Origin of the sequence: Pseudomonas sp. GW456-12-10-14-LB2 (genome assembly GCF_002884345.1) — a bacterium.
Classification (GTDB): domain Bacteria; phylum Pseudomonadota; class Gammaproteobacteria; order Pseudomonadales; family Pseudomonadaceae; genus Aquipseudomonas; species Aquipseudomonas paraglycinae.
Genome location: NZ_POHV01000008.1, coordinates 114,333 through 170,110 on the forward strand (window position 1 = coordinate 114,333; position 55,778 = coordinate 170,110).

A 55,778-nucleotide genomic window follows, 5' to 3' on the forward strand; every position below is an offset into this window, starting at 1 on the left:
AGTACCGCTCTTGACGTGCCGGCCCCTTCGGCCGGCTGAGTGGAGGGATTCATCCGGGGGGGGAGCGCAGCGACCGTGCGGCGCAGCCGCATGCATCGAGAGGAGGTGCAGCGAAGCAAACCGTAGGCGATGCCCCCGGATGAATCCCGGAGCGAAGGAACACCGAGCCACAGCGAGGTGCCGAACGCCGGGGCCCAGCCTTTTGGTTACTTTTTGGCGTTTGAAAAAGTGACCCGCTGTAAGAGCGGAACCGCCAGCCGCAGCACCAGAAAAAACGGATATTCACCCCAAACAACCCAAAAAAAAGCCCGCCAATGATCACTCATCGGCGGGCTTTTTCATTCGCAGCTAACGCTTAAATCGCACCACGCTTACGCAACAGATCCAACACCTGCTTCACACTTTCATCCAGCGACAACGACTGAGTATCGATCACCAGATCAGCATCCAGCGGCACGTCATAGGGGAACGACTCACCCGGAATGTTATCGCCACCCGCAGCATACAAACCTTGCGGATCACGCTCGGCGCACACAGTCGGCGAAGCCTGAACATAAACCGTCAGCAAACGCTCCTTGCCAATCAGATCCTTCGCCTGCTCACGACCTTCAGCACTCGGCGCCACAAACGCCGCAAGCGTCAGCAGACCCGCCTCGTTGAACTGACGCGCCACATGCGCGGCACGACGCCAGTTCTCGGTGCGACCCGCGCGATCCTGCGGCAGCCCCTTATTGAGGTCATGACGCAGATTCTGACCATCCAGCACAAACACCGCACGCCCCAGATCGAACAGCTTGCGCTCGACCGCATACGCCAAGGTGCTCTTGCCCGCACCGGACAGGCCGCTGAACAGCACGGTGGCCGGTTGCTGACCGAAACGCTGAGCGCGCTCTTCGGTCGCTACATGGGCCAGTTTGCCGTGGTGCGTAGCCGTGCCATGGGTCACCGGCTGAGCGACGATCATACCGGCGCCTACAGTGCCGTTGGTCAAACGGTCGATGACGATAAACGCGCCGGTGGTGCGGTTGCTGTCGTAACCGTCGAGGGCGATCGGCGCGTCGAGCGCGATCTTCACCTTGCCGATTTCGTTGAGCTGCAACGCGCTCGCCGGGCCTTCTTCGAGGGTGTTGACGTCGACCTTGTTGACGATGCTGGCGATGGAGCCCGGCACGTAACTGGTGGCGCGCTTGATGTCGTATTTCTTGCCCGGCAGCATCGGCTCTTCAGCCATCCACACCAGCATCGCTTCGAAGCTGTCGGTCACTGGCGGAACGTTATCGGCGTGTACCAGCAGGTCGCCACGGGAGATGTCGATTTCGTCTTCCATGGTCAGCGTTACCGCCTGGCCAGGACCTGCGTGTTCCAGTTCACCTTCGAAGGTGACGATGGATTTCACGCGGCTGCTCTTGCCCGACGGCAGGACCACGACTTCGTCGCCCTTCTTGACGATGCCGCTGGCGAGGGTGCCGGCGAAACCGCGGAAGTTCAGGTTCGGACGGTTGACGTACTGCACCGGGAAACGCAGATCGGTGAAGTTGCGATCACCCGCCACTTCCACGGTCTCGAGGATTTCCATCAGCGACTGGCCGGTGTACCACGGCGAACGCTCGGACTTGTTCACCACGTTGTCGCCCTTGAGAGCGGACATCGGCACGAAGTGCATGCTCGTCGGCTTCATCTTCAAGCCTTCGGCGAACTTCAGGTAATCGGCCTTGATCGATTCGAACACGCCCTGATCGAAGCCCTTGAGGTCCATCTTGTTGATGGCGACAACGATGTGCTTGATGCCCAGCAACGAGGCGATGAAGCTGTGGCGACGGGTCTGGGTCTGCACGCCGTAACGGGCATCGACCAGAATGATCGCCAGGTCACAGGTGGACGCACCGGTGGCCATGTTGCGGGTGTACTGTTCATGGCCGGGGGTGTCGGCGATGATGAATTTGCGCTTGGCGGTGGAGAAATAGCGGTAGGCGACATCGATGGTGATGCCCTGCTCGCGCTCGGCCTGCAGGCCGTCGACCAGCAATGCCAGGTCGATGTCGTCACCGGTGGTGCCGACTTTCTTCGAATCGCGGGTGATGGCTTCGAGGTGATCTTCGTAGATCATCTTCGAGTCGTGCAGCAGGCGCCCGATCAGGGTGCTCTTGCCGTCATCGACGTTACCGCAGGTCAAAAAGCGCAGCAGCTCTTTACGTTCGTGCTGGCCCAGGTAGGCGAGGATGTCCTCGCTGATCAAATCAGATGCGTGCGACATGACAACCCCTTAGAAATAACCCTGACGTTTCTTGTCTTCCATCGAGCCTGCGCCATCGTGGTCGATGACCCGGCCCTGGCGCTCGGAAGTTCGCGTCAGGAGCATTTCCTGAATGATGTCCGTCAGGCTTTCGGCCTCGGACTCCACCGCGCCCGTCAACGGGTAGCAGCCAAGGGTACGGAAACGCACTTTCTTTTTGACGATGCGCGCCTTGTCCTCGTCGGACAGGTGCTCGAGGATGCGCTCGTCGTCGATCATGATCAGCGTGCCGTTCTTCTCGATCACTTCGCGTTCGGCCGCAAAGTACAGCGGTACGATCGGGATGCCTTCGAGGTAGATGTACTGCCAGATGTCCAGTTCGGTCCAGTTCGACAGCGGGAACACACGAATGGATTCGCCCTTGTTGACCTTGCCGTTGTAGACGTTCCACAGCTCGGGACGCTGGTTCTTCGGGTCCCAGCGGTGTTTGCTGTCACGGAACGAGTAGACGCGCTCCTTGGCGCGGGACTTCTCTTCATCGCGACGGGCACCGCCGAAAGCGGCGTCGAAACCATGCTTGTCGAGTGCCTGCTTCAGGCCCTCGGTTTTCATGATGTCGGTGTGCTTGGCGCTGCCGTGGGTGAACGGGTTGATGTTCTGCGCCACGCCATCGGGGTTGATGTGAGTGATGAGGTCCAGGCCAAGCTCTTCGACCATCTTGTCGCGGAACTTGTACATTTCCTGGAATTTCCAGCGGGTGTCGACGTGCATCACCGGAAACGGCAGTTTGCCCGGGAAGAACGCCTTGCGTGCCAGATGCAGCATCACGGCGGAGTCTTTACCGATGGAGTACAGCATCACCGGGTTGTCGAACTCGGCGGCCACCTCGCGGATGATGTGGATGCTTTCCGCCTCCAGCTGTTTCAGATGCGTCAGTTTGTCGACCATGGCTACTCACGAAAGCTTTCTTATGAACGGCCAGCGGGCCGTGTTCGAGCGAGGAATCCTAGCACAGCGACCTCTTCTAATCAGGACGCCAACTAGATCGAAAGGGTATATGAATATGCCCGCCCGTTCGGGTGCTTTCAGGCAAAAGTCAGATCGGATTCGGGCAGTCGATGAAGATGTGCTCGAGGGCGAAACGCTTCGCCAGATAGTCGCCCAGCGCCTGCACGCCGTAGCGTTCGGTGGCGTGGTGGCCGGCGGCGATGAAGCTGATGTCGTTTTCCCGGGCGCTGTGGAATGTCTGCTCGGAGGCTTCACCGCTGATGAACAGATCGACGCCGGCGGCGATGGCGTTGTCGATGTAACCCTGGCCGCCGCCAGTGCACCAGCCGACCCGACGGATCATCGCGCTGCCTTCGACCAGCAGCGGCTCGCGGCCCATGACCTCCTGCACTTTGCGGGCGAAGTCGCGCGGGGTCATCGGCTCACTCAGCGAACCGACCAGACCGACGATCTTCAGATTGTCCGGGTCCAGCGGCCCTTCGACGGTGATGTCCAGTTGACGGGCCAGTTGCACGTTATTGCCGACGTCCGGGTGCAGATCCAGCGGCAGGTGATAACCGAGCAGGCTGATGTCGTGCTTGAGCAGCGTCTTCAGACGTCGCTGCTTCATGCCAGTGATGCACGGGTTCTCGCCCTTCCAGAAATAACCGTGATGCACCAGCACCAGATCGGCTTCGGCCTCGACGGCGGCATCGAGCAGCGCCTGACTGGCAGTGACGCCGCTGACGATGCGCATCACCTGCGGACGGCCCTCGACCTGCAGGCCGTTGGGGCAATAATCGGCAATTTTCGCACTGCCGAGGTAACGGTCGGCTTCTTCGACCAGGGTGCTCAGGGCGACGGCCATGAAAGACTCCTAAATATCCCGTTCAGAGGCACGCGCGGCCTCGTATAATGCGCGACATTATGGGCGGTCTGACCCCGCCTGCAACTTTTCCAGGACGTGCTTAATGCTCAAGGCGCTGCGTTTTTTCGGCTGGCCGCTGTTGGCCGGCGTGCTTATCGCTCTGTTGATTATTCAGCGTTACCCGCAGTGGGTCGGGCTTCCGAGCCTCGACGTCAACCTGCAACAGGCCCCGCAGACCACCAGCGTGCAGCAGGGGCCGGTGTCCTATGCCGACGCGGTGACCATCGCCGCGCCGTCGGTGGTGAACCTCTACACCACCAAAGTCATCAACAAGCCAAGCCATCCGCTGTTCGAAGACCCGCAGTTCCGCCGTTTCTTCGGTGACAATTCGCCGAAGCAGAAGCGCATGGAATCGAGCCTCGGCTCCGGCGTGATCATGAGCCCGGAAGGCTACATCCTGACCAACAACCACGTCACCAGCGGCGCCGACCAGATCGTCGTGGCGCTCAAGGACGGTCGCGAAACCCTGGCCCGAGTGATCGGCAGCGACCCGGAAACCGACCTCGCGGTCCTGAAGATCGACCTGAAAACCCTGCCTTCGATTACCGTCGGCCGTTCCGACAATATCCGCATCGGCGACGTCGCACTGGCCATCGGTAACCCGTTCGGCGTCGGCCAGACCGTGACCATGGGCATCATCAGCGCCACCGGCCGCAACCAGTTGGGCCTGAACAACTACGAAGACTTCATCCAGACCGACGCGGCGATCAACCCGGGCAACTCCGGCGGTGCGCTGGTCGACGCCAACGGCAACCTCACCGGCATCAACACCGCGATCTTCTCCAAGTCCGGCGGCTCGCAAGGCATCGGCTTCGCGATCCCGGTGAAACTGGCGATGGAAGTGATGAAGTCGATCATCGAGCACGGTCAGGTGATTCGCGGCTGGCTGGGCATTGAAGTGCAACCGCTGACCCAGGAACTGGCCGAGTCGTTTGGCCTGTCCGGGCGTCCGGGAATCGTGGTGGCGGGGATTTTCCGCGACGGCCCGGCCCAGAAGGCCGGTCTGCAACTGGGTGACGTGATCCTGAGCATTGACGGCGAACCGGCCGGTGATGGCCGCAAATCGATGAACCAGGTGGCGCGGATCAAGCCGACCGACAAGGTCACGATTCAGGTGATGCGCAATGGCAAGGAGATCAAGCTCACGGCTGAAATCGGTCTGCGTCCGCCGCCGGCGCCGGTGAAGGAAAAAGAAGAGTAAGACTTTGTTCGCGTCACTGACGCGAATAACAGACATTCTCAACAGGCATGTTATATTGTTTCAATTAGCACATTGGAACAACATAACATGTCATCTCGAAAAAAGGCCTCCCTCCTCGGCCTTACCCTTGGCCTGCTGGGCGACCCTGCGTTTGCCGATGAACCGCAAACGCTTGAACTCGACGCCATCAGCGTCATCTCCGATTACGAATCCCCTGCCGGCCCGGTCAAAGGCTATCGCGCTACCCGCTCATCCAGCGCCACCAAAACCGACACCGCGATCCGCGATATTCCGCAGGCCATCAGCGTGGTGCCCGCCAGCGTGCTCAAGGATCTGGGCAGCACCAGCGTAGAACGCGCGCTGGATTTCGCCGGTGGCGTGTCGAAGCAAAACAACTTCGGTGGCCTGACGCTTTACGAATACAGCGTGCGCGGCTTCACCACCTCTGAGTTTTACCAGGACGGCTTCAGCGCCAACCGTGGTTATCCGAGCACACCGGACGCCGCCAACATCGAGCGCATCGAAGTGCTAAAAGGACCGGCCGCCAGCCTGTATGGCCGAGGTGATCCGGGTGGCACGGTAAACATCGTCACCAAAAAACCGCAGCCCGAGCCCTTCACCACCCTGCAAACCAGCGCTGGCAGTTGGGATCGCTATCGCACCGCGCTGGACGTCAACACGCCGCTGGATGATCAGGGTGATGTGCTGTCGCGGATCAACCTCGCAGTCGAGGACAACAACAGTTTTCGCGACCACGTCGACAGTAAACGTGTATTCGTTGCCCCCTCTTTCAGTTGGCAGTTGAACCCGGACACCAGCCTGCTGGTGGAGAGCGAATTCGTGCGTCATAGCTCGACCTTCGACCGCGGCATCGTTGCGCCAAACAATAAATGGAGCGGCGTCTCGCGCTCGACATTCCTGGGTGAGCCGAACGACGGCAACATCGACAACCACAACAACAGACTGCAAGCCACACTTGAGCACCACCTCAACGATGCCTGGAAACTGCGCCTGGCCAGCCATTACAAGGAAGGCAAACTCTGGGGTTTCGCCTCCGAAAACCGTCCCTTGAATGCCGATGGCCACACCGTCAACCGCCGCTATCGCGAACGCGATACCAACTGGCACGACAGCATCACCCAACTGGAACTGCGCGGTCTGTTCGACCTCGGCACCTGGCAGCACGAACTGCTGATCGGCAGCGAGTACGAGAACTTCCGCAAGAACGAGCGCGTCACCACCATCGCCGGCGGGCCTTACGCCATCGATATCTATAACCCGGTGTACGGCCAGCCCAAACCCAACGGCGCACGCTCTGGTACAGACTTCTTCGAACACGTCGAAAGCCATGCGCTGAACCTGCAGGATCAAATCGTCTTCAGCGAAAAACTGCGCGGGATGATCGGGGCGCGATTCGAGCACTTCGAGCAAACCATCGATGACCACAGCCGCAACACCACCAGCCGCCAGACCCACGACGCGCTCACCCAACGTGCCGGCCTGCTCTATCAACTGACACCGGACACCGGCCTGTTCGCCAACGCCTCGACCTCATTCAAACCGAACAACGGCCTCGATGCGGCTGGCAAATCCTTCGATCCGGAAGAAGGCGTGGGTTACGAAATCGGGATCAAGAACGAGCTGTTCGACGAACGTTTAAGCAGCACCCTCGCCTTCTTCCATATCGACAAGGAAAACGTCCTCGCCCTCGACCCGGGCACCGATACCAGCCGCGCCATGGGCAAGGCCCGCAGCCGGGGTTTCGATCTGCAGGTCACCGGGCAAGTCACCGACGCCGTCAGGGTGATCGGCGCCTTCGCCTGGATCGACGCCGAAGTGACCAAGGGGGATGCCGCGATCCCCGCCGGTAGCCGCATCCTCGGGGTCGCCAAACGCAGCGGCAGCGTGCTGGGTGTCTACGAGTTTCAGGACGGTCGCTTGCGCGGCTCGGATATCGGCGCGGCGTTCACTTACGTCGGTGACCGCTCAGGTGAGTCCGGCAGCGATTTCGAGCTGCCGGCCTATCACACCGTCGACCTGCTGGCCCATTACAAGGCCAGCGACACCGTCACTCTCGGCCTGAACCTGAACAACCTGTTCGACGAAAAGTACTACGAGCGCTCGTACAGCAACTATTGGGTCAACCCCGGCGAGCCGCGCAATTTCACGGTCAGCCTGACATTCAACCTGTAAAAGGACGTCACCATGCATTACGGCAAACTCTTATTGATCATCTCTGCGCTGTTCGCTGGCCAAGCATCAGCGCATGGTCTGTGGACCGAACAACGACGCGGCAATATCGAAGTGATCTACGGCCACGGCGCAGAAGACAACGCTTTCAAAGCGCAGAAAATCAGCGGTGCATGGGCATATGACGTCAGCGGCAAGATGATCCCGGTCAACGTGCAACGCCTGACCGATCATGCGCGACTGCAACCGCTGAAACCGCCGGCGGTAATGGCCGTGGCCCTGAACAACGGCATGTGGTCGCAAACCGCCGACAAGAAATGGATCAATGAGGGACGCAGCAAGGTACCGGGCGCCATCGAGTCGACCGAGACCCTCAAGTACAGCCTGGCGATTTATCAGCCGGGAGCGAAGCTGCCCAAACTCAATCAGATCAAATTGCTGATTTTGCCGGAGGTCGATCCTCTGACCGTCGGCCCAGGGAAATCATTGCCGGTGCGGGTGTTGCTGGATGGCAAACCGGCAGCGGGCGTGAAGTTGATCGGTGACTACCGCAGCGCGCCGAATACCTTGAGCACTGAAACCGACAAGGACGGCCGCGCTCAGGTGCTGGTGCGTAACGAGGGATTGAATGTGATTGCGGCGCAGGTGGAGGTGCCGGTGAAGGACAATGCAGAGGTGAGCAGTCGGGGGTTATTCAGTTCGTTGACGTTCCTGGGCGAACCGCATCACGAATGAACCAACGCTGATCCCTGTGGGACGAAACCCACAGGGATCAGCGTCGTTTCAGAGTTCGCCCAGACCGTCGATCAACGCCTGATTCTGCTCCGGCGTGCCGATCGAGATCCGCAGGAACTGGGCAATCCGCTCCTGCTTGAAGTGGCGCACGATCACGCCCTGCTCACGCAGTTTGGCCGCCAGCCCCGCCGCATCGTGTTGCGGATGCCGGGCGAAGATGAAGTTCGCCGCTGACGGCAGCACTTCAAAGCCCTTGGCCTGCAACTGCGCAACCACCCACTCGCGACTCTCGATGACCAATGCGCAGGTCTTGTCGAAGTATTCGCGATCCTCGAACGCCGCCGCCGCACCGACATTCGCCATGCGATCGATCGGGTAGGAGTTGAAGCTGTTCTTGATCCGCTCCAGCGCCTCGATCAGGTCCGGATGGCCGACCGCCAGACCGACCCGCAGGCCCGCGAGCGAACGGGACTTGGACAGGGTCTGGGTCACCAGCAGGTTCGGATAGCGATCCACCAGGCTGATCGCGGTTTCGCCGCCGAAGTCGATGTAGGCCTCGTCGACCACCACCACCGAATCCGGGCTGGCCTTGAGGATCTGCTCGACCGCTTCCAGCGCCAGCAGGCAACCGGTAGGCGCGTTCGGGTTGGGGAAGATGATCCCGCCGTTCGGCTTGGCGTAGTTCGCCGGGTTGATCTGGAACTGCGCATCCAGCGGCACCGCGTCGAACTTGACGCCGTAAAGGCCGCAATAGACCGGATAGAAGCTGTAGCTGATGTCCGGGAACAGGATCGGCTGATCGTGCTGCAGCAGACCGTGGAAGATGTGCGCCAGCACTTCGTCCGAACCGTTGCCGAGGAACACTTGATTGCTCTGCACGCCGTAGTACTTGGCGACGGCGTTTTTCAGCAGATCGCTGTTCGGGTCCGGGTACAGACGCAGGTTGTCGTTGAGTTCGGTCTGCATCGCCGCCAGGGCTTTTGGCGACGGGCCGTACGGGTTTTCGTTGGTGTTGAGTTTGACCAGACGGGTCAGCTTCGGCTGCTCGCCCGGCACATACGGCACCAGATCCTTGACGAACGGGCTCCAGAATTTGCTCATGTTCAGTTCCCCTTCACTTCGTCTTTGATGCGGTATTCGGCGCTGCGCGCGTGGGCGCTCAGCGATTCGCCACGGGCCAGGATCGATGCGGTCTTGCCGAGTTCCGAAGCACCGGCCTCGGAGCAGAAGATGATCGAAGAACGCTTCTGGAAGTCATACACGCCCAGCGGCGAGGAGAAACGCGCGGTGCCGGAGGTCGGCAACACGTGGTTCGGACCTGCGCAGTAGTCGCCCAGCGCTTCGGAGGTGTGGCGGCCCATGAAGATCGCGCCGGCGTGGCGGATCTGCGGCAGCCAGGCCTGCGGGTCTGCGACCGACAGTTCAAGGTGTTCCGGCGCGATGCGGTTGGCAACTTCGATGGCCTGGGCCATGTCGCGCACGTGAATCAGGGCACCACGGCCGTTGATCGAGGTTTCGATGATGGTCGCGCGATCCATGGTCGGCAGCAGTTTGTCGATGCTGGCGGCGACCTTGTCGAGGAACTCTGCGTCCGGGCTGACCAGAATCGCCTGGGCGTCTTCGTCGTGCTCGGCCTGGGAGAACAGGTCCATGGCGATCCAGTCCGGATCGGTCTGGCCGTCGCACACCACGAGGATTTCCGACGGGCCGGCGATCATGTCGATGCCGACCTGACCGAATACGTGACGCTTGGCCGTGGCGACGTAGATATTGCCCGGGCCGACGACCTTGTCCACCTGCGGCACGCTTTCGGTGCCATAGGCCAATGCGGCAACGGCTTGCGCGCCACCGATGGTGAACACCCGGTCGACGCCGGCGATGCACGCCGCCGCCAGCACCAGCTCGTTGACCTCACCGCGCGGGGTCGGCACCACCATGACCACTTCGGTCACGCCGGCGACCTTGGCCGGAATCGCGTTCATCAACACCGACGACGGGTACGACGCCTTGCCGCCCGGCACGTACAGACCGGCGCGATCCAGTGGCGTGACTTTCTGGCCCAGCACCGTGCCGTCGGCTTCGGTGTAGCTCCAGGAGTCCTGCTTCTGTTTTTCGTGATAGCTGCGCACGCGGGCGGCGGCTTTTTCCAGCGCTTCGCGTTGCGGGACAGTGATGCGGGTCAGGGCCAGTTCCAGACGCTCGCGCGGCAGGATCAGGTCCGCCATCGAAGCGACTTCGAGGCCGTCGAATTTCTGGGTGAACTCGACCAGTGCCGCGTCACCGCGCTCGCGTACAGCCTTGATGATGTCCAGCACCCGCTGATTGACCGAGTCGTCAGACACACTTTCCCAGCTCAGCAGATGATCCAGATGATGCGCGAAATCCGGGTCAGCAGCGTTGAGTCGGCGAATTGCAGTCGGTGCGGTCATAGCGAGAGCCTCATAGGAATGGCAAAAACTCAGGCGCCCTAACTTAGCAGTCGTTTCCGCTTGGGCACCTGAGATTCTGGCTATGAGGCGGATAGACGGGCGCGACTTAACGTCGCGCAGGTACATCAGCCGCGGTGTCGAGACTCCACTGCCTTGCGCAGGGTGTCGATCAACGCCTGGATTCGGGCGTGTTGCATTTTCATCGAAGCTTTATTGACCACCAGACGAGAGCTGATCGTGGCGATCAGTTCCTGAGGTTCCAGGCCATTGGCACGCAGGGTGTTGCCGGTGTCGACCACGTCGATGATCTTGTCGGCCAGACCGATCAGCGGTGCCAGTTCCATCGAGCCGTACAGCTTGATGATGTCGACCTGACGACCCTGCTCGGCGTAGTAACGCTTGGCGACGTTGACGAATTTGGTGGCGACGCGCAGGCGGCCCTTGGGCTCGACCGCACCGACCTTGCCGGCGGTCATCAGCTTGCACTGGGCAATCTGCAGATCCAGCGGCTCGTACAGGCCTTGGCCGGTGTATTCCATCAGCACGTCTTTACCGGCAACGCCGAGGTCGGCCGCGCCATGCTCGACATAGGTCGGCACGTCGGTGGCACGCACGATCAACAGGCGAACGTCTTCCTGGGTCGTGGGGATGATCAGCTTGCGGCTCTTGTCCGGATTCTCGGTCGGCACGATGCCCGCTTCGGCGAGAAGCGGCAGGGTGTCGTCAAGGATGCGGCCCTTGGACAGTGCGATGGTCAACATGGGAAACGTCAGTCCTTATCAAGGTACTCATGTCCGGTCGCAATCGGCGCCGGACATACATCGAGGGCGTTACCACCCCCGATCAAAACGAATTCAACGGACACTTCCCTGTGTCCAGATGCAGCGACTAGCCCGGAACGCGACGGATCTTGGCGCCCAGCATCTGCAGTTTTTCCTCGATGCACTCGTAACCACGGTCGATGTGGTAGATGCGGTCGATCAGGGTATCGCCTTCGGCCATCAGGGCCGAAATTACCAGGCTGGCCGAAGCACGCAGGTCGGTAGCCATGACCGGCGCGCCCTTGAGAATTTCAGTGCCGGTGACGATGGCCGTGTTGCCTTCGACCTGGATCTTGGCGCCCATGCGATGCAATTCGTACACGTGCATGAAACGGTTTTCGAAGATCGTCTCGATGACCGCACCGGTGCCTTCGGCAATGGCGTTGAGCGAGATGAACTGCGCCTGCATGTCGGTCGGGAACGCCGGGTACGGCGCGGTGCGCACGTTGACCGCTTTCGGACGCTTGCCGTGCATGTTCAGCTCGATCCAGTCTTCGCCGCTGGTGATTTCGGCGCCGGCTTCACGCAGCTTTTCCAGAACCGCTTCGAGAATGGTTGGATCGGTGTCCTTGACCTTCACGCGACCACCGGTGACTGCAGCGGCTACCAGATAGGTGCCGGTCTCGATACGGTCAGGCATGACTTTGTAGAAAGTCGAACCCAGACGCTCGACGCCGTCGATGGTGATGGTGTCGGTGCCGGCACCGGATACCTTGGCGCCCATGGCGTTCAGGAAGTTCGCCAGGTCGACCACTTCAGGTTCGCGAGCGGCGTTCTGCAGTACGCTGCGGCCCTTGGCCAGAGCAGCAGCCATCATGATGTTTTCGGTACCGGTCACGCTGACGGTATCGAAGAAGAAGTGCGCGCCGCGCAGGCCGCCTTCAGGGGCCTTGGCCTTGATGTAGCCGCCTTCGACGTCGATGACCGCGCCCATGGCTTCCAGACCTCGGATGTGCAGGTCGACCGGACGCGAGCCGATGGCGCAGCCACCAGGCAGTGCGACTTCGGCTTCACCAAAACGTGCGACCATCGGGCCCAGCACCAGGATCGAGGCACGCATGGTTTTCACCAGTTCGTACGGAGCGATCAGGGTCTTGATGGTGCGCGGGTCGATTTCGACGCTGAGCTTTTCGTCGATCACAGGCTCGATGCCCATGCGACCGAACAGCTCGATCATGGTGGTGATGTCGTGCAGGTGCGGCAGGTTGCCAACGGTAACCGGGCCATCGCACAGCAGGGTGGCGGCCAGGATTGGCAGGGCGGAGTTCTTCGCCCCGGAGATGCGGATCTCGCCATCAAGACGAGCGCCACCGGTAATAATCAATTTATCCATAAGAATCTCGACGCCCTAGGGCTCAGGTGCGCTCGGCCCAGGCCGCGCTGCTGAAAAATTTCATAGTGACCGCGTGGATGCTGCCATCGGCGATCCAAGGGTTCAAATGGGCATAGATGCTTTGCTGACGCTTGACCGGGCTCAACGCCGCCAGTTCATCACTAATCACGTTCAGCTGGAAGTTGCAGCCTTCGCCTTCAACTTCCACCAGCGTTCCTGGCAGCTTTCCTTCAAGGAAGCTCTTCACTTCTACGGCCTGCATGCTCAACCTCAATCGGCGCCCTGTGCGCACGGGTCGGACATCATACAAAAAAGCCCCGCGCCTGCGAACCCCGCTGCGCAGGACTCTGACGGGGGGCTTCTCTATTGATGCGGGTTCAGGGTTGCGCCAACAGCTCGGTCAGTTCGCTGACCTGAGCAATTTCACGCATGTCTTCGGGCATCCCGCGGATGCTGACCGCCTTGCCGGCGGCCTTGGCATCGCGAATGAAGCACAGCAGCAGCGACAGACCGACGCTGCTGGACTTCTCCACCGCCGAGCAATCGATCACCAATGCCGGGGCATTGCACGACTTGATCAGCGCCCTGCCCTGCTCGCGCAGGTCAGGGGCGGTGCGATAATCCAGCACGCCGCTGAGCTGCAGCTCACTGGCTTCGTCCAGACGAATGGCCGACTCGGTCATTGCGCAGGCTTCTCGTTCTGCTCGGCCGACTGCTTGGCCTTGGCGACTTCACCGGCCCAGCCGTTGATGGTCTTGTCCAGGTCGTTGCCGTTGCGCTGCATCGCGTCGGCGAACTGGTCACGGAACAGTTTCCCGATGTTGATGCCGTTGATGATCACGTTACGCAGTTTCCACTCGCCGTTGATCTTCTCGAGGGTGTACGACACCGGATAAATCGCGCCGTTGTTGCCCTTGACGGTCATGCCGACGCTGGTGCGATCGCCCGACTCATCCTTTGGCGCATCGACGGTGATGCCCTGGTTGTTGTACTCGAGCAAGGCGTTGCCGTAGAACTGGAACAGGCCGCGCTTGAAGTTTTCCTCGAAGGTCTTCATCTGCGCCGGGGTTGCCTTGCGCGAATACTTGACCGTCATGATGCTCTTGGAAATGCCCTCGGCATCCACGACCGGCCCGACGATGGTGTTCAAAGCGGTGTAGAAGTCCTGCGGATCCTGCTTGTACTTCTCTTTATTGGCCGACAGATCGGCGAGCATCCGGTTCGTGGTGTCCTGAACCAGATCGTGCGCCGATTGTGCCGCCACGGCGTTAGCCACCAGCGGCAGTGCCGCAAGCAACACCAACAGGCCACGTCGCAAGGTAGAGATCATTCAAAAGCTCCTCATTTGGCGTCTTTGCTAACGGTATTGAGCAGGAATTTACCGATCAGGTCTTCCAGTACCAGAGACGACTGCGTGTCGTGGATGGTTCCACCATCCTTCAGGCGGGTGTCTTCCCCGCCCACGCTGATACCGATGTATTTCTCGCCCAGCAGACCCGCTGTCAGGATAGATGCTGTGGAGTCGGTCGGCAGATTGTCGACGCTTTTATCCACTTGCAGGGTCACCCGACCGGTGAAGCTGTCGCGGTCCAGATCGATCGCGGTGACCTTGCCGATGGTCACACCCGCCATGGTCACTTTGGCTCTGACCGTCAGACCGGCGATATTGTCGAAATACGCGTAAAGCTTGTAGGTATCGGTGGTCGAAGTCGGAGACAGGCCACTGACCCGCAGGGCGAGCAGCAACAAGGCCAGGATCCCTGCCAGCAGGAACAGGCCGACACCGATTTCCAGGGTGCGGTTTTGCATCAGAAATCTCCAAACATCAAAGCGGTCAGAATAAAGTCCAGGCCGAGTACTGCCAGCGAGGCGTAAACCACAGTCTTGGTGGTGGCACGACTGATCCCCTCGGAAGTGGGTTCGCAGTCATAGCCTTGAAATACGGCGATCCAGGTGACGACAAAAGCGAATACTGCACTTTTGATGATGCCGTTGAGCACATCGTCACCGAAGCTCACGCTGTTCTGCATGTTCGACCAGTAGGAACCTTCGTAGACGCCCAGCCAGTCGACGGCGACCCACGAACCGCCCCAGATGCCGACCACGCTGAAGATCATCGCCAGCACCGGCAGGGAAATGAAGCCGGCCCACAGACGCGGAGCGATGATGTACTTGAGCGGGTCGACCCCGATCATTTCCAGGCTGGACAACTGCTCGGTGGATTTCATGTTGCCGATTTCCGCCGTCAGCGCCGAACCGGCACGACCGGCGAACAACAGCGCGGTCACCACCGGCCCCAGTTCACGCAGCAGGGTCAGCGCCACCATCTGCCCGACAGCCTGCTCCGAGCCGTAGCTCGACAGGATGTTGAAGCCCTGCAGCGCCAGCACCATGCCGATGAAAATCCCGGACACCACGATGATCACCAGCGACATCACACCGACGGAGTGCAGTTGCTTGACCAGCAGTCCAAAACCGCCACCGATGCCACCACGACCCAGCAAGGCATGAAACAGGAACAGGGTCGAACGCCCGAACACTGCGACGCTGTCGATTCCGGCGAGGCCGAAGCGACGTACACGCTCCATTAATGTAATTCTGCGCATCAGCGGCGCTTCCCCAGAAGATCTGCGCGGTAATCCGGCGCTGGAAAGTGATACGGCACCGGGCCGTCGGGTTCACCGGTCATGAACTGGCGGATACGCGGATCGTCCGAGTTCATCAGTTCGTCCGGCGTGCCCTGCCCCAATACCTGCCCATCACCGACCACATAGATGTAGTCGGCGATGCTCGCGGTTTCGGCGAGATCGTGGGACACCACGATGCTGGTGATCCCCAGGGCATCGTTGAGCAGACGGATCAGGCGAACCAGAACGCCCATGGCGATCGGATCCTGGCCGACGAACGGTTCGTCGTACATGAGAATCTGCGGATCGAGGGCAATGGCACGGGCCAGTGCGACACGGCGTTTCATGCCGCCGGATAGCTCGTCGGGCATCAGTTCGATCGCCCCGCGCAGTCCCACCGCCTGCAATTTGAGCAGCACGATGTCGCGGATCATCTCGTCCGGCAGGTCGGTATGAACACGAAGCGGGAAGGCGACGTTCTCGAACACATCGAGATCGGTGAACAGCGCACCGCTCTGAAACAGCACGCCCATGTGCTTGCGCGCATCGAACAGATCGCTGCGCGACAGCTTCGGCAGGTTCTGGCCGTTGACCCAGACCTCGCCTTTGGATGGCCGCAACTGCGCGCCCATCAGGCGCAGCAGCGTGGTCTTGCCACACCCGGAAGGCCCCATGATGCCGGTGACCTTGCCGCGCGGGATGCGGATATCGACGTTATTGAAAATGCTCCGCGCACCGCGCTTGAAGGAGACTCCCTTCAGCTCGACCGCGTAGGCGTTATCGGCACTCATCTAAACTCCTTGCGATGCAGCCTCTCACTCGGACGCCTGGCTTCCTGGAAGAAAGCCCCTACATCCCGGGCAGGCCGAACTGGCGGCGAACTATATCACTGCAAAGGGCAAGCGCCCAAGGCCTGCACCGGCCCGCATTCGGCGAGTTGTAGGGCTTCAGGCCTTATTTACAGAGTTTTGGTAACGAGGAATGACAAAGCACGACGAACTTGCGTGAGGCTTTTCAACATAACCGCTATAATCGCCGCCTTTTCATCGGGCTATACGATTTCTGACATGAGCCAAACCAGCGACCTGATTCAATCGGCACAACGCACCATCCGCCTCGAAGTGGAAGCCGTACAAGGCTTGTTGCCCCATATCGACGCCGATTTCGTACGCGCTTGCGAGATGATTCTGGCCAGCAAGGGCCGTGTTGTCGTGGTCGGTATGGGCAAGTCCGGGCACATCGGCAACAAGATTGCCGCGACCCTGGCCAGCACCGGCACCCCGGCGTTTTTCGTGCACCCGGCCGAGGCCAGCCACGGCGACATGGGCATGATCACTCGCGATGACGTGATTCTGGCCCTGTCGAACTCCGGCTCCACTAACGAAATCGTCACCCTGCTGCCACTGATCAAGCGCCTGGGCATCCAGCTGATCAGCGTCACCGGCAACCCGCAATCGCCGCTTGCCAAGGCTGCCGAGGTCAATCTCAACGTTCACGTCGAACACGAAGCCTGCCCGCTGAACCTCGCACCGACCTCCTCGACCACCGCTGCGCTGGTCATGGGCGACGCCCTGGCCGTGGCGCTGCTGGAAGCGCGCGGCTTCACTGCCGAAGATTTCGCCTTTTCCCACCCGGGCGGCGCACTGGGCCGACGCCTGCTGCTGAAAGTGGAAAATGTCATGCACGCCGGTCAGGAACTGCCGCAGGTACAGCGCGGCACCCTGCTCAAGGACGCGCTGATGGAAATGACCCGCAAGGGTCTGGGCATGACCGTCATTCTTGAAACGGACGGCAAACTGGCCGGGATCTTCACTGACGGCGACCTGCGCCGCACCCTGGATCGCAGCATTGATATCCATAGCGCCACCATCGACCAGGTAATGACCGTGCACGGCAAGACCGCCCGCGCCGAGATGCTCGCGGCCGAAGCCCTGAAAATCATGGAAGACCACCGAATCAACGCGCTGGTTGTCGTAGATGAAGAGGATCGCCCGATCGGCGCCTTCAATCTCTCCGATCTGCTGCGCGCAGGAGTGATGTAAATGAGCACCGATCTGCTGCAACGCGGCAAAGCCATCAAACTGGCGGTTTTCGACGTCGACGGTGTCCTCACCGACGGTCGCCTGTACTTCCTTGAAGACGGCAGCGAGTTCAAGACTTTCAATACACTCGATGGCCAGGGCATCAAGATGCTGATGAATGCTGGTGTACAGACCGCCATCATCAGTGGTCGCAAGACCCCGGTGGTCGAACGCCGGGCAAAAAACCTGGGGATCCCGCACCTGTTTCAGGGCCGCGAAGACAAACTGGTCGTGCTCGACGGTCTTCTGGAGCAACTGGGCCTAAGCTATGAGCAAGTGGCTTACCTCGGTGACGACCTGCCGGACCTGCCGGTGATCCGCCGTGTAGGGCTGGGCATGGCCGTGGCCAACGCCGCCCCCTTTGTGCGCGAGCACGCCCATGGCGTCACCCAGACCCGTGGCGGCGAAGGTGCCGCCCGCGAATTCTGCGAACTGATCCTGCGCGCCCAAGGCAGCCTCGACGCCGCCAACAACGCGTACCTGTGAGTCCAACCATGTTTAGCAAAAAGTTTCGCAACATCCTGCTGTTCGGTTGCATCGCAGCGATATTCGGTGCGGTCGGCTACTGGAACATCAGCCCGGAACGCTTCCTCGACAAACCGCCGGTTTCGGCAGAGGAAAGCCCGATCGACTGGTATGCGACCAATACCCACACGATCCAGTACCTCGAAGACGGCAAAGTGCAGTACGAAATGACGTCCGACAAGGCTGAGCACGTCAAGGCGACCGACATTACACTGGTCACCAAGCCTGATCTGAACATGTTCCGTGGCACCGATTTCCCATGGCACGTGACCAGTGAACGCGGTGAAGTGAACTCCGGTGGCACCGAGGTCGAGCTGATCGACTCGGTACGCGTCAAGCGCACCGACGAAAAGAACCGCGACACCCTGATCACCTCCACTCGCATGACGGTGTTCCCGCAGCAGCAATATGCGCAGACCCAGCAACCCGTTAGAATCGACGGCGCTGGCGGTGTATCGACTGGCGTAGGAATGAAAGCGTATTTGAAGGAAAGCAGGATACACCTGCTATCGAACGTAAGAGGACAGTATGAGGCTCGTTAAAACCCTCCCTATTTTGCTCAGTCTGGGCGCAGCACTGGGAAGCGTGAGCGCCTGGGCTCTGCCGAACGATCAAGAGCAGCCAATCCGTATTCAGGCCGACGATGCCCAGCTGGACGACAAGAACGGCGTTGCTACCTATAAAGGTGACGTGATCATCACTCAGGGTTCGATGATCGTCAAAGGCAACACCGTGACCATCACCCGCACCCAGACCGGCGATATCGACGTCGTGACCTCGGTGGGCAACCTTGCCTACTTCGAGCAGTTGCAGACGGCGGGCGACACCAAGCCTGTACAGGGCTGGGGCGTGACCATTCAGTACCACGCCGCGCAAAACCGCGTTGTGCTGATCGACAAGGCGAAAGTCGTCGACAAGGACAACAACACCACTCAGGGCGAGAAAATCGTCTATGACACGGTGAAAAAGCTGGCCAGCGCTGGTCGTGCCACCGGCAACAAGGTCACCGAAGCGCGTCCGCGCATTGACATGGTGATCCAGCCGAAGAAGAAAACCGACGAGAAAACCCAGTAATGGCAACTCTGAAAGCTCAGCACCTGGCCAAGGCCTATAAAAGCCGCCAGGTCGTGCGCGACGTCAGCCTGTCGATCGACAGCGGTCAGATCGTCGGCCTGCTCGGCCCGAATGGCGCCGGCAAGACCACCTGCTTCTACATGATCGTCGGTCTGGTCCAGGCCGATCAGGGTCGCGTACTGATCGACGATCTGGACGTCAGCCACCAGCCGATGCACGGTCGCGCCAAGGCCGGTATCGGCTATCTGCCGCAAGAAGCGTCGATCTTCCGCAAACTGTCGGTAGCCGACAACATCATGGCCATCCTTGAGACCCGTCAGGAGCTCGACAAGGCCGGTCGTCGCAAGGAGTTGGAAAGCCTGCTGCAGGAATTCCACATCAGCCACATCCGCGACAACCTCGGCATGAGCCTGTCCGGTGGTGAGCGCCGCCGGGTGGAAATCGCCCGTGCACTGGCCACGGCACCGAAATTCATCCTGCTCGACGAACCGTTCGCCGGTGTCGACCCGATCTCGGTCGGCGACATCAAGCAGATCATCCACCACCTCAAGGCCAAGGGCATCGGTGTACTGATCACCGACCACAACGTCCGTGAGACGCTGGATATCTGCGAAACCGCCTACATCGTCAACGATGGCCAGTTGATCGCCGAAGGCGACTCCGCGACCATCCTCGCCAACGATCTGGTGAAGGAAGTCTACCTGGGCCACGAGTTCCGCCTGTAAGCTCGACGGTATTCGACCAGCCGTCCGGGTGCTGTAACGTTGAAGCGCTTTTTTATACGCTTTTATTGTTACAGCGCTCTAGGCAAACACGACAGTTTCAGGCATATAATTTGCTTAAGTTTGGCGCTCCGGCGCCCTGTAGTGGATGGCGCATAGCGCCGGCGAATAAGGTGTTAAGCCCCTGCCATGAAACCATCGCTAGTCTTGAGAATGGGCCAGCAGCTGACGATGACACCGCAGCTGCAACAGGCCATCCGCCTGCTCCAATTGTCGACCCTGGATCTGCAACAGGAAATCCAGGAGGCTCTGGAATCCAATCCGATGCTCGAACGCCAGGAAGACGGCGACGACTTCGACAACTCCGATCCCATGGCCGACAACGCCGAACAGAAGCCCAACACCGAGATCCAGGAACCTTCTTATCAGGAGACCGCGCCGACAGTCGACAACCTCGAAGACGGCGAATGGAACGAGCGAATCCCCAACGAACTGCCCGTGGACACCGCCTGGGAAGACGTCTACCAGACCAGCGCAAGCAGCCTGCCGAGCAGCGACGATGACGAGTGGGACTTCACCACCCGCACCTCCGCCGGCGAGAGCCTGCAAAGCCACCTGCTATGGCAGTTGAACCTCGCACCGATGTCCGACACCGATCGCCTGATCGCCGTCACCCTGATCGATTGCATCAACAATCAGGGCTACCTGGACGAAACCCTCGAAGAAATTCTCGAAGCCTTCGATCCCGAGCTCGACATCGAGCTGGACGAGATCGAAGCCGTCCTGCACCGCATCCAGCAATTCGAGCCGGCAGGCATCGGCGCACGCAACCTGGGCGAATGCCTGCTGCTGCAATTGCGCCAGCTGTCGGCCAAGACCCCTTGGCTGGCCGAGGCCAAACGTCTGGTCACCGATTACATTGACCTGCTCGGCAGCCGCGACTACAGCCAGCTGATGCGGCGCATGAAGCTCAAGGAAGATGAACTGCGCCAGGTCATCGAACTGGTGCAGAGCCTCAATCCGCGCCCAGGCTCGCAGATCGAATCCACCGAAGCCGAGTACGTGGTGCCTGACGTCATCGTGCGCAAGGACAACGAGCGCTGGCTGGTCGAGCTGAACCAGGAATCGGTACCGCGCCTGCGGGTCAACGCCCAATACGCCGGTTTCGTGCGCCGTGCCGACACCAGCGCCGACAATACCTTCATGCGCAATCAGTTGCAGGAAGCTCGCTGGTTCATCAAGAGCCTGCAGAGCCGCAACGAAACCCTGATGAAAGTAGCCACCCAGATCGTCGAGCATCAGCGCGGCTTTCTGGAGTACGGCGACGAAGCCATGAAGCCGCTGGTCCTGCACGACATTGCAGAGGCGGTTGGCATGCACGAGTCGACGATTTCCCGGGTGACCACGCAGAAATTCATGCATACCCCACGGGGCATATATGAACTGAAATACTTTTTCTCCAGCCATGTGAGCACCTCAGAAGGCGGTGAATGCTCGTCCACGGCGATCCGCGCGATCATCAAGAAACTGGTTGCCGCGGAAAATCAGAAAAAGCCGTTGAGTGACAGCAAGATCGCTGGTTTACTGGAGGCACAAGGCATTCAGGTGGCTCGCCGCACCGTCGCCAAGTACCGCGAATCCCTCGGGATCGCGCCTTCGAGCGAACGCAAGCGGTTGATGTAAGCCACGTTACAGCGTTCCAGTGGCAGGCTCTTCGGCCTGCCGCTTTATGCACTGGCAACGAAGGAGAAGCTGTATGCAAGTCAACATCAGTGGACACCAACTGGAAGTTACCCAGCCTCTGCGCGAGTACATCGAGCTCAAGCTCAAGAAGCTCGAAGGGCATTTCGACAAGATCACCAACGTACAGGTCACGATGTGCGTCGAAAAGCTGAAGCAGAAAATCGAAGCCACGCTGCATATTCCCGGCAACGAGGTCGTCGCAAATGCGGAACATACCGATATGTACGCTGCGATCGACGCGTTGACCGACAAGCTTGATAAACAACTCAAAAAGCATAAGGAAAAGACCCAGAGCCTGCTTCAGGGCGCTACCGGTCGATAACCCCCACCCCCATGATCCGACTTGAAAGTATCCTGACCCCCGGCCGTTCCCTGGTGAACGTGCCGGGCGGCAGTAAAAAGAAAGCCCTCGAACAAATTGCCAACCTGATCGCCCGGGAAGTTCCGGATCTGGAGATGCAAGATGTCTTCGAGGCATTGATTGCCCGTGAAAAACTGGGTTCCACCGGTTTTGGCAACGGCATCGCCATTCCTCACTGCCGCCTCAAGGGCTGCGAAGCGCCGATCAGTGCGCTGATGCACCTTGATGCCCCTATCGATTTCGACGCTATCGACGGCGCGCCTGTGGACCTGTTGTTCGTCCTGCTGGTGCCGGAAGCCGCCACCGATGCGCACCTGGAGCTGTTACGCCAGATCGCCAGCATGCTCGACCGCAAGGACGTGCGCGACAGACTGCGCAGCGCGCCAAGCAACGAAGCCTTGTACCAGGTTGTACTGGAAGAACAGAACAGGCCGTAACCATGCGCTTGATCATTGTCAGTGGCCGTTCCGGCTCGGGTAAAAGTACCGCCCTGGATGTCCTTGAGGACAACGGCTACTACTGCATTGACAACCTGCCAGCCGGCTTGTTGCCAGACCTCGCCGAGCGCGCGCTGGTTCATACCGAAATGCTCCAGCCACAGGTGGCGGTCTCGATCGACGCCCGCAACCTGCCGAGCCATCTGTCACGCTTTCCAGAGTTGCTCGAGGAAGTGCGCAGCCGGCACATCCAGTGTGATGTCCTGTACCTGGACGCCGATGACGAAACGTTGCTCAAACGTTTTTCGGAAACCCGTCGTCGCCACCCGCTCAGCAATGCCAATCGCTCGCTGGCCGAAGCCATCAACGACGAAACCGCGCTGCTGGGCCCGATCGCCGATCTGGCCGACCTGAAGGTCAATACCACCAATCTGAACCTCTACCAGCTGCGCGATACCATCAAGCTGCGACTGTTGAACCAACCGGAGCCGGGGACTGCATTTCTGGTGGAGTCGTTCGGTTTCAAACGCGGCATGCCGGTGGATGCGGATCTGGTGTTCGATGTACGCTGCCTGCCCAATCCGTACTGGAAACCGGAATTACGCGCACAATCCGGGCTCGATGAGCCTGTGGCGGAATACCTGGCGGCGCAGCCGGAGGTCGAAGAGATGTTCCAGGACATCTATGCGTACCTGTTCAAATGGCTGCCGCGCTTCGCTGCGAGCAATCGCGCTTATGTGACCATTGCCATTGGCTGCACCGGCGGACACCACCGTTCCGTCTACCTGACCGAACGCCTGGGTCAGGCCCTGCAGAAAACCCTGAAGAACGTCCAGGTTCGCCACCGCGACCTCAGCTAAAGGATTCACACCGCGATGCCTGCTCTGGAAATCGAAATCATCAACAAGCTGGGCCTGCATGCCCGGGCGTCGGCAAAGTTCGTTGGCGTGGCGGGTCAATATCCCGACTGCACGATCAGAGTGGGCCGCACCCCGGAAACCACGGTTGATGGCAAAAGCATCATGGCGATGATGATGCTCGCCGCCGGCAAGGGCACCAAAATCCACCTGAGTACTGAGGGTCATCAGGAACAGGAAGCCATGGATGCGCTGGTCGCGCTGATCAACAACTACTTCGACGAAGGCGGTTGAAAGCCTTTAGTGTCGAGGGAGGGAGCAAGCCTCCCTCTCATCCCAACGCCGTATCCATCACCATCATCAGGCAGAACCCGATCAACAATCCCAGGCTCGCCAGCTTGTCGTGACCATTGCGCCGCGACTCCGGGATCACTTCGTGAGTCACCACCAACAGCATTGCCCCGGCCGCCAGCGCCAGTCCCAGGGGTAATAACAGTTCCGCCAGGCTGACCAGCCATGCACACAGCAGTGCAAACACCGGCTCGACCAGGCCCGATGCCGCCCCGATCAGAAACGCCTTGACCCGCGACATCCCGGCTCCGGCCAACACCAGCGCAATGACCAGTCCTTCCGGCACATCCTGCAAGGCGATGCCCATCGCCAGGCTGTCAGCATCCGGCATGCCACCGCCAGCGGAAACACCGACGGCCATGCCTTCCGGGATGTTATGGGCAATGATGGCAAACACGAACAACCAGATACGTGGCGGAATCACCGGATGCTCGACAGTGCCGATGAGCATTTCCGGCGAAGCGCCGGACACCTTGCGATCAACCAGATACAGGCCGAATGCTCCGAGCATGATGCCGAAGCAGATCAGACCGCTGGCACCCCACGGGCTCAGACCCAGACTTTCGGCGGCAGCGATTCCCGGGACGATCAACGAAAACGCGGTCGCTGCCAGCATCACGCCGGCGCCAAAACCCAGCAGCGTATCGCCCAGCGCCTGGGGCATGTTGCGGATCACCAGCACCGGAACCGCGCCGAGTGCGGTGCCGAGGGCGCAGATCGCGCCGCCCTGCAATGCCCGCGACAACTTCGGTTCCAGATTCAGCCATTCCAGTCCGTGGGCGACCAGCAAGGTCATGCCCGCCAACAGCAACAGCGAACCGATTGCGTAACGAAACATACGCCCACTTCCGATCGCCAGTGTTTCAGTGCCCATAGTCACCCTTGGATTGTTTTTATAGGAGACTTAAACCAGCGCGGCCTGATAGCGCGCAGCGACTTCCGGCCAGTTGATCACGTTGTAGAACGCGCTGATGTATTCCGGCCGACGGTTCTGATAACGCAGATAGTAGGCGTGCTCCCACACGTCGAGGCCGAGTATCGGCGTGTTGCCGTTCATCAGCGGGCTGTCCTGGTTACCGCTGCTTTCCACCACCAGTTTCTTTTCCGGGTTGACGCTGAGCCACGCCCAGCCACTGCCGAAGCGGGTCAGCGCGGCTTTGGTGAAGGCTTCCTTGAAGCTGTCGAGGCCGCCCAGTTGCTCATCGATCGCCTTGGCCAGCGCACCGTCAGGTTTGCCACCGCCGTTGGGCACCATCACTTCCCAGAACAGCGAATGGTTGGCATGACCGCCGCCCTGGTTGATCACCGCCGCACGAAGCTTTTCCGGCAGTTGCTGGACGCTGGCGACCAGCTTCTCCACCGGCCAGTCCGCGAATTCGGTGCCCTCGACCGCAGCGTTCAGATTGTTGATATAAGTCTGATGATGCTTGGTGTAGTGGATCTCCATGGTTTGCGCATCGATGTGCGGTTCCAGTGCGTCGTAGGCGTAAGGCAAGACTGGCAGGGTAAAAGCCATTTCAGTGGACTCCATGGTGATGTTGGGCAGGCACGCGGCGCGCATTGCCGGTATCCGGGTGCAGCAAGCGTTGGGTGCGCGGGTATTCGCCGTGTTCGCTGATGAAATTGAGCAGCTCGACGTAGGTCTTGCTGCTCTGGCGAAGGGCCGCTTCACGCAGCGCCGGGCGCAGGCGCTCGTCCTGCATGGTCTGCAACAGTCGTTGATGGATCGCGCACAGGTACTCGGCGCTCTCCTCCGGCTGGTTCAGGCGCAGATGCAGGTCGGCCAGGTTGTGATGAGAAATGACGCAGGCCGCCACCGCTTCGTCGGCATCGGCCCAGCGCTCGAACAACACCTGTGCCAAAGCCAGGGCTTGCAGGTAAGCCTCGCGGGCATCGATCAGCTCGCCCAGCATGAAGCAGCGATTGGCCCGTTCGATCGTGCGTTTCCAGTGCTCCATGGTGAACCTCCAAAGCGGTTGCGGTGCTTACACGCCGCCGGCGGTGAGTTTCTCGGGATTGAGCAACTCTTCCAGCTGGCTGCGCGACAGGTCGGTGTGCTCCAGCGCGACATCAATCACCGGACGACCTTGTTTGTAGGCCTGCTTGGCGATCTCGGCAGCCTTCTGGTAACCGATGATCGGGTTGAGCGCGGTCACCAGAATAGGGTTGCGCGACAGCGCTTCCTTGAGGCGCGACTCGTTGACCTTGAAGCTGGCGATGGCCTTGTCGCCCAGCAGACGGCTGGAATTGGCCAGCAACTCGATGCTGCTCAGCAGGTTCTGGGCGATGATCGGCAGCATCACGTTCAATTCGAAATTGCCCGACTGACCGGCGATGGTGATCACCGAATCGTTGCCGATCACTTGCGCGGCCACCATGGCGGTGGCTTCCGGAATCACCGGATTGACCTTGCCCGGCATGATCGAGGAACCCGGCTGCAGCCCTTCCAGTTCGATTTCACCGAGACCGGCGAGCGGGCCGGAGTTCATCCAGCGCAGGTCGTTGGCGATTTTCATCAGCGACACGGCGGTGGCCTTGAGCTGGCCCGACACGGCCACGGCAGTGTCTTGCGAGCCGATCAGAGCGAACAGATCCTTGCCCGGTGTGAACTGGACGTTGGTCAACTGGCTCAATTGGCGGCTGAAGCGCGCAGCAAATTCTGGATGCGCGTTGATCCCGGTACCGACCGCCGTGCCGCCCTGGGCCAAGGATTGCAGGCTTGGCAGCAAATCCTGCAGGTGACCGATATTGGCCTTGAGTTGCTGCGCCCAACCGTTGAGCACCTGACTCATGCGCACCGGCATGGCGTCCATCAAGTGGGTGCGGCCGGTCTTGACGTGGTGATGCACCTGCTCGGCCTTGCGCTCGATCACTTGCACCAGATGCAGCAACGCCGGCAACAGTTGTTCGTGCAGGGCCAACGCCGCGCTGACGTGGATGGTGGTCGGAATGATGTCGTTGCTGCTCTGCCCGCAGTTGACGTGGTCGTTGGCGTTCACCGGCTCTTCGAGCAGGCGGCTGGCCAGGGTGGCGATCACTTCGTTGGCGTTCATGTTGGAACTGGTGCCGGAGCCGGTCTGGAAGATATCCACCGGGAAATGCTGCATGAAGTCGTCTTCCAGCAGACCTTGTGCGGCATCGCTGATGGCTTTGCCTTGCGCGGCGCTGAGCTGGTTAAGTTCGACGTTGGCGCGTGCGGCAGCCGCTTTCGCCAGAATCAGGGCGCGGATGAACTGGGTCGGCATCGGTTTGCCGCTGATCGGGAAGTTATCCACTGCGCGCTGGGTCTGCGCGCCGTAGAGAGCGTCCACCGGCACCTGCAGTTCGCCCATGCTGTCGCGCTCAATACGTGTCTTGGTCATCTGAAAATCCTTGCACCAGTTCAATAAGAGGAATCGAGGGTTGCAACTCGCAGGTGGCGAGCTGCCAGGTGTAGCTTTGCCAGCGTTTGAGCCGGCATTTGCACAGTGACAGGCGCTCCATTTCACGCAGCGGGCGCCAGGCTTGATCGAGGCAGAGGCTGCGCCAGTGCCACGGCAACGCGATGTCGGTGGCCGTGTCGAGCAGCAGACGGAAAGAGGTTTCGGCGACCGTCCAGGGCGAGGTCGCCGTGCAGCAGGCCAGATACCGGCCTTCAGCCAGGTAGTGTTCGATCAGGCGCGGTTCGTCGGGATCCATCGCGCAACGGATCTGGCGACTCATCCAGCGCCAGCTTTCGAGGTACGGCTGCTCGTGCAAGGCAGAACTCATGATTCTGGGCTCATCCGATAATGAGATTTATTATTAGATGATAATGAGAACCAAAACAAGAGTGGCTTTTTTGCTGCCCTGATCAACCCGAAAAGTTTGCGGACACAAAAAAGGCGCGCCACCCAATCGGATGACACGCCTTTTTTTGTACCTGCCTGGGGCTTAGCTGCCCGCGACAGTCATCTTCTCGATCAACACCGAACCAGTGCGAATGTTGCTGCGCAGTTCCAGATCGTTACCCACCGCGACGATCTGCTTGAACATGTCACGCATGTTGCCGGCGATGGTCACTTCCTGCACCGCGAACTGGATTTCACCGTTCTCGACCCAGAAACCCGCCGCACCGCGCGAGTAATCACCAGTCACCATGTTCAGGCCATGGCCCATCAGTTCGGTGACCAGCAGTCCACGCCCCATGCGCCGCAGCAAGGCAGCCTGGTCTTCATCGCCATGGGTGACGAACAGGTTGTGCACGCCGCCCGCGTTGGCGGTGCTCGGCATGCCCAGTTTGCGACCGGAATAGGTGCCAAGGATGTACGAGACCAACTCGCCTTTCTCGACGAACGGTTTGGCATAGGTCGCCAGGCCGTCACCATCGTAGGAAGCACTGCCCATGGCGCGCATCAGGTGCGGACGCTCGTCGATGGTCAGCCATTCCGGGAACAGCTTCTGCCCCAGGGTGCCTTCGAGGAAAGACGATTTACGGTACAGACTGCCGCCGGAAATCGCCGACAGGAAGCTGCCGAACAACCCACCCGCCAGTTCCGCCGAAAACAAAACCGGCACTTCGCAGGTCGGCACCGGACGCGCACCCAGACGGCTCGCTGCGCGCTGTGCCGCGCGCTGGCCAATGCTCACCGGATCCGCCAGCAAGCTGCCCTGACGGTTCACGTCATACCAGTAATCGCGCTGCATCTGGCCATCGGCTTCGGCAATCATCACGCAGCTCAGGCTGTGTCGGGTCGAAGCGTAACCACCGATGAAACCGTGGCTGTTGCCGTACACACGGCAGCCCTGATGGGTGCTCAACGTGGTGCCATCGGCATTCTTGATGCGTGCATCGGCGTCGAACGCGGCGGCTTCGCAGAGCAGTGCCTTCTCGATGGCCTGCTCCGGGGTGATGTCCCATTGGTGGAACAGGTCGAAATCCTGGATATCCCGGGCCATCAGCGCGGCATCGGCCAACCCCGAGGCTTCGTCTTCGGAAGTGTGCTTGGCAATCGCCAGCGCCGCAGCGACGGTTTCGCGAATCGCATCCGGCCCGGTGGCGGATGTACTGGCCGAGCCCTTGCGCTGGCCGACGTACAGCGTGATGCCAAAACCCTGATCGCGGTTGAACTCGACCGTTTCGACTTCACGTTGACGAACCGACGTCGACAGGCCCTGCTCCAGCGATACCGCTACTTCACAGGCACTGGCACCCTGACGCTTGGCTTCGGCGATGATCTGCTCGACCTGTTCCTGCAGTGCCGGCAATGCCTGTGGGCCGACGCTTTCAACTGCACTCATGCTCATCTCCACTCAAATTCTGCTTTCGGCTGGGGCCTTCGAGCGACCGGGCCGGACAAGCGCCCCCCGACTGGTTATCATGGCGGCGTTTCTTTGCGGACTGCCACCATGGTTGATTCTTACGACGACTCCCTCGATACGGGAGAAAAAAGCAAATCCCAGGTCAAACGCGAGCTGCATGCTCTGGTTGACCTTGGCGAGCGCCTTACAACGCTCAAGCCCGACTTGCAGGCAAAACTGCCATTGACCGACGCCCTGCGCCGGGCCCTGGCCGATGCGCCCAAGCACACCGCGAACATCGCGCGTAAACGGCACTTGCAGTTCATCGGCAAACTGATGCGCGATCAGGACACTGACGCGATTCTCACCTTGCTCGATCAACTCGATGCCTCTACCCGTCAGTACAACGAGCGTTTCCACAACCTCGAACGCTGGCGTGACCGCCTGATCGCCGGTGACGATGCCGTGCTGGAGAAATTCGTCGTCGATTACCCGGACGCCGACCGCCAGCAACTGCGTTCCCTGATCCGTCAGGCCCAGCACGAGGTTGCGCAAAACAAACCTCCTGCCTCGAGCCGCAAGATCTTCAAGTACATCCGTGAGCTGGACGAGACTCAACGCGGCCTGCGTTGATATTCGCCACCGGGTGGCCGCACCGCGCGCCACCCGAAGCTCCATCCCTTCTTACGCGCCCGTGCCACCCACGGTGATCGCATCGATTTTCAGGGTCGGCTGACCGACACCCACCGGCACCGACTGCCCATCCTTGCCGCAAGTCCCCACACCGCTGTCCAGCGCCAGATCATTACCGACCATCGACACCCGGCTCATCGCTTCCGGGCCGTTGCCGATCAACGTTGCGCCTTTGACTGGCGCGGTAATCTTGCCGTCTTCGATCAGGTAAGCCTCGCTGGTGGAGAACACGAACTTGCCGCTGGTGATGTCGACCTGACCGCCGCCGAGGTTGGCGCAGTAGATGCCCTTCTTCACCGACGCGATGATTTCCGCCGGATCGCTCTGGCCGCCAAGCATGTAGGTGTTGGTCATCCGTGGCATCGGCAGGTGCGCATAGGATTCACGGCGACCGTTGCCGGTGCGGGCCACGCCCATCAGCCGCGCATTGAGCTTGTCCTGCATATAACCCTTGAGTACGCCGTTTTCGATCAGCGTGGTGCACTCGGTCGGCGTACCTTCGTCGTCGACGCTCAGGGAACCGCGACGACCGGCCAACGTGCCGTCATCGACGATGGTGCAAAGTTTTGATGCAACCATCTCGCCCATGCGCCCGCTGTAGGCCGAACTGCCCTTGCGGTTGAAATCGCCCTCCAGACCGTGACCGACCGCTTCGTGCAGCAGCACGCCGGACCAGCCCGAACCCAGAACCACCGGCAAGGTGCCGGCCGGTGCCGGAATCGCTTCCAGATTCACCAACGCCTGACGCAACGCTTCACGGGCATAACCCATGGCGCGGTCTTCGGCGAGGAAATAACGGTAGTCGGTACGCCCGCCGCCGCCATGACCGCCACGCTCGCGACGGCCGTTCTGCTCGACGATCACGCTGACGTTGAAGCGCACCAGCGGACGCACATCGGCAGCCAGGCCGCCGTCGGTCGAGGCCACCAGAATGCGCTCCCAGACTCCGGCCATGCTTACGCTGACCTGCTGGATACGCGGATCGAGGGCGCGGGTCGCTACGTCGATGCGCTTGAGCAATTCGACTTTTTCAGCGCGGCTCAGGACTTCCAGCGGGTTGTCCGGCGCATACAACTGGGCGACGTCCTGGCTGCTGAACGCCTGCACCGTGCCGTTCTGCCCGGCGCGGGAAATCGAACGGGCCGCACGGGCCGCTGCGCCGAGGGCTTCGAGGGTGATCGCATTGCTGTAGGCGAAACCGGTTTTCTCACCCGACTGCGCCCGCACGCCAACACCCTGGTCGAGGTTGAAACTGCCTTCCTTGACGATGCCGTCTTCCAGCGACCAGGACTCGGATATCTGCCCCTGGAAATACAGGTCGGCCGCATCGATGCCTGGACCCGCCAGATCACCGAGCACGCCTTGCAGGCTCTCGATCGTCACGCCGCCGGGCGCCAACAGGTGATCACTGACTGAGGACAACAACTCGCTCATAGGTTTTACGCCTTAAATTCGTGTTCTGAAGCAGGTCGCTGTGCGCCCTGCGAAAAAAACCGCCGATGACCCGTCACCGGCATTCGCGCCCGGATGGACGCTTGTTCATTGCTGTCGCGTTCGGCCAGCAACACGGCTTCGCCTTGCTCTTGCTGTGCCAGCACGCGGCCCCACGGATCGACAATCGCCCCGTGGCCAAAGGTTTCCCGCGGCCCCGGATGCGTCCCGCCCTGGGCTGCCGCCAGCACGTAACACTGGGTTTCAATGGCTCGCGCGCGGATCAGTACATCCCAGTGGGCCGCCCCCGTCACCGCGGTGAAGGCCGACGGTGCGGTAATCAGTTCGGCCCCGGCTGCGCGCAATTCGCTGTACAGCTCCGGGAAGCGCAGGTCGTAGCACACCGTCAGGCCGATTCGGCCGACCGGCGTGTCCGCAACCACCACGCCACTGCCATAAGCATAGTCATCGGATTCGCGGTAACGGCCGCGATTGTCCGCCACATCGACATCAAACAGATGCAACTTGTCATAGCGAGCAACGATTTCGCCCTGATCGTTCACCAGCAACGAGCAGGCATGGGACTTCGCCTCGGGCTGCCCCACCGGCGGTAACGGCAAGGTGCCGGCCACAATCCATAACCTGAGGTCGCGGGCGGTCTGTTTCAACCACGGCAGGATCGGGCCTTCGCCGAGCGCTTCGGCGCGGCCGATGTCGGCGATGTCGCGACGGCCCATGGCGGCGAAGTTTTCCGGCAGCACGGCCAGCTTCGCACCGGCGTTGGCCGCCTGTTCGAGCAAACGTCGGGCATCGCGCAGATTGGCCAGCACATCGCTCTGGCTGACCATTTGAATCACCGCTAAAGACATGGCGCACTCCGCAAGAGGTATGCGGCCATGCTACTCCATCGGTTCAGGGGCTGGCTGTTCAAAAAGGCTTGTCGAAGGTGATTTTAGGCTCTTTCCATGGGCCTTTGACGGTGTATTTGACGCTGGCGAACCGCGCCACGCGATCGCCGATCAGCTTGTCGATCAGAAACAATGCGCCGCCGACCGCCGGCGCGCCGACAATCAGCGCGGCAATCGGCAGGTTGTTGGTCACCGGCAAAGTCACCAGCAATTTGGCATCCACCTTGTCGCCCACCAGATCCAGCGTGCCGTCCAGTTCCAGGTTGCTCGAAGGCCCGGTCAACTTGATCGGTTCTCTCGTCACATACACGCCGTTGTTAGCCACCAGCAATCCCTTGACCCGGTCATAGCTCAGGCCTTTGCCGAACAGGTCGGAGAAGTCGAGGCGCAAACGCCGGCCAATCGAGTTGAAGTTGAGCAGACCGAACACGCGCAATGCCTGTGCACCGCCCTCCACTTCAACAAACTGGCCTTTGTTCAGCGACGCATCGAGGGTGCCAGAGAAGCGCTTCGTCGCCAGCCACGCCGGCGAGCCCGGCCAGCGGCCGTCGACATCCATGTGGAACTCTTCGCTGGTCACGCTCGGCGCAAAACCCCAGCCCTTGAGCACATCGGCGAGGTTCTTGCCGCCGATCCGCCCCTTGTACCAACTACTCGTGGCACCGGGCGTTCCTTCCCAGCCACCACTGCCCTGCAAAAGAATGCCCTTGAGGCCCAGATCGAGGTTGTTCAGGGCGATGCCCTTGGCGGTCGGCCGAACCTTGAGCGACCAGCCGCCGACCAGATCCTGGCCCTGGAACAATTGATTGATGGTGATATCCAGCGCCGGAATCTTGCTCGGATCGACCGAGGCCAGCGGGTCCGGCGCATTCTCGTCGGCCTGCACCGTAGGGTCCGGTGCCGGCAACCGCACGTATTGCAGGTTCACCGCAATCGGCGCGCCCTTGGCGTCGGGAATGCCGGCCGTGCCTTTGGCCTGCTGACTGTCGAGGGCCAAAGCCCAGGCGCCGGGCTTGCGATTAACCTGCACTGCCGCCTGATCCAGCGTGGTGCCGAAAGCCGTAAGCTTGCCGATCTTGAAGTCCGCGCTGCTGAGCAACTGCTTGGCGTTGCCGCCTGGATCCTGGCCGGCGTACTTGTCCAGCAGATCCTGCCAGGGTTTGACATCCAGCTCGGACAACACGCCGCGTATCCGCAAGCCTTTGTTACCCGGCAACACCGCTTCGCCGGCGCCAAGGAACAACTCGCCACGGCCATCGGCGAAATTGCCTGGTGGCGCGGCGAAGGTGAGGTTGGCCAGTTGATCGTAGTTGACCCAGTAACGCCGCTCCTGCCCCTGTAACGTCATGCGGAACACAGTGTCACGCCCGACATCGGCCGCCATGCCGAACGGCGCCGGCAGATCCACTGCCACGCCCTTCAGGCTTGAACTGACCATCAACTGGCTGTCGGCATCGTCCAGATTCAATTGCAGTTGATAAGGGACAGTCCCGGACACCGGCAACGGTTGAGTCACGCCCAGCCAGTCGGTGAGTTTCTTGACCTCGACCTGCCCCGACGCCGCCACCCGGGTCTTGAGTTTGCCGGGGCCGCCGTCGGCGAAGATCTGCGCAGTGACCGGTTTGTCGAAGGCCCGGGCACTGATGTTCTGCCCGCTCAGGCCCTTGGCGCTGTCGAAGCGGAAATCACCCTTGAGCTGGCTCAGTTCGAGCTTCGGCTCCGCCAGCTTCAATCGCGCATTGGCGGTTTTGAAGTCGACGAGGATTTTCGGCTGATCGCCCTTGGCCAACGGCACATCGAGTTTGAGCTTGCCCTGCAGATCACCCGCGCCTTCCCAGCCAGCGAAGGTATCGGCGGTGCCGATCGGTGCTTCCTGAAGAATCTTCAGGCCATCGCCCAACCCACCCGCGAAGGTGCCGTCGAGGAACATATGGCTGTGCTCGCCGCTCGGCACATGGGGAATATTGACGAAGACATCGCTGACCTGGGTGTCGAGCAATTGGCCCTTGCTGGCGAGAATCCGCACACCGCTGTCTTCGATGAACACGTCACCGCTGACCTTGCTCACGTGCGGCCAGCCCGGCTGGAACGCCAGCTCGGCGTCGTGCACCTTGAAGAACAGGCTGATGCTGCGATCCGCTTCCCCGGCGTTCTTGTTCAGCGAACCCTGATACTGGAAGAAGCCCTGATCTACCGCGCCCTTGAGAATCGCCGTGCGCAGCCACTCGTCGAGGGCCGGGCTCAGGACTTCCGGCAGGTACTTGGCGGTGTAGCGACCGTCGCCATCCACCAGGCCGACCCGCAGGTCCATGTAGTCTTCCTGGCTGTGATCGAAATGCAGGCGGATCAGGAAGTCGCCGGCAATCTTGCCTTCCTCGCCGAGCACCTTCAGGTACGGTGCGATCAGAGTGAAACCTTCTTTATCGAGCTTCCAGGTCAACCGGGCGTTGGCCTGAATGTATTGCCATGGCTTGGCGAAGATCGGATCAAGGTGCAGGACGAAGTCCTTGCTGTCCATGCGCAGCTCGCCGCCGCCGAGATTGCCGGTAAGGCTGCCGCTGACATTCCGTGCCGCGGGCGCGCCGTGGTAGGCGTCGAAGCCGACTTGATCAAGGTTGGCGGCAAAGCCGAATTTGCTGTCGTCGGTGGCGTTCGGCCGGAAATCCAGCAGCACGTTACGCAGCCCGCCGGTGACTTTCAGGCGCTCGACCACGGTGGCGAAGCCTTGGGGCAACGGGCCGAGGGCATTGAGCAAAGGAGTGATCGGGGTCAGGTCGAGCCGGTCGGCCTGCAGATGCCAGAGCTCTTCGTTCTTGTCGGTGGCGGCAGTCTGTTTGATCTGCACATGCGATTCCCAACGGGTTTCGCCGAAATTCATCGCCAGCGAATCAAACGTGACAGTGGCCCCCTCGGGACCGCGCTGGAAATAGCCGTTGAGCGCCAGATTGTTGATCTGGATCGGCTTGCGTTCGGCGTAGGCACCGGTCAGTTGCGGCGCATTGAGGCGGATCGCAGCACTCTGCAACGCCCCCTCGCGCCAGTTGACCCACAGCTCGCCGCCGGCCTTGATCTCGGAGAAATTCCATTGCTGGGTCAGGCGCTCGGGCAGCCATTTCGACCAGTCACTCTGCGGCAGGCTGACATAACCTTCCACTTCGCTGCTCTGCCACTGACTCGGACGAATCCGCGTGCGCAGGCTAAGCGCCACGGGCTGGCCGTCAGGCAAGGTCAATCGTGCATCGAGGCGCTGGCGGCTGGTGCCGGTCTTGAGATTGAGGCCGACATACGTGAAGGTCAGCGGTGCCTGCTCCCGCGGCTGCAAGGTCACTTGGCTGTCGAGCACCGACAGTTGCTGAATCATTTGCATGCGGTTGAACAGTTGCTCGGGATCCATGGGCTGATCCTGCTGCACCGGCAAGCCTTCCAGCGCCCACTTTCCGTCCTCGCCTTCCTTGAGGCTGATCTTCAAACCGTTGAGTTCAAGATGGGCGATGCGCACTTCGCGGGCCATCAGGCTGGCCCACAGATCAGGCACTGCACGCACCCGATCCAGGCGCAGGGCATTGGCGCCGCTGCCGACCATCACATCGTGGGCCAGCAGGATCGGTGCAAATCCGCTCCAGTTGCCTTCCAACTCGCCGATCTGCAGCGGCAGACCCAGGGCGGCGCTGGCCTTGTCTTCGATATCGGTGCGGTATTCGGCCACCAGTGGCGTGAGTTCCCGGCCAAGACTGACGTACAACGCCATCAATACCAGAACCAACGCGCACAGGCCCAGACCCCAGCGGGTCAGTGCGGCCAAAATGCGTGTCAGACGTTCCATGTCAGTTGGCTCCCATGGCAAAAATACTGCAAAAAGCTGAGGCCAGCCGTTTCAGGAAAAGGGTGACGCAGGGGTTCAGAGCAGCACCACGTCATATTGTTCCTGGGAATACATGGTTTCTACCTGGAAGCGTATGGTGCGCCCGATGAAACCTTCAAGTTCGGCCACGTTACCGGACTCTTCATCGAGCAGGCGATCCACGACTTTCTGGTTCGCCAGCACCCGATAACCCTCGGCCTGATAGGCCCGGGCTTCACGCAGGATCTCGCGGAAAATCTCGTAGCAAATGGTTTCCGGGGTCTTCAGCTTGCCCCGGCCCTGACAGCTGCTGCACGGTTCGCACAGCACTTGCTCGAGGCTTTCGCGGGTGCGCTTGCGCGTCATCTGCACCAGGCCCAACTCGGTAATGCCGATGATGTTGGTCTTGGCGTGATCGCGCTCCAGTTGTTTCTCCAGGGTGCGCAGCACCTGACGCTGGTGCTCTTCGTCTTCCATGTCGATGAAGTCGATGATGATGATCCCGCCCAGGTTGCGCAGGCGCATCTGCCGGGCAATCGCGGTCGCCGCTTCGAGGTTTGTCTTGAAGATGGTTTCTTCAAGGTTGCGATGACCGACGAACGCCCCGGTGTTCACATCGATGGTGGTCATGGCTTCCGCCGGATCGATCACCAGGTAGCCGCCAGACTTCAGCGGAACCTTGCGTTCCAGGGCTTTCTGGATTTCGTCTTCGACGCCATACAGATCGAAAATCGGTCGTTCACCTGGGTAGTGTTCCAGACGATCGGCGATTTCCGGCATCAGTTCGGCGACGAACTGCGTGGTTTTCTGGAAGGTTTCCCGGGAGTCGATGCGGATCTTCTCGATCTTCGGGCTGACCAGATCGCGCAGGGTGCGCAGCGCCAGGCCTAAGTCCTCGTAAATCACGCTCGGTGCGCCGATGGTCTTGATCTGTTCGTTGATCTGATCCCACAGGCGGCGCAGGTAGCGGATGTCCATGAGGATCTCATCGGCCCCGGCACCTTCGGCGGCGGTACGCAAAATGAAGCCGCCGGCCTCCTTGATGCCTTCTTTGGCCACGCAATCGCTGACCACCTGCTTGAGGCGTTCGCGCTCGGCTTCGTCTTCGATCTTCAGAGAAATGCCGACGTGGGCGGTGCGCGGCATGTACACCAGATAGCGCGACGGGATCGACAGTTGCGTGGTCAGGCGCGCACCTTTGGAACCGATCGGATCCTTGGTGACCTGCACCACCAGGCTCTGGCCTTCGTGCACCAGAGCGCTGATGCTTTCTACCGCCGGGCCTTCGCGCAGGGAAATTTCCGAAGCATGAATGAAGGCTGCACGATCCAGACCGATGTCGACGAATGCCGCCTGCATGCCCGGCAGGACCCGCACCACCTTGCCTTTATAGATATTGCCGACGATCCCGCGTTTTTGCGTACGCTCGACGTGCACTTCTTGCAGCACACCGTTTTCGACCACCGCCACGCGCGATTCCATCGGCGTGATGTTGATCAGAATCTCTTCACTCATGGCAGGGTCTCGTTCAGGCATGTTCACGATAAAGGCCGCATCTTGTCCGTTCGACGCTCATTGCGCGTTCAGGGTTTGCCAACAGGGTATGCCGAAATGGCCGAGCAGTTCTGCGCTTTCGCACACCGGCAAGCCGACGACCGCCGAGTAACTGCCATTGAGGCTGGCAACGAACACCGCGCCGAGCCCCTGAATGCCGTAGCCACCCGCCTTGTCCCGGGGTTCGCCGCTGGCCCAGTAGGCGGCAGCTTCTTCGCGGCTGATCGACCGGAACCGCACCAGACTGCGCACCACCCGCGACTCGCAGCGCTCGCCGTCGAGCACGGCAATCGCCGTCAGCACTTCATGCTCCTTGCCGGACAACATCATCAGCATGGCGCATGCGTCGGCTTCGTCCACCGGTTTGCCAAGAATTTTGCCGTCCAGCACCACGGCGGTGTCGGCGCCCAGTACGCAAAACGCTACGTCGGAAGCGAAGGTGCGCCGCCCGGCCTCGGCCTTGCCGCGCGCCAGGCGCTCGACGTAGGCCGATGGGGATTCATTGGCGAGAGGGGTTTCATCGATATCCGCGCTGATGGCGGTAAACGGGATGCCGATCTGCGTGAGCAACTCACGCCGACGCGGCGATCCTGAGGCGAGGTAAAGCGGCTTCATCCAAACATCTCCCTGTTGAGTGCCCTGCCTCATGGCACCGGTGGGGGCCCATGCCTGACCGAATCAGTTGATTTTGTAGCGCCGGCGCAATCCACGCAAAGCGAAGCTGACCCAAGGCCAGAGCAAGGCACTGACCAGTGCCGGCAGGACCAGCGCGAGGGTCGGCTGACGGTTGCCGGTCAAGGCACTGAGCCAGAGTTGTACGAGCTGGGCGAGGCCGAAGATCACCAGGATCACCAGGCTCTGCTGCCACATCGGGAACATTCGCAGGCGCTGCTGCAATGACAGCACCAGGAACGTGATCAAAGTCAGGATCAAGGCATTCTGACCGAGCAGATCGCCCTGCAGCACGTCTTCGGCCAATCCCAGGCAGAAAGCTGTGACCATGCCGACGGTGTGCGGCAAATACAAAGCCCAGAAAGTCAGGAGCAAGGCCAGCCAAAGCGGGCGCAGGATTTCCATGAAAATGGGCAGTGGCGATACGCTGAGCAGAATGCCGACAATAAATGTCAGCCAGACAATCCAGCCGTTACGCGATGCGGTAGCCCCGACCATTATTCTTGCCTCCCGGTGGTCGCCGGCGCAGTGACAGGCGGTTTGACCGCTGGTCGAGCCGCCGGCTGATTCGCCGGTGGTTTGCTGGCCGCTGGTGTGGCTGCAGGCGGTTTGCTTGCAGCGGGTTTGGCCGGTGTAGTGCTGGCAGCAGGCGCAGCCGGCGACGCCGCCGTGGCAGGAGTCGCAGCTGCGGCAGGCGGGGTGACGATCTTCGGCACCGTAGACGGAATCACCGGACCGCCACCGAAGGCATCAAGGTTTTCCTGAGCCTGCGCAGCATCGTTGGCACGCTCTTCCGCGGTGCGGTTGTCACTGAACACCAGCAACAGGTAACGGCTGCGGTTCAGTGCGGCGGTCGGCACGGCGCGAACAATGGCGAATGGCTGGCCGGAATCGTGGATCACTTCCTTGACCGTCGCCACCGGATAACCGGCCGGGAAACGCTGACCCAGGCCGGAGCTGACCAGCAGATCGCCTTCCTTGACGTCAGCAGTGTCCGCCACGTGGCGCAGTTCCAGACGCTCGGGGTTACCGGTGCCGCTGGCAATCGCCCGCAGACCGTTTCGGTTTACCTGCACAGGAATGCTGTGGGTCGAGTCGGTCAGCAGCAGCACACGGGAGGTGTACGGCATCAGTTCGACCACCTGCCCCATCAGACCGCGAGCATCGAGCACCGGCTGACCGAGCACCACGCCATCACGCTCACCTTTGTTGATGATGATGCGATGGGTGAAAGGGTTGGGATCCATGCCGATCAGCTCGGCCACTTCGACCTTCTCGTTGACCAGCGCGGAGGAATTGAGCAACTCGCGCAGACGGACGTTCTGCTCGGTAAGGGCGGCAAGCTTCTGCATGCGACCCTGCAACAGCAGGTTCTCCGACTTGAGTTTTTCATTTTCGGCGACGAGCTCGGTGCGACTGCCGAACTGGCTGGCGATCCCTTCCCACAACCGTCCGGGCAGGTCAGTAATCCAGTAGGCATCCATCAGCACCAGCGAGGCCTGGCTGCGTACAGGTTTAAGCAGGCTGAAGCGCGCGTCAACGACCATCAGCGCGACCGACAGTACGGCCAGCACCAACAAGCGCACGCCCAGTGAGGGGCCCTTGGCGAAAAGCGGTTTAATAAGCCGCTCCTCCCAGGCAAATGTTCTGTTTATTCATACGGCATCAAACCGGCCTGGATGAAGACTGACAGAAGATAAACGCCAACAGGCAGCACTGCAAAGTGCTGCCTGTGCGCTCACCCACGTATTGCACCCGGCGATTATTCGCTGGAGAGCAGGTCCATGGTGTGCTTGTCCATCATTTCCAGTGCACGGCCACCGCCGCGAGCAACGCAGGTCAGCGGATCTTCGGCAACGATCACCGGCAGACCGGTTTCCTGGGCCAGCAGCTTGTCGAGGTCACGCAGCAGCGCGCCACCGCCGGTCAGCACCAGGCCACGCTCGGCGATGTCGGAAGCCAGTTCCGGCGGCGATTGCTCCAGGGCGCTTTTCACGGCCTGAACGATGGTTGCCAGGGACTCTTGCAGAGCTTCCAGCACTTCGTTGGAGTTCAGGGTGAATGCGCGTGGAACGCCTTCGGCCAGGTTGCGACCGCGAACGTCGACTTCGCGAACTTCACCGCCCGGATAGGCCGTGCCGATTTCCTGCTTGATGCGCTCGGCGGTGGATTCGCCGATCAGGCTGCCGTAGTTGCGGCGCACGTAGGTGATGATCGCTTCGTCGAAGCGGTCGCCGCCAACGCGTACGGATTCGGCGTAGACCACACCGTTCAGGGAGATCAGCGCGATTTCGGTAGTACCACCACCGATATCCACGACCATCGAGCCGCGAGCTTCTTCAACCGGCAGGCCGGCACCGATCGCAGCGGCCATCGGCTCTTCGATCAGGAACACTTCACGGGCACCGGCACCAAGGGCCGATTCACGGATGGCACGACGCTCAACCTGGGTGGATTTGCATGGAACGCAGATCAGCACACGAGGGCTGGGCTGCAGAAAGCTGTTTTCGTGAACCTTGTTAATAAAGTATTGCAGCATCTTTTCGCAGACGCTGAAGTCGGCGATCACGCCGTCCTTCATCGGACGAATGGCAGCAATGTTGCCCGGCGTACGGCCGAGCATGCGCTTGGCCTCGGTGCCGACAGCGACGACACTTTTCTGGTTACCGTGTGTCCGAATGGCCACAACCGATGGCTCATTCAGGACGATACCGCGCTCGCGCACGTAAATAAGGGTGTTGGCAGTGCCCAGGTCAATGGAAAGATCGCTGGAAAACATGCCACGCAGTTTCTTGAACATGGGAAAGGGACCCTAGGCAACGCGTGGGTAAAAAAGTGCGGCAAACTCTAACAACGACAGGGATTTTGGGCAAGGCGCCAATATGTTAAATTGGCCGCTTTTCTGTGCACCAAGCCCCACAATCGCGGCCTTATGACCGTAGAAGTGCGGTAGTGTTCCGACAATCTAACACACGGACGCCGTCCGTCCTGTTTTCCACTGGAGAAACCCGATGGCGCTAGAACGCTCCGACGTGGAAAAAATCGCTCATCTGGCCAGCCTTGGCCTTAATGACGCCGATCTTCCACACATCACTTCGGCCCTCAACAGCATTCTCGGGCTGGTCGACGAAATGCAGGCGGTCGATACCGACGGTATCGAGCCGCTGGCCCACCCGCTGGAAGCCAGTCAGCGCCTGCGCGCCGACGTCGTGACCGAAAGCAATAACCGCGAGGCTTATCAGTCCATCGCACCAGCGGTCGAAAACGGCCTGTACCTGGTTCCGAAAGTCATCGACTAAAGGGAAAGAGCCTGCAATGCATCAATTGACTCTGGCCGAGATCGCCCGCGGTCTCGCCGATAAAAAGTTTTCTTCCGAAGAGCTGACCAAAGTCCTGCTGGCGCGCATTACCCAGCTCGATCCGCAGCTCAACAGTTTCATCAGCCTCACCGAAGAGCTGGCCCTCGAGCAGGCGAAAGCCGCCGACGTGCGCCGGGCCAATGGTGAGAGCGGCGCCCTGCTGGGTGCGCCGATCGCCCACAAAGACCTGTTCTGCACCCAGGGCATTCGCACCAGCTGCGGCTCGAAGATGCTCGACAACTTCAAGGCTCCGTATGACGCCACCGTGGTGTCGAAGCTGGCCGCCGCCGGCACCGTGACCCTGGGCAAGACCAACATGGACGAATTCGCCATGGGTTCGGCCAACGAGTCGAGCTGGTACGGCGCGGTGAAAAACCCGTGGAACCTGGAACACGTACCGGGCGGCTCGTCCGGTGGTTCGGCGGCGGCGGTTGCCGCTCGTCTTTTGCCTGCTGCGACAGCCACCGACACCGGCGGTTCGATCCGTCAGCCAGCTGCATTCACCAACCTCACCGGCCTGAAACCGACCTACGGTCGCGTGTCGCGCTGGGGCATGATCGCTTACGCCTCCAGCCTCGATCAGGGCGGCCCATTGGCTCGCACTGCCGAAGACTGCGCGATTTTGTTGCAAGGTATGGCCGGCTTCGATCCGAACGACTCCACCAGCATCGATGAGCCAGTGCCAGACTACGCCGCTGGTCTTAACGGTTCGCTGCAAGGCCTGCGCATCGGCGTGCCAAAGGAATACTTCGGCGCCGGTCTCGACCCGCGCATCGCCGACCTGATCCAGAACAGCATCAAAGAGCTGCAGAAGCTCGGTGCCGTGATCAAGGAAATCAGCCTGCCGAACATGCAGCACGCGATTCCTGCGTACTACGTGATCGCCCCGGCAGAAGCCTCCTCCAACCTGTCGCGTTTCGACGGCGTGCGCTTCGGCCACCGCTGCGAAGATCCGAAGAACCTGGAAGACCTGTACAAGCGCTCCCGTGGCGAAGGCTTTGGTGCCGAAGTGCAGCGCCGGATCATGGTCGGTGCCTACGCACTGTCCGCCGGTTACTACGACGCCTACTACCTGAAAGCGCAGAAGATCCGTCGCCTGGTGAAGAACGACTTCATGGCTGCCTTTAATGAAGTCGACATCATCCTCGGCCCGACCACGCCAAACCCGGCCTGGAAACTCGGCGCCAAAAACAGCGACCCGGTCGCTGCCTACCTGGAAGACGTCTACACCATCACCGCCAACCTCGCGGGCCTGCCGGGCCTGTCGATGCCGGCCGGTTTCGTCGACGGTCTGCCGGTTGGCGTACAGCTGCTCGCGCCGTATTTCCAGGAAGGTCGCCTGTTGAACGTTGCCCACCAGTATCAGTTGAACACTGACTGGCACACCCGCACCCCAACCGGCTTCTGAGGAGACACACATGCAATGGGAAGTCGTGATCGGGCTGGAGATTCACACCCAGCTCACCACCCGGTCGAAAATCTTTTCCGGTAGTTCCACCACGTTCGGCTCCGAGCCGAACACCCAGGCCAGCCTGATCGACCTGGGCATGCCCGGCGTGCTGCCGGTGCTGAACCAGGAAGCTGTGCGCATGGCGGTGATGTTCGGTCTGGCGATTGACGCCGAGATCGGTCAGCACAACGTGTTCGCCCGTAAAAACTATTTCTACCCGGATCTGCCGAAGGGCTACCAGATCAGCCAGATGGAATTGCCGATCGTCGGCAAGGGTCACCTGGACATTGCGCTGGAAGACGGCACGGTCAAACGCGTCGGCATCACCCGCGCGCACCTGGAAGAAGACGCCGGCAAGAGCCTGCACGAAGAATTCAGCGGTGCCACCGGCATCGACCTGAACCGTGCCGGCACACCGCTGCTGGAAATCGTGTCCGAGCCGGACATGCGCAGCGCCAAGGAAGCCGTGGCCTACGTCAAGGCGATCCACGCGCTGGTACGTTACCTGGGCATCTGCGACGGCAACATGGCCGAAGGCTCGCTGCGTTGCGACTGCAACGTGTCGATCCGTCCGAAAGGCCAGGTTGAATTCGGCACCCGCTGCGAGATCAAGAACGTCAACTCGTTCCGCTTCATCGAGAAGGCGATCAACTCCGAGATCCAGCGTCAGATCGACCTGATCGAAGACGGCGGCAAAGTGATCCAGCAGACCCGTCTGTACGATCCGAACAAGGACGAAACCCGTCCGATGCGCAGCAAAGAGGAAGCCAACGACTACCGTTACTTCCCCGATCCGGACCTGCTGCCGGTGGTCATCGAGGACTCGTTCCTCAACGACGTGCGCGCCACCCTGCCGGAGCTGCCACCGCAGAAACGCGAGCGCTTCCAGAGTGCTTTCGGTCTGTCGGCCTACGACGCCAACGTGCTGGCCACCAGCCGTGAGCAGGCGGACTACTTCGAGAAAGTCGCAGCCATCGGCGGCGACGCCAAACTGGCGGCGAACTGGGTGATGGTCGAGTTGGGCAGCCTGCTCAACAAGCAGAACCTGGACATCGAGGATTCGCCGGTTTCGGCCGAGCAACTGGGCGGCATGCTGCAGCGCATCAAGGACAACACCATCTCCGGCAAGATTGCCAAGGTGGTGTTCGAAGCGATGGCCAACGGGGAAGGCAGCGCAGACGAGATCATCGAAAAACGCGGCCTGAAGCAAGTCACCGACACCGGCGCAATCTCGGCGGTGCTGGACGAAATGCTTGCGGCCAACGCCGAGCAGGTCGAGCAATACCGAGCGGCAGACGAAGCCAAGCGCGGCAAGATGTTCGGCTTCTTCGTCGGTCAGGCCATGAAAGCCTCCAAAGGCAAAGCCAACCCGCAGCAAGTGAACGAACTGCTGAAAAGCAAGCTCGAAGGCTGACGATGGTCCCGCGCCCGAGGATCGTTCCCACGCTCTGCGTGGGAATGCCGCCTCGGACGCTCCGCGTCCATTGCGGTGTGACGCAGAGCGTCACGGGGGTGCATTCCCACGCCGGAGCGTGGGAACGATCACTTGGGAGCTTTTGAATGAAACGTCTGCTCGGCGCCTGCGCCCTGCTCTCTTTGCTGGCCGGCTGCGCCAGCACAGATGTCATCGACCCGCACGGTTACGACCAGACCGGCGTCGCCTCCTATTACGGAGCCAAGCACCACGGTAAACGCACCGCCAGCGGCGAAGCGTTCAACCAGAATTCCCTGACCGCCGCCCACCGCCAGTTGCCCTTCGGCACGCGGGTGAAGGTCACCAACCTGAAAAACGATGAATCCGTCGTGGTCCGCATCAACGACCGCGGACCGCACACCCGTGGCCGTCTGATCGATGTTTCACGTGCGGCGGCCGAACAGCTCGGTATGCTGCGCAGTGGAACCGCCCGGGTTCGGGTGCAGGCCCTCGACGACTGATGGAGCGTCCACCATTTTCGGACTGACCGACTTACCCCTGATCAGCGTGATCGAATTGCTCAGCGGGCTGTTCCTGCTGATCGCCGGCGCCGAGCTGATGGTGCGCGCCGCCGTGCGCCTGGCCGCGCGCCTGCATGTACGACCGCTGATCATCGGCCTGACGATCGTTGCCCTCGGCAGCAGCGCCCCGCAAATGGCCGTCAGCCTGCAAGCCGTGCAGGCGCACACGCCGGACATCGCCGTCAGCAGCGTGATCGGCAGCAGCATTTTCAACATTCTTGTCACCCTCGGCCTGTCGGCGCTGATCATCCCGCTGCGGGTGTCGCGGCAACTGGTGCGCCTGGACATCCCGTTGATGATCGGCGCGAGCCTGTTGGTGTTCGTGCTGGCGTGGAATGAAGAACTCGGGCGCTTCGACGGCATTCTGTTGCTCGGCGCCCTCGCCCTGTATCTCGGATTACTGCTGCGCCAGTCGCGGCACTCTACCCGCCCGCATTCCGATCAACCGCACGATCCGCAGGCGCCGTGGTTCACCAGCCTGCTGATGATTGTCGGCGGTCTGGGCATGCTGGTGTTCGCCGGACACCTATTGCTGGGTGCGGCTGTGGTCGTCGCCACCGACCTGGGGTTCTCCGAGCGAGTGATCGGTCTGACCGTGGTCGCGGTCGGCACCTCGCTGCCGGAGCTCGCCACCTCGCTGATCGCCGCGCTGCGCGGTCAGCGTGACATCGCAGTGGGCAACGTGATCGGCGCCAACCTGTTCAACCTGCTTGGGGTGCTGGGCCTCACCGCGCTGATCGCGCCGACGCCGCTGTCGGTGTCACCCAACGCACTGGATTTCGACCTGCCGGTGATGCTCGGCGTCGCCGCGCTGTGCCTGCCGGTGTTCTATTCCGGTTATCGCGTGACACGGGCCGAAGGTTTGCTGCTGTTGGGTTTGTATCTGGCGTACGGGCTGCACGTGGTGTCGTTCACCACCGGCATGCCACTGGCCGGCAAGCTTGAACGATTGATGCTGTTTTATGTGCTGCCGACGCTGCTGACGTTTCTGTTTTTTACGTCCGTGCGCGCCTGGCGCCGCCAACACCACAAGAGGGATGTGCCATGACCGAATCGAAGAAATCCGGGGTTGAAGTCCGCCGCCAGGTAATGGGTGACGCGTTTGTCGACCGCGCGCTGGGCAACGCCACCGAGTTCACCCAACCGTTGCAGGATTTCGTCAACGAACACGCCTGGGGCGGCGTGTGGAATCGCGAAGGTTTGCCGCTGAAAACCCGCAGCCTGATCACCCTCGCCGCGCTGACCGCGTTGAAGTGCCCGCAGGAATTGAAGGGCCACGTGCGCGGTGCGTTGAACAATGGCTGCACGGTCGATGAGATCCGCGAAGCGCTGCTGCATTGCGCGGTGTATGCCGGCGTGCCGGCGGCGATCGATGCGTTCCGCGCGGCGCAGGAAGTGATCGACAGTTACCAGAAGCCTGAGTAACCGCCGGCCTCAGATCCACCCGCCCCACTGCAAGAAGAAGATCCCGATGTTGGTGGTGATCGCCGCCATCAACGTGGTCAGCACGATGATCGCCGCCGCCAGTTCATGATTGCCCTGGGCCGCACGGGCCATGACAAAACTGGCGGCGGCGGTTGGGCTGCCGAAGTACAGGAACAGAATCCCCAGCTCCGCCCCGCGAAAGCCCCACAGCCATGCGCCCAGCGTGGCGATCACCGGCAGGCCGATCATCTTCACCAGACTCGAACTGAGCGCCATGTTGCCGCTCTTGCGCAGCGCCGCCAGCGACAGCGTGCCGCCAATACAGATCAGCGCCAGCGGCAATGTGGTTTGAGCCAGGTATTGGCCGGAGGTTTCCAGCCAGCCCGGCAGACCGATCTTGAAATAAGCGAACGGCGCTGCCGCGATCACGCTGATGATCAGCGGATTGCTGACCACGCTTTTGCAGATGCTCCACGGGTCGGACTTGATCACCGGGCTGTAGACCGCGAGCACGATGGTCGACAGGGTGTTGTAGAACAGGATCACCAGCGCTGCGAGAATCGCTCCGAGGGAAATCCCGTAGTCGCCGTACATACTCGCCGCCAGCGCCAGGCCGATCACCCCGTTGTTGCCGCGAAATGCGCCTTGGGTGTAGATGCCACGATCTTCACGCGGGCAGCGGAAAATCGCCCAGCCCCAGGCCACGGCAAAACTGACCAGCGTGGCGAGGGCGAAATAGATCAGCAGCGCCGGTTGCAGTGCCGCGTGCAGGTCGGCATGCAGGATGCCGAGAAACAGCAGCGCCGGCATGGTGACGTTGAACACCAGCGACGATGCCGTGTGGATGAAGTTGTCGTTGATCCAGTCGATGCGCTTGAGCAGCACACCGAGAAACAGCATGGCAAACACCGGCGCGGTGATGTTCAGGGTTTCGAGGAAGATTGCCAGCATGCCGGGGAGCCTTGGAGGTGAGCGTCGTTAGGGGGCTAATGATAAGCCAAAACCTTCAAAAGCCCCTCACCCTAACCCTCTCCCGGAGGGAGAGGGAACTGACCGAGCTGTCTTGCGTCATCCATCGACCTGGAAGACCGAGTCGATTATGGATTCGGTAAATCCCTTTCAGGTCGGTGTATTACTGAAATATTCCCGGATCGGCCCCCTCTCCCTACGGGCGGTCCGACGTTTCGGGAGGGCTGGGGTGAGGGCATGGCCAGTGCGGGCACCACCCCCCTCAAGCAGATCAAGTAATCGGCGCCGGATTGAACAACGTAATGTCGTTATGCAGCTTGTGCTTCTCCGCCCACGTCTGCTGCTTGCCGCTCGCCACATCCAGGTAGTAGTGGAACAACTCCCAGCCCAACTCCTCGATGGATGCGCGACCGGTAGCAATCCGCCCGGCATCGATATCGATCAGATCCGGCCAACGCTGAGCCAGCTCCGTACGGGTCGAGACCTTCACCACCGGCGCCATCGCCAACCCATAAGGCGTGCCACGACCGGTAGTGAACACATGCAGATTCATCCCCGCCGCCAGTTGCAACGTACCGCAGACAAAATCACTCGCCGGCGTTGCACAGAAAATCAAACCCTTCTGCTTGAAACGTTCCCCAGGGCCGAGCACGACGCTGATCGCACTGCTGCCGGACTTCACGATCGAGCCCAACGACTTCTCGACGATGTTCGACAGCCCGCCCTTCTTGTTGCCCGGCGTGGTGTTGGCGCTGCGATCCGCTTCGCCCTTGGCCAGGTAACGGTCGTACCAGTCCATCTCGCGCACCAGTTCCTCGGCAACGGTTTTGGTCTGGGCCCGTGAGGTCAGCAGGTAGATCGCATCGCGCACTTCGGTGACTTCGGAAAACATCACCGTCGCCCCCGCCCGCAACAGCAAGTCCGAGGCATAACCGAGCGCCGGGTTGGCGGTGATCCCGGAAAACGCATCGCTGCCGCCGCACTGCATGCCGAGGATCAGCTCCGACGCCGGCACGGTTTCGCGGCGACGCTGGTCGAGTTTCTTCAGGCGGACTTCGGCCAGTTCCATGATCTGCTCGATCATCTCGGTGAAACCGTGACTGGAATCCTGCAAGCGATACAGCCACGGCTCGCTCAGATCCACCGACGCATCGTCCTCGTGCATCACCTGCCCCGCCTGCAATTTCTCGCAGCCCAGGCTGATCACCAGCGCCTCGCCACCGAGGTTTGGGTTGCGCGCCAGATTGCGCACGGTGCGGATCGGGATGTAAGCGTCGGTGGCCGTGATGGCCACGCCGCAACCGTAACTGTGGGTCAGCGCCACCACGTCATCGACGTGCGGGTACTTGGGCAACAGTTCGTCCTTGATCCGCTTCACCGCGTGATCCAGTACCCCGGTGACGCACTGCACGGTGGTGGTGATCCCGAGGATGTTGCGCGTGCCGACGGTGCCGTCGGCGTTGCGATAACCCTCGAACGTGAAGCCTTCCAGCGGTGCCTGCGCGGCCGGCACATCGGTGGACAGCGGCAGGCTGTCCAGCGGCGGCGCGGTCGGCATGCGCAGTTGATCTTCCCTGACCCAACTGCCACGGGGAATCGGCTGCAACGCGTAGCCGATGATCTGGCCGTAGCGAATCACCGTGCCGCCCTCGGGAATGTCCACGAGGCTGACCTTGTGACTCTGCGGTACAAAATCCACCGTCACCAGGCCATCGGCAAATGCGGTGCCGGCCGGCACGCCCTGGTCGTTCACCACTACCACTACGTTGTCCCGCTCGTGCAGGCGGATGTAGCGCGGCGAGTCGGAATGTTCAATCAACTGCATGACGCCGCTCCTCAGGAATGCGCTTGAGACAATTTACCAGCCGCTTCGGAACCACCGTTGGTTGGCGGCTCTTTCAGGACCACACGCTTGATCGGGCCGACGATCACCAGGTAGCTGAACACCGCCACCAGCGCGTTGGCGCCGACGAACACCAGCGCCCATTTGAACGAACCGGTGGAGCTGATGATGTAGCCGATGACGATCGGGGTGGTGATCGAGGCGATGTTGCCGAAGGTGTTGAACAGGCCCCCGCTCAGACCGGCGATCTGTTTTGGCGAAGTGTCGGAGACCACCGCCCAGCCCAGCGCGCCCACGCCTTTGCCGAAGAATGCCAGGGCCATGAAGCCCACCACCATCCATTCAACGTCGACATAGTTGCAGGCCACGATGCTGCTCGAAACCAGCAGACCGGCAATGATCGGCGCCTTGCGGGCGAAGGTCAGCGAATGGCCCTTGCGCAGCAGATAATCGGAAATCACCCCGCCGAGGACGCCGCCGATAAAACCGCAGATCGCTGGCAACGAAGCAATGAAACCGGCCTTGAGGATGGTCATGCCGCGTTCCTGCACCAGGTACACCGGGAACCAGGTCAGGAAGAAATAGGTGATGCCGTTGATGCAGTACTGGCCCAGGTACACGCCGAGCATCATGCGGTTGGTCAGCAGCTGGCGGATGTAATCCCATTTCGGGCCGTCTGCCTTTTTGCCTTGTTTCTGGTCCATGTCGACCATGCCGCCGTTGTCGGCGATGAACTTCACTTCCGCTTCGTTGGCCATCGGGTGTTGGCGCGGGCTGTGGATAACCTTCAGCCAGACCAGCGAGAACACGATACCGAGCAGGCCCATGACGATGAACACGTGCTCCCAGCCAAAGGAGAACACGATCCAGCCCATCAGCGGTGCGAACAGCACGGTCGCGAAGTATTGCGCGGAGTTGAAGATCGCCGAAGCGGTACCGCGTTCAGCGGTCGGGAACCAGGCCGCGACGATACGGGCGTTGCCGGGGAACGATGGCGCCTCGGCCAGACCGACCAGGAAGCGCAACATGAACAGCGCGACGATGGCCGTGGACATGCCGAACTCACCGACGAAGCCTTGCAGCACGGTGAACAGCGACCAGGTGAAGATGCTCAGGGCGTAGACTTTTTTCGAGCCGAAGCGATCGAGCAGCCAGCCGCCGGGAATTTGCCCGGCCACGTAGGCCCAACCGAATGCAGAGAAGATGTAGCCGAGGGTGACCGCGTCGATGCCGAGGTCTTTTTGCAAACTGGAACCGGCGATCGCGATGGTGGCGCGGTCGGCGTAGTTGATCGTGGTCACCAAAAACAGCATGAGCAGGATCAAATAGCGGACGTGAGTCGGCTTGGACGATTGCATGTAGATGTACTCCCACTGATTATTTTTATGCGGGTAAAACATTCTTTGGTCTTGTGCCGCGCAGGGCCTCAGGCGAAGGCCCGGCGCGGGTGCAGCGATTTACGAACCGATGTAGCTGGTCTTCACGACCGTGTAGAACTCTTGCGCATAGCGGCCTTGCTCACGTGAGCCATAGGATGAACCCTTACGGCCACCGAACGGAACGTGGTAATCCACACCGGCGGTCGGCAGGTTGACCATCACCATCCCGGCCTGGGAATGACGCTTGAAGTGGTTGGCGTACTTCAGCGACGTAGTAGCGATACCCGCCGACAGACCGAATTCGGTGTCGTTGGCCATGGCCAGTGCAGCCTCGTAATCGGCCACGCGGACGATGTTGGCCACCGGGCCGAAGATCTCTTCGCGGCTGATGCGCATCGACGCTTCGCTGTCGGCAAACAGAGTCGGCGCGAGGAAGTAGCCCTCGGTGTCGCAGGTCACCAGACCACCGCCACTGACTACGCGCGCACCTTCGGACTGACCGATGTCGATGTATTTCAGATCCTGCTCAAGCTGCGCTTGCGAGACCACCGGACCGATGTCGGTACCGGCCTTCAGCGCGTGGCCGACCTTGATCGACTTCATGCGCTCGGCCATGGCTTCGACGAACTTGTCGTGAATCCCGGCGGTAACGATCAGTCGGCTCGAAGCCGTGCAACGCTGGCCGGTGGAGTAGAACGCGCTCTGCACCGACAGCTCGACCGCCTGCTTGAGGTCGGCGTCGTCGAGAATGATCTGCGGGTTCTTGCCGCCCATCTCCAGCTGAACCTTGGCCTGACGCGACACGCAATTGACGGCGATCTGCCGACCCACACCGACGGAGCCGGTGAAGCTGATGCCGTCGACTTTCGGGCTGTTGACCAAAGCTTCGCCAACCACGCGACCGCTGCCCATCACCAGGTTGAACACGCCGGCCGGGAAGCCTGCGCGGGAGATGATTTCGGCCAGCGCCCAGGCGCAACCCGGCACCAGATCCGCCGGTTTCAACACCACGCAGTTGCCATAGGCCAGGGCCGGGGCGATTTTCCACGACGGGATGGCAATCGGGAAGTTCCAAGGGGTGATCAGGCCGACCACACCCAGGGCTTCGCGGGTGACTTCGACGTTGACGCCCGGACGCACCGACGGCACGTAGTCGCCGGACAGGCGCAGGCACTCGCCGGCGAAGAACTTGAAGATGTTGCCAGCGCGGGTCACTTCGCCGATGGCTTCGGGCAGGGTCTTGCCCTCTTCCCGGGCCAGCAGGGTGCCGAGCTCTTCGCGACGGGCGAGGATTTCGGTGCCGACTTTGTCCAGCGAGTCGTGACGGGCCTGAATGCCCGAGGTCGACCACGCCGGAAACGCGGCGCGGGCGGCGTCGATGGCGGCGTTGACCTGAGCCAGGTCAGCCTTGGCGTAATCGCCGATGGTGTCGCTCAGTTCGGACGGGTTGATGTTCGCCGAGTAATTGTTACCGGCGACCCATTCACCGTTGATGTAGTTGTCATAGCGCTTGGTCACGAATCATTCTCCTGACGCAAAAGGCCGCTGATCGCTCAGCGGCCTTGTTTATAGAGTTGTGTTACTGCGCACCTTGCTTGTCGATCAGCGCGGCGAGCATTTCGTACTCTTCGCCGGTCAGGTCGGTCAGCGGCGCACGCACCGGGCCTGCGTCATAGCCGGCGATCTTGGCGCCTGCCTTGACGATGCTCACGGCGTAACCGGCCTTGCGGTTGCGGATGTCCAGGTACGGCAGGAAGAAGTGGTCGATGATCTTGCCGACGGTGGCGTGATCTTCGCGGGCAATCGCGTGGTAGAAGTCCATCGCGGTTTTCGGGATGAAGTTGAACACCGCCGACGAGTAGACCGGCACGCCCAGGGCCTTGTAGGCAGCGGCATAGACTTCGGCGGTCGGCAGACCACCGAGGTAGCTGAAGCGATCGCCGAGGCGACGACGGATCGACACCATCAGTTCGATATCGCCCAGACCGTCCTTGTAACCGATCAGGTTCGGGCAGCGTTCGGCCAGACGCTCCAGCAGCGGCGCGGTCAGGCGGCAGACGTTGCGGTTGTAGACCACCACGCCGATGTTGACCGATTTGCACACGGCTTCAACGTGAGCGGCAACGCCGTCCTGGCTGGCTTCGGTCAGGTAGTGCGGCAGCAGCAACAGGCCCTTGGCGCCCAGACGCTCGGCTTCCTGAGCGTATTCGATGGCCTGGCGGGTCGAACCACCGACACCGGCGAGGATCGGCACGCTGCTGGCGCAGGTGTCGACGGCAGTCTTGATGATTTCCGAGTATTCGCTGGCAGCCAGGGAGAAGAATTCACCGGTGCCACCGGCGGCGAACAGGGCTGAAGCACCGTACGGGGCCAGCCATTCCAGGCGTTTGATGTAGCCAGCGCGGTTGAAATCGCCCTGAGCATTGAAATCGGTCACCGGGAACGACAGCAGGCCGGCGGAGAGGATGGACTTCAGTTCTTGTGGATTCATTATTCGAACACCCTGGTAGCAACGTTTTTTTGTGAGTGGACCGTTCAGCCTTCGCCGAAGTTGTAGGTCATCGTACAACTTAAAAGATAACCGTCAACTGCATTTCATCGCTGGGGGGCATTTTTTGTCGGACAAGATTTCTTTTTGACGTAGGAGATTTCTCGACTAGGCTCGATTTAACTGTATATGCATACAGTTAAATAGAAACCCACCGACGACATATCAAGGAGAAAGAAATGTCCGGTCAACTAACAAAATGCCTTGAAAAACCCACACCGGTCATCGCCCGTTTCGATGACCTTTTCACCCCCGGCGGCATCGCCTTCAGTGCCGAAAATCCGCATCTGTTGCTGCACATCGCCGACTCGCACAGCGATGTCGAACCCGTGACCGCCCTGACCGCTCAAGCCTTGAAAGGCAAACCGCAGTTACGCTTCGAAGGCGCGGAACACAAGGCTATCGGCGATAACACCCGGCTGCGCTTCGTTGAAAATTCCGAGCCGGTGCTCGCGCAAAATGTGCCGCTGCATCTGCCGAACGGGTTGGCGCTGACCTACGGCCAGGTGCTGGCGCTGGGTGGTGATTTCTATGGAATCGTCGACCGTCCGATCAACGAAGGATCGACCCCGGCCGATCGCCTTCAGCGCTTCACGGCGGCCTTCGACAGCCTCGCCGCGCTGACGACCTCGAAGACCGAGGCGACGCAAATTCTCGCAATCATGCAAAAAGAGATCGACGCGGTTAAACAGGCGATCAAGGACGGCAAACAACCCCATGAGGCTTATGACGCTTTGGGAGATACGTTGTCGGAAGAGTGGAACAAGATCACTGGCGGCGGCAGTTTTGTCTCAGCCCTGTTCCCGCTCGGTCGCTACCTGAAACTGGCCGCGAACAACGCCGACCACTTCGGCGAATGGGCTCGCCAAGCCTACATCGCCGGCCACACCGCCGCCCTGCAAACCGCTGCAGCCACCCACGCCAGTCAGGACGAACTGCGACTGGAACGGGCCTACGCGATGAATGCGTTCGCCGACCACTACCTCACCGACCTTTTTTCTTCCGGGCATTTGCGGGTGCCGCGCAAGGCCATGGCCGCCGCCGTGACACCTAGCGACCTGGGTTCACTCATCACTCGCTTCATGCACGACGAAGACAGCAAGTTTGGCCTCAAGGTGCGTAACGGCCATGGCGAGCAATGGCGGGCGTTCGGTGACAAGCGCTACTTCGACGCAACGGACGCCGACAACCGCAATCAGGTGACTCTCGCGGTGCAGGATTCGGCAGACGAGGTGTATGCCGCGTATTCCAGCGGCAATGTGCCGACCACCTTCAACGCGCTGCAACGGCTGCCGGATCTGACGGCCGTGCTGGATCCGGCCAACAACTTCTCGCCACTGTTCCGCCTTCAGGACAACAAAGTGCTGCGGCGCAAGGACGTCAACAACCTCAACGACACTGCCACCGTCGACGACTGGTGGGGCTGGAGCACTTACCTGCTGCTCAAGGACTATCACCCAAGCGGCAACACGAATTAAGGAGCGATTCGATGACGATTAAATTGAAACTGGAACTGGCCTCGGGCCAATCGATGAAAGGTGCGCCGCTGCAACTGCTGCGCGACGGCGTGGCCATCGCCCGCACGTCGGTGGATGCTCAGGGCCAGGCGACCTTCGACGTCAGGCCCGGCCCAGGCAAACTCGCGGTCAGGGTGGATCGTTCGATTCTGCCCCAGAGTTGAAATGCCCGGACAAGATTGCCCCGGCGCGCCTCACCGATTCGCCGGGTAAAGTGCGACGACTGCCGCGAAGGATCGCGGCAGATCCTTCAAGGAGAACAAAGCATGACGTTTGCCGCTGCACACCTTCCGCAATTCCCCGATCACGCCAGCGATTCGATCATCCTGCGGCTGTCGACGCTGGATGACGACCTGATCGTTCAGGTACCCGATGGCCAGAACACACCGCCGAACTGGGACGTGTACCCGATCCTCGGCGATGATCCGGAAGAGCCTGAATGGCAGGGTTTGTCGGAGCCGACCGGCGTCTGGGATGACGCACTGGATGACATGGTCGGCCTGACCGGGATTGAACTGAGCATCCCCAGATTCGAACTGGAAAAGTACCTGAACAGTACCGTTGAGCTGCGCTACAAGTTTGCTGATGAGTCCAGTCTGGAGCCGTGTTCGGAGCCGTTGAAACTCTACATCGAAGCCTGATCGTGACGCGCGGCGGAATCAATTACGACCGCTTGTCGCCACTGTCATTTCTGACAGTGGCGCTCCGCCCCTCAAGAACGCTCAACTTACGGAGTAAAAAACGATTGCACTTACCCCTACCAGGAGAGTTTGTCATGCAAAAACTTGCCGCAGCAGAAGCACCTCAGGCGCCGAATGGAGTGCTGGACACCCAGAAACTGAGTGATGCTTTTCTCCTCGATTTCTTTTATGAAGAGAAAGCAGCAAACCAACAGATCGACATAACAATTGAAGTTAAGCCTGACCGCTTTAGCATCCCTATAGAAAAGCACGCTAGATTTACGACGTTCATAGTCGAAAAGGAACAGTTCTCTCTGGGTTCAAAAAGCCTGTTCGACTATCAATTCAAAAATGGGTCCGCAGTTATCCACTTCATCGCAACAATAAACGGAACTCCACAACCGTCAGACACGTTAGAGCTGTCTATCGTCGACACCATATGACGTTTTCCCGACCCTTCGGAGTTCAACCCTGCGCCTGCGCCTCTTCATGGGCCTGACGCAGCCGTTCGCGGCTGTTGGTCAGGTGCAGGCGCATGGCCGCGCGGGCGGCATCGGAATCCTGACGGGCGATGGCCTCGTAGATTTCCTCATGCTCGCGGCTCAGGCGATTCATGTAGT

Annotated in this window: 56 protein-coding genes and 1 pseudogene (1 of these 57 only partly in view); 24 read left to right on the forward strand and 33 right to left on the reverse strand. The window is 60.7% G+C overall.

The annotated features are described in order from the left end of the window. Positions 1-355: 355 nt before the first annotated feature. From cysN to C1X29_RS07490, 3 genes are all read right to left on the reverse strand, one after another. Positions 356-2,254: a sulfate adenylyltransferase subunit CysN gene (gene cysN / locus C1X29_RS07480; protein ID WP_085666894.1), complete on the reverse strand. Its 1,899-nt coding sequence runs from the start codon at positions 2,252-2,254 to the stop codon at positions 356-358. 9 nt (positions 2,255-2,263) lie between these two features. Next, positions 2,264-3,181, reverse strand: coding sequence for a sulfate adenylyltransferase subunit CysD (cysD, locus tag C1X29_RS07485; RefSeq protein WP_007912374.1), 918 nt, complete (start codon positions 3,179-3,181; stop codon positions 2,264-2,266). Positions 3,182-3,329: 148 nt separating this feature from the next. Further along, positions 3,330-4,088, reverse strand: coding sequence for a Nif3-like dinuclear metal center hexameric protein (locus C1X29_RS07490; protein ID WP_085746939.1), 759 nt, complete (start codon positions 4,086-4,088; stop codon positions 3,330-3,332). 103 nt (positions 4,089-4,191) lie between these two features. On the opposite strand from C1X29_RS07490, the gene algW reads away from it, so the two are divergent. The 3 genes from algW (at position 4,192) to C1X29_RS07505 (ending at position 8,274) form a co-directional block, all read left to right on the forward strand. Next, the gene (gene algW / locus C1X29_RS07495; protein WP_085746938.1) at positions 4,192-5,349 is read left to right on the forward strand and encodes a Do family serine endopeptidase AlgW; all 1,158 of its coding nucleotides are present in this window, start codon (positions 4,192-4,194) and stop codon (positions 5,347-5,349) included. Positions 5,350-5,436: 87 nt separating this feature from the next. Beyond that, entirely contained in the window at positions 5,437-7,542 is a 2,106-nt protein-coding gene (locus tag C1X29_RS07500; protein ID WP_102686874.1) for a TonB-dependent siderophore receptor, read from the forward strand. A gap of 12 nt (positions 7,543-7,554) precedes the next feature. Continuing rightward, entirely contained in the window at positions 7,555-8,274 is a 720-nt protein-coding gene (locus C1X29_RS07505; RefSeq protein WP_102686873.1) for a DUF4198 domain-containing protein, read from the forward strand. Positions 8,275-8,322: 48 nt separating this feature from the next. Here C1X29_RS07505 and hisC read toward each other — a convergent pair whose 3' ends face one another. The 10 genes from hisC to C1X29_RS07555 form a co-directional block, all read right to left on the reverse strand. Beyond that, on the reverse strand, positions 8,323-9,375 hold the full coding sequence (hisC, locus tag C1X29_RS07510; RefSeq protein ID WP_085746936.1) for a histidinol-phosphate transaminase: 1,053 nt from the start codon (positions 9,373-9,375) through the stop codon (positions 8,323-8,325). A gap of 2 nt (positions 9,376-9,377) precedes the next feature. Beyond that, complete coding sequence (hisD, locus tag C1X29_RS07515; protein ID WP_007953552.1) at positions 9,378-10,703, reverse strand: histidinol dehydrogenase; 1,326 nt, start codon at positions 10,701-10,703, stop codon at positions 9,378-9,380. Between the two features lie 125 nt (positions 10,704-10,828). Continuing rightward, positions 10,829-11,464: an ATP phosphoribosyltransferase gene (gene hisG / locus C1X29_RS07520; RefSeq protein ID WP_007953554.1), complete on the reverse strand. Its 636-nt coding sequence runs from the start codon at positions 11,462-11,464 to the stop codon at positions 10,829-10,831. A 127-nt stretch (positions 11,465-11,591) separates the two neighbouring features. Continuing rightward, a complete protein-coding gene (gene murA / locus C1X29_RS07525) occupies positions 11,592-12,857 on the reverse strand; it encodes a UDP-N-acetylglucosamine 1-carboxyvinyltransferase (protein ID WP_085746933.1) in 1,266 nt (421 codons plus the stop codon). A 22-nt stretch (positions 12,858-12,879) separates the two neighbouring features. Beyond that, on the reverse strand, positions 12,880-13,119 hold the full coding sequence (locus C1X29_RS07530; protein WP_039769303.1) for a BolA family protein: 240 nt from the start codon (positions 13,117-13,119) through the stop codon (positions 12,880-12,882). Positions 13,120-13,234: 115 nt separating this feature from the next. Next, complete coding sequence (locus tag C1X29_RS07535) at positions 13,235-13,540, reverse strand: lipid asymmetry maintenance protein MlaB (protein ID WP_085698468.1); 306 nt, start codon at positions 13,538-13,540, stop codon at positions 13,235-13,237. Beyond that, a complete protein-coding gene (locus C1X29_RS07540; RefSeq protein WP_085608079.1) occupies positions 13,537-14,187 on the reverse strand; it encodes a phospholipid-binding protein MlaC in 651 nt (216 codons plus the stop codon). The genes C1X29_RS07535 and C1X29_RS07540 overlap by 4 nt, the downstream gene beginning before the upstream one ends. An 11-nt stretch (positions 14,188-14,198) precedes the next feature. Beyond that, positions 14,199-14,666 (reverse strand): outer membrane lipid asymmetry maintenance protein MlaD, encoded by a 468-nt coding sequence (gene mlaD, locus C1X29_RS07545; protein WP_007953559.1) that lies wholly within the window; start codon positions 14,664-14,666, stop codon positions 14,199-14,201. Next, on the reverse strand, positions 14,666-15,463 hold the full coding sequence (gene mlaE, locus C1X29_RS07550) for a lipid asymmetry maintenance ABC transporter permease subunit MlaE (protein ID WP_007953561.1): 798 nt from the start codon (positions 15,461-15,463) through the stop codon (positions 14,666-14,668). Before mlaE ends, mlaD begins: the two co-directional genes overlap by 1 nt. Next, the gene (locus tag C1X29_RS07555; protein ID WP_085746930.1) at positions 15,463-16,275 is read right to left on the reverse strand and encodes an ATP-binding cassette domain-containing protein; all 813 of its coding nucleotides are present in this window, start codon (positions 16,273-16,275) and stop codon (positions 15,463-15,465) included. Before C1X29_RS07555 ends, mlaE begins: the two co-directional genes overlap by 1 nt. 276 nt (positions 16,276-16,551) lie before the next feature. Between C1X29_RS07555 and C1X29_RS07560 the strand changes: the two genes are divergently transcribed. From C1X29_RS07560 to C1X29_RS07605, 10 genes are all read left to right on the forward strand, one after another. Further along, the gene (locus tag C1X29_RS07560) at positions 16,552-17,526 is read left to right on the forward strand and encodes a KpsF/GutQ family sugar-phosphate isomerase (RefSeq protein WP_064593399.1); all 975 of its coding nucleotides are present in this window, start codon (positions 16,552-16,554) and stop codon (positions 17,524-17,526) included. Continuing rightward, positions 17,527-18,051, forward strand: a complete 525-nt coding sequence (locus C1X29_RS07565; RefSeq protein WP_102717157.1) for an HAD family hydrolase — start codon at positions 17,527-17,529, stop codon at positions 18,049-18,051. It begins immediately after the preceding gene. 8 nt (positions 18,052-18,059) lie between these two features. Continuing rightward, a complete protein-coding gene (gene lptC / locus C1X29_RS07570; protein ID WP_007953568.1) occupies positions 18,060-18,632 on the forward strand; it encodes an LPS export ABC transporter periplasmic protein LptC in 573 nt (190 codons plus the stop codon). Next, positions 18,619-19,164, forward strand: a complete 546-nt coding sequence (gene lptA / locus C1X29_RS07575; RefSeq protein WP_074691817.1) for a lipopolysaccharide transport periplasmic protein LptA — start codon at positions 18,619-18,621, stop codon at positions 19,162-19,164. Before lptC ends, lptA begins: the two co-directional genes overlap by 14 nt. Beyond that, a complete protein-coding gene (gene lptB, locus C1X29_RS07580) occupies positions 19,164-19,889 on the forward strand; it encodes an LPS export ABC transporter ATP-binding protein (protein WP_007953572.1) in 726 nt (241 codons plus the stop codon). The genes lptA and lptB overlap by 1 nt, the downstream gene beginning before the upstream one ends. A gap of 186 nt (positions 19,890-20,075) precedes the next feature. Continuing rightward, a complete protein-coding gene (locus C1X29_RS07585; protein ID WP_085746929.1) occupies positions 20,076-21,569 on the forward strand; it encodes an RNA polymerase factor sigma-54 in 1,494 nt (497 codons plus the stop codon). 73 nt (positions 21,570-21,642) lie between these two features. After that, positions 21,643-21,951, forward strand: a complete 309-nt coding sequence (raiA, locus tag C1X29_RS07590; protein WP_011332471.1) for a ribosome-associated translation inhibitor RaiA — start codon at positions 21,643-21,645, stop codon at positions 21,949-21,951. An 11-nt stretch (positions 21,952-21,962) separates the two neighbouring features. Continuing rightward, on the forward strand, positions 21,963-22,427 hold the full coding sequence (gene ptsN / locus C1X29_RS07595) for a PTS IIA-like nitrogen regulatory protein PtsN (RefSeq protein ID WP_007953580.1): 465 nt from the start codon (positions 21,963-21,965) through the stop codon (positions 22,425-22,427). A gap of 2 nt (positions 22,428-22,429) precedes the next feature. After that, a complete protein-coding gene (rapZ, locus tag C1X29_RS07600; protein WP_085746928.1) occupies positions 22,430-23,287 on the forward strand; it encodes an RNase adapter RapZ in 858 nt (285 codons plus the stop codon). A gap of 15 nt (positions 23,288-23,302) precedes the next feature. After that, a complete protein-coding gene (locus C1X29_RS07605; protein ID WP_085711786.1) occupies positions 23,303-23,578 on the forward strand; it encodes an HPr family phosphocarrier protein in 276 nt (91 codons plus the stop codon). Positions 23,579-23,615: 37 nt separating this feature from the next. Here C1X29_RS07605 and C1X29_RS07610 read toward each other — a convergent pair whose 3' ends face one another. The 6 genes from C1X29_RS07610 to pmbA form a co-directional block, all read right to left on the reverse strand. After that, positions 23,616-24,509: a ZIP family metal transporter gene (locus tag C1X29_RS07610; RefSeq protein WP_102717158.1), complete on the reverse strand. Its 894-nt coding sequence runs from the start codon at positions 24,507-24,509 to the stop codon at positions 23,616-23,618. Between the two features lie 30 nt (positions 24,510-24,539). Continuing rightward, positions 24,540-25,151 carry a superoxide dismutase gene (locus C1X29_RS07615; RefSeq protein ID WP_102686870.1) on the reverse strand — a complete coding sequence of 204 codons (612 nt, stop codon included), beginning with the start codon at positions 25,149-25,151 and terminating at the stop codon, positions 24,540-24,542. A gap of 1 nt (position 25,152) precedes the next feature. Further along, entirely contained in the window at positions 25,153-25,593 is a 441-nt protein-coding gene (locus tag C1X29_RS07620; RefSeq protein ID WP_085711789.1) for a hypothetical protein, read from the reverse strand. A gap of 27 nt (positions 25,594-25,620) precedes the next feature. Beyond that, on the reverse strand, positions 25,621-26,997 hold the full coding sequence (locus C1X29_RS07625) for a lyase family protein (protein ID WP_102717159.1): 1,377 nt from the start codon (positions 26,995-26,997) through the stop codon (positions 25,621-25,623). Beyond that, positions 26,978-27,385: a FagA protein gene (locus C1X29_RS07630; RefSeq protein ID WP_085711791.1), complete on the reverse strand. Its 408-nt coding sequence runs from the start codon at positions 27,383-27,385 to the stop codon at positions 26,978-26,980. Before C1X29_RS07630 ends, C1X29_RS07625 begins: the two co-directional genes overlap by 20 nt. A gap of 162 nt (positions 27,386-27,547) precedes the next feature. Next, positions 27,548-28,900: a metalloprotease PmbA gene (gene pmbA / locus C1X29_RS07635; protein ID WP_170844891.1), complete on the reverse strand. Its 1,353-nt coding sequence runs from the start codon at positions 28,898-28,900 to the stop codon at positions 27,548-27,550. Between the two features lie 102 nt (positions 28,901-29,002). Here pmbA and yjgA point away from each other — a divergent pair, with 102 nt between their 5' ends. Continuing rightward, entirely contained in the window at positions 29,003-29,527 is a 525-nt protein-coding gene (gene yjgA, locus C1X29_RS07640) for a ribosome biogenesis factor YjgA (RefSeq protein WP_007953598.1), read from the forward strand. Between the two features lie 51 nt (positions 29,528-29,578). On the opposite strand, the gene tldD is transcribed toward yjgA, so the two are convergent. From tldD to mreB, 8 genes are all read right to left on the reverse strand, one after another. Then, a complete protein-coding gene (gene tldD, locus C1X29_RS07645) occupies positions 29,579-31,021 on the reverse strand; it encodes a metalloprotease TldD (RefSeq protein ID WP_064382539.1) in 1,443 nt (480 codons plus the stop codon). A 5-nt stretch (positions 31,022-31,026) separates the two neighbouring features. Continuing rightward, positions 31,027-31,887, reverse strand: a complete 861-nt coding sequence (locus C1X29_RS07650) for a carbon-nitrogen hydrolase family protein (protein WP_102717160.1) — start codon at positions 31,885-31,887, stop codon at positions 31,027-31,029. A 58-nt stretch (positions 31,888-31,945) separates the two neighbouring features. Further along, the gene (locus C1X29_RS07655; protein ID WP_102717161.1) at positions 31,946-35,749 is read right to left on the reverse strand and encodes a YhdP family protein; all 3,804 of its coding nucleotides are present in this window, start codon (positions 35,747-35,749) and stop codon (positions 31,946-31,948) included. Between the two features lie 75 nt (positions 35,750-35,824). Further along, positions 35,825-37,282, reverse strand: a complete 1,458-nt coding sequence (gene rng, locus C1X29_RS07660) for a ribonuclease G (protein ID WP_007953605.1) — start codon at positions 37,280-37,282, stop codon at positions 35,825-35,827. A 57-nt stretch (positions 37,283-37,339) separates the two neighbouring features. Next, on the reverse strand, positions 37,340-37,936 hold the full coding sequence (locus tag C1X29_RS07665; protein WP_102686866.1) for a nucleoside triphosphate pyrophosphatase: 597 nt from the start codon (positions 37,934-37,936) through the stop codon (positions 37,340-37,342). Positions 37,937-37,999: 63 nt separating this feature from the next. Beyond that, on the reverse strand, positions 38,000-38,491 hold the full coding sequence (gene mreD, locus C1X29_RS07670) for a rod shape-determining protein MreD (protein ID WP_064593386.1): 492 nt from the start codon (positions 38,489-38,491) through the stop codon (positions 38,000-38,002). Continuing rightward, a complete protein-coding gene (mreC, locus tag C1X29_RS07675; protein ID WP_085746918.1) occupies positions 38,491-39,615 on the reverse strand; it encodes a rod shape-determining protein MreC in 1,125 nt (374 codons plus the stop codon). Before mreC ends, mreD begins: the two co-directional genes overlap by 1 nt. A gap of 140 nt (positions 39,616-39,755) precedes the next feature. Continuing rightward, entirely contained in the window at positions 39,756-40,793 is a 1,038-nt protein-coding gene (gene mreB, locus C1X29_RS07680; protein WP_002555108.1) for a rod shape-determining protein MreB, read from the reverse strand. A 211-nt stretch (positions 40,794-41,004) separates the two neighbouring features. Between mreB and gatC the strand changes: the two genes are divergently transcribed. The 6 genes from gatC to C1X29_RS07715 all read left to right on the forward strand — a co-directional run bounded on the left by gatC (position 41,005) and on the right by C1X29_RS07715 (position 46,222). After that, positions 41,005-41,292, forward strand: coding sequence for an Asp-tRNA(Asn)/Glu-tRNA(Gln) amidotransferase subunit GatC (gatC, locus tag C1X29_RS07685; protein WP_085698446.1), 288 nt, complete (start codon positions 41,005-41,007; stop codon positions 41,290-41,292). A gap of 16 nt (positions 41,293-41,308) precedes the next feature. Further along, positions 41,309-42,760: an Asp-tRNA(Asn)/Glu-tRNA(Gln) amidotransferase subunit GatA gene (gene gatA / locus C1X29_RS07690; RefSeq protein ID WP_102686865.1), complete on the forward strand. Its 1,452-nt coding sequence runs from the start codon at positions 41,309-41,311 to the stop codon at positions 42,758-42,760. Positions 42,761-42,770: 10 nt separating this feature from the next. Beyond that, a complete protein-coding gene (gene gatB / locus C1X29_RS07695; RefSeq protein WP_102686864.1) occupies positions 42,771-44,216 on the forward strand; it encodes an Asp-tRNA(Asn)/Glu-tRNA(Gln) amidotransferase subunit GatB in 1,446 nt (481 codons plus the stop codon). A 146-nt stretch (positions 44,217-44,362) separates the two neighbouring features. Next, positions 44,363-44,737 carry a septal ring lytic transglycosylase RlpA family protein gene (locus tag C1X29_RS07705; protein WP_011332454.1) on the forward strand — a complete coding sequence of 125 codons (375 nt, stop codon included), beginning with the start codon at positions 44,363-44,365 and terminating at the stop codon, positions 44,735-44,737. Between the two features lie 46 nt (positions 44,738-44,783). After that, positions 44,784-45,845 carry a calcium/sodium antiporter gene (locus C1X29_RS07710; protein ID WP_085746915.1) on the forward strand — a complete coding sequence of 354 codons (1,062 nt, stop codon included), beginning with the start codon at positions 44,784-44,786 and terminating at the stop codon, positions 45,843-45,845. Continuing rightward, positions 45,842-46,222 carry a carboxymuconolactone decarboxylase family protein gene (locus C1X29_RS07715; protein WP_011332452.1) on the forward strand — a complete coding sequence of 127 codons (381 nt, stop codon included), beginning with the start codon at positions 45,842-45,844 and terminating at the stop codon, positions 46,220-46,222. The genes C1X29_RS07710 and C1X29_RS07715 overlap by 4 nt, the downstream gene beginning before the upstream one ends. Before the next feature lie 9 nt (positions 46,223-46,231). On the opposite strand, the gene C1X29_RS07720 is transcribed toward C1X29_RS07715, so the two are convergent. The 5 genes from C1X29_RS07720 to kdgD form a co-directional block, all read right to left on the reverse strand. Further along, the gene (locus tag C1X29_RS07720) at positions 46,232-47,173 is read right to left on the reverse strand and encodes an AEC family transporter (protein WP_085702465.1); all 942 of its coding nucleotides are present in this window, start codon (positions 47,171-47,173) and stop codon (positions 46,232-46,234) included. A gap of 289 nt (positions 47,174-47,462) precedes the next feature. Continuing rightward, positions 47,463-49,016 (reverse strand): galactarate dehydratase, encoded by a 1,554-nt coding sequence (gene garD / locus C1X29_RS07725; RefSeq protein WP_102717162.1) that lies wholly within the window; start codon positions 49,014-49,016, stop codon positions 47,463-47,465. Between the two features lie 11 nt (positions 49,017-49,027). Further along, a complete protein-coding gene (locus tag C1X29_RS07730) occupies positions 49,028-50,392 on the reverse strand; it encodes an MFS transporter (protein WP_085608178.1) in 1,365 nt (454 codons plus the stop codon). Positions 50,393-50,491: 99 nt separating this feature from the next. Continuing rightward, positions 50,492-51,931, reverse strand: a complete 1,440-nt coding sequence (locus C1X29_RS07735) for an aldehyde dehydrogenase family protein (RefSeq protein ID WP_102717163.1) — start codon at positions 51,929-51,931, stop codon at positions 50,492-50,494. 61 nt (positions 51,932-51,992) lie between these two features. Beyond that, the gene (gene kdgD / locus C1X29_RS07740) at positions 51,993-52,904 is read right to left on the reverse strand and encodes a 5-dehydro-4-deoxyglucarate dehydratase (RefSeq protein WP_102717164.1); all 912 of its coding nucleotides are present in this window, start codon (positions 52,902-52,904) and stop codon (positions 51,993-51,995) included. A gap of 236 nt (positions 52,905-53,140) precedes the next feature. Between kdgD and C1X29_RS07745 the strand changes: the two genes are divergently transcribed. From C1X29_RS07745 to C1X29_RS07760, 4 genes are all read left to right on the forward strand, one after another. Then, on the forward strand, positions 53,141-54,439 hold the full coding sequence (locus C1X29_RS07745; protein WP_102717165.1) for a phospholipase: 1,299 nt from the start codon (positions 53,141-53,143) through the stop codon (positions 54,437-54,439). A gap of 11 nt (positions 54,440-54,450) precedes the next feature. After that, the gene (locus tag C1X29_RS07750; RefSeq protein WP_102717166.1) at positions 54,451-54,642 is read left to right on the forward strand and encodes a hypothetical protein; all 192 of its coding nucleotides are present in this window, start codon (positions 54,451-54,453) and stop codon (positions 54,640-54,642) included. 102 nt (positions 54,643-54,744) lie between these two features. Next, positions 54,745-55,119 (forward strand): hypothetical protein, encoded by a 375-nt coding sequence (locus C1X29_RS07755; protein WP_085746910.1) that lies wholly within the window; start codon positions 54,745-54,747, stop codon positions 55,117-55,119. Between the two features lie 134 nt (positions 55,120-55,253). After that, positions 55,254-55,601 carry a hypothetical protein gene (locus tag C1X29_RS07760; RefSeq protein ID WP_102717167.1) on the forward strand — a complete coding sequence of 116 codons (348 nt, stop codon included), beginning with the start codon at positions 55,254-55,256 and terminating at the stop codon, positions 55,599-55,601. A 22-nt stretch (positions 55,602-55,623) separates the two neighbouring features. Here the strand turns inward: C1X29_RS07760 and C1X29_RS07765 are convergent. Beyond that, positions 55,624-55,778: pseudogene (locus C1X29_RS07765) on the reverse strand (FCD domain-containing protein); its annotated part runs 109 nt beyond the window's last position; the annotation flags it as partial.

What these genes read in the sequence shown, in the direction of transcription:
- C1X29_RS07665 (WP_102686866.1), bottom strand. Translation starts at nt 37,936, where the DNA reads ATGAAGCCGCTTTACCTCGCCTCAGGATCGCCGCGTCGGCGTGAGTTG.
- hisG (WP_007953554.1), bottom strand. Translation starts at nt 11,464, where the DNA reads ATGTTGACCATCGCACTGTCCAAGGGCCGCATCCTTGACGACACCCTG.
- mreB (WP_002555108.1), bottom strand. Translation starts at nt 40,793, where the DNA reads ATGTTCAAGAAACTGCGTGGCATGTTTTCCAGCGATCTTTCCATTGAC.
- lptA (WP_074691817.1), top strand. Translation starts at nt 18,619, where the DNA reads ATGAGGCTCGTTAAAACCCTCCCTATTTTGCTCAGTCTGGGCGCAGCA.
- murA (WP_085746933.1), bottom strand. Translation starts at nt 12,857, where the DNA reads ATGGATAAATTGATTATTACCGGTGGCGCTCGTCTTGATGGCGAGATC.
- C1X29_RS07760 (WP_102717167.1), top strand. Translation starts at nt 55,254, where the DNA reads ATGCAAAAACTTGCCGCAGCAGAAGCACCTCAGGCGCCGAATGGAGTG.
- C1X29_RS07750 (WP_102717166.1), top strand. Translation starts at nt 54,451, where the DNA reads ATGACGATTAAATTGAAACTGGAACTGGCCTCGGGCCAATCGATGAAA.
- C1X29_RS07730 (WP_085608178.1), bottom strand. Translation starts at nt 50,392, where the DNA reads ATGCAATCGTCCAAGCCGACTCACGTCCGCTATTTGATCCTGCTCATG.
- gatB (WP_102686864.1), top strand. Translation starts at nt 42,771, where the DNA reads ATGCAATGGGAAGTCGTGATCGGGCTGGAGATTCACACCCAGCTCACC.
- C1X29_RS07715 (WP_011332452.1), top strand. Translation starts at nt 45,842, where the DNA reads ATGACCGAATCGAAGAAATCCGGGGTTGAAGTCCGCCGCCAGGTAATG.
- C1X29_RS07555 (WP_085746930.1), bottom strand. Translation starts at nt 16,275, where the DNA reads ATGAGTGCCGATAACGCCTACGCGGTCGAGCTGAAGGGAGTCTCCTTC.
- algW (WP_085746938.1), top strand. Translation starts at nt 4,192, where the DNA reads ATGCTCAAGGCGCTGCGTTTTTTCGGCTGGCCGCTGTTGGCCGGCGTG.
- cysD (WP_007912374.1), bottom strand. Translation starts at nt 3,181, where the DNA reads ATGGTCGACAAACTGACGCATCTGAAACAGCTGGAGGCGGAAAGCATC.
- C1X29_RS07530 (WP_039769303.1), bottom strand. Translation starts at nt 13,119, where the DNA reads ATGCAGGCCGTAGAAGTGAAGAGCTTCCTTGAAGGAAAGCTGCCAGGA.
- tldD (WP_064382539.1), bottom strand. Translation starts at nt 31,021, where the DNA reads ATGAGCGAGTTGTTGTCCTCAGTCAGTGATCACCTGTTGGCGCCCGGC.
- C1X29_RS07610 (WP_102717158.1), bottom strand. Translation starts at nt 24,509, where the DNA reads ATGGGCACTGAAACACTGGCGATCGGAAGTGGGCGTATGTTTCGTTAC.
- hisD (WP_007953552.1), bottom strand. Translation starts at nt 10,703, where the DNA reads ATGACCGCACCGACTGCAATTCGCCGACTCAACGCTGCTGACCCGGAT.
- C1X29_RS07630 (WP_085711791.1), bottom strand. Translation starts at nt 27,385, where the DNA reads ATGAGTTCTGCCTTGCACGAGCAGCCGTACCTCGAAAGCTGGCGCTGG.
- C1X29_RS07605 (WP_085711786.1), top strand. Translation starts at nt 23,303, where the DNA reads ATGCCTGCTCTGGAAATCGAAATCATCAACAAGCTGGGCCTGCATGCC.
- hisC (WP_085746936.1), bottom strand. Translation starts at nt 9,375, where the DNA reads ATGAGCAAATTCTGGAGCCCGTTCGTCAAGGATCTGGTGCCGTATGTG.
- C1X29_RS07535 (WP_085698468.1), bottom strand. Translation starts at nt 13,540, where the DNA reads ATGACCGAGTCGGCCATTCGTCTGGACGAAGCCAGTGAGCTGCAGCTC.
- C1X29_RS07490 (WP_085746939.1), bottom strand. Translation starts at nt 4,088, where the DNA reads ATGGCCGTCGCCCTGAGCACCCTGGTCGAAGAAGCCGACCGTTACCTC.
- C1X29_RS07560 (WP_064593399.1), top strand. Translation starts at nt 16,552, where the DNA reads ATGAGCCAAACCAGCGACCTGATTCAATCGGCACAACGCACCATCCGC.
- C1X29_RS07615 (WP_102686870.1), bottom strand. Translation starts at nt 25,151, where the DNA reads ATGGCTTTTACCCTGCCAGTCTTGCCTTACGCCTACGACGCACTGGAA.
- garD (WP_102717162.1), bottom strand. Translation starts at nt 49,016, where the DNA reads ATGCAGTTGATTGAACATTCCGACTCGCCGCGCTACATCCGCCTGCAC.
- ptsN (WP_007953580.1), top strand. Translation starts at nt 21,963, where the DNA reads ATGATCCGACTTGAAAGTATCCTGACCCCCGGCCGTTCCCTGGTGAAC.
- rapZ (WP_085746928.1), top strand. Translation starts at nt 22,430, where the DNA reads ATGCGCTTGATCATTGTCAGTGGCCGTTCCGGCTCGGGTAAAAGTACC.
- C1X29_RS07500 (WP_102686874.1), top strand. Translation starts at nt 5,437, where the DNA reads ATGTCATCTCGAAAAAAGGCCTCCCTCCTCGGCCTTACCCTTGGCCTG.
- C1X29_RS07565 (WP_102717157.1), top strand. Translation starts at nt 17,527, where the DNA reads ATGAGCACCGATCTGCTGCAACGCGGCAAAGCCATCAAACTGGCGGTT.
- C1X29_RS07585 (WP_085746929.1), top strand. Translation starts at nt 20,076, where the DNA reads ATGAAACCATCGCTAGTCTTGAGAATGGGCCAGCAGCTGACGATGACA.
- C1X29_RS07705 (WP_011332454.1), top strand. Translation starts at nt 44,363, where the DNA reads ATGAAACGTCTGCTCGGCGCCTGCGCCCTGCTCTCTTTGCTGGCCGGC.
- lptB (WP_007953572.1), top strand. Translation starts at nt 19,164, where the DNA reads ATGGCAACTCTGAAAGCTCAGCACCTGGCCAAGGCCTATAAAAGCCGC.
- cysN (WP_085666894.1), bottom strand. Translation starts at nt 2,254, where the DNA reads ATGTCGCACGCATCTGATTTGATCAGCGAGGACATCCTCGCCTACCTG.
- C1X29_RS07650 (WP_102717160.1), bottom strand. Translation starts at nt 31,887, where the DNA reads ATGTCTTTAGCGGTGATTCAAATGGTCAGCCAGAGCGATGTGCTGGCC.
- C1X29_RS07505 (WP_102686873.1), top strand. Translation starts at nt 7,555, where the DNA reads ATGCATTACGGCAAACTCTTATTGATCATCTCTGCGCTGTTCGCTGGC.
- C1X29_RS07625 (WP_102717159.1), bottom strand. Translation starts at nt 26,997, where the DNA reads ATGACCAAGACACGTATTGAGCGCGACAGCATGGGCGAACTGCAGGTG.
- rng (WP_007953605.1), bottom strand. Translation starts at nt 37,282, where the DNA reads ATGAGTGAAGAGATTCTGATCAACATCACGCCGATGGAATCGCGCGTG.
- C1X29_RS07540 (WP_085608079.1), bottom strand. Translation starts at nt 14,187, where the DNA reads ATGATCTCTACCTTGCGACGTGGCCTGTTGGTGTTGCTTGCGGCACTG.
- mlaD (WP_007953559.1), bottom strand. Translation starts at nt 14,666, where the DNA reads ATGCAAAACCGCACCCTGGAAATCGGTGTCGGCCTGTTCCTGCTGGCA.
- C1X29_RS07655 (WP_102717161.1), bottom strand. Translation starts at nt 35,749, where the DNA reads ATGGAACGTCTGACACGCATTTTGGCCGCACTGACCCGCTGGGGTCTG.
- pmbA (WP_170844891.1), bottom strand. Translation starts at nt 28,900, where the DNA reads ATGAGCATGAGTGCAGTTGAAAGCGTCGGCCCACAGGCATTGCCGGCA.
- yjgA (WP_007953598.1), top strand. Translation starts at nt 29,003, where the DNA reads ATGGTTGATTCTTACGACGACTCCCTCGATACGGGAGAAAAAAGCAAA.
- gatA (WP_102686865.1), top strand. Translation starts at nt 41,309, where the DNA reads ATGCATCAATTGACTCTGGCCGAGATCGCCCGCGGTCTCGCCGATAAA.
- C1X29_RS07745 (WP_102717165.1), top strand. Translation starts at nt 53,141, where the DNA reads ATGTCCGGTCAACTAACAAAATGCCTTGAAAAACCCACACCGGTCATC.
- C1X29_RS07620 (WP_085711789.1), bottom strand. Translation starts at nt 25,593, where the DNA reads ATGGAGCACTGGAAACGCACGATCGAACGGGCCAATCGCTGCTTCATG.
- raiA (WP_011332471.1), top strand. Translation starts at nt 21,643, where the DNA reads ATGCAAGTCAACATCAGTGGACACCAACTGGAAGTTACCCAGCCTCTG.
- kdgD (WP_102717164.1), bottom strand. Translation starts at nt 52,904, where the DNA reads ATGAATCCACAAGAACTGAAGTCCATCCTCTCCGCCGGCCTGCTGTCG.
- lptC (WP_007953568.1), top strand. Translation starts at nt 18,060, where the DNA reads ATGTTTAGCAAAAAGTTTCGCAACATCCTGCTGTTCGGTTGCATCGCA.
- C1X29_RS07720 (WP_085702465.1), bottom strand. Translation starts at nt 47,173, where the DNA reads ATGCTGGCAATCTTCCTCGAAACCCTGAACATCACCGCGCCGGTGTTT.
- gatC (WP_085698446.1), top strand. Translation starts at nt 41,005, where the DNA reads ATGGCGCTAGAACGCTCCGACGTGGAAAAAATCGCTCATCTGGCCAGC.
- C1X29_RS07755 (WP_085746910.1), top strand. Translation starts at nt 54,745, where the DNA reads ATGACGTTTGCCGCTGCACACCTTCCGCAATTCCCCGATCACGCCAGC.
- mlaE (WP_007953561.1), bottom strand. Translation starts at nt 15,463, where the DNA reads ATGCGCAGAATTACATTAATGGAGCGTGTACGTCGCTTCGGCCTCGCC.
- mreD (WP_064593386.1), bottom strand. Translation starts at nt 38,491, where the DNA reads ATGGTCGGGGCTACCGCATCGCGTAACGGCTGGATTGTCTGGCTGACA.